The 56,635-nt window shown below is 71.8% G+C and carries 55 protein-coding genes (2 of these 55 cut by a window edge); 32 read left to right on the top strand and 23 right to left on the bottom strand.

The annotated features are described in order from the left end of the window. The 4 genes from LO763_RS06735 to LO763_RS06720 form a co-directional block, all read left to right on the top strand. Positions 1–1,116 carry the 3' portion of a GAF domain-containing sensor histidine kinase gene (locus LO763_RS06735; protein ID WP_230601193.1) on the top strand. The gene continues 144 nt to the left of window position 1, outside the view, so only the last 1,116 of its 1,260 coding nucleotides appear in the window; its start codon lies off the left edge, out of view; its stop codon occupies positions 1,114–1,116. After that, a complete protein-coding gene (locus LO763_RS06730) occupies positions 1,109–1,732 on the top strand; it encodes a response regulator (protein ID WP_230601192.1) in 624 nt (207 codons plus the stop codon). The genes LO763_RS06735 and LO763_RS06730 overlap by 8 nt, the downstream gene beginning before the upstream one ends. A 59-nt stretch (positions 1,733–1,791) precedes the next feature. Further along, positions 1,792–2,022 (top strand): hypothetical protein, encoded by a 231-nt coding sequence (locus LO763_RS06725; RefSeq protein ID WP_230601191.1) that lies wholly within the window; start codon positions 1,792–1,794, stop codon positions 2,020–2,022. Positions 2,023–2,096: 74 nt separating this feature from the next. Next, positions 2,097–3,101, top strand: coding sequence for a hypothetical protein (locus tag LO763_RS06720; RefSeq protein WP_230601190.1), 1,005 nt, complete (start codon positions 2,097–2,099; stop codon positions 3,099–3,101). Positions 3,102–3,185: 84 nt separating this feature from the next. Here the strand turns inward: LO763_RS06720 and LO763_RS06715 are convergent, their stop codons facing one another. Together LO763_RS06715 and LO763_RS06710 are read right to left on the bottom strand one after the other, a co-directional pair. Next, complete coding sequence (locus LO763_RS06715) at positions 3,186–3,878, bottom strand: alpha/beta fold hydrolase (protein ID WP_230601189.1); 693 nt, start codon at positions 3,876–3,878, stop codon at positions 3,186–3,188. Positions 3,879–4,053: 175 nt separating this feature from the next. Continuing rightward, the gene (locus tag LO763_RS06710) at positions 4,054–4,881 is read right to left on the bottom strand and encodes an aldo/keto reductase (protein ID WP_230601188.1); all 828 of its coding nucleotides are present in this window, start codon (positions 4,879–4,881) and stop codon (positions 4,054–4,056) included. A 116-nt stretch (positions 4,882–4,997) separates the two neighbouring features. Here LO763_RS06710 and LO763_RS06705 point away from each other — a divergent pair, with 116 nt between their 5' ends. Both LO763_RS06705 and LO763_RS06700 read left to right on the top strand, forming a co-directional pair. Continuing rightward, positions 4,998–5,462 (top strand): hypothetical protein, encoded by a 465-nt coding sequence (locus LO763_RS06705; RefSeq protein ID WP_230601187.1) that lies wholly within the window; start codon positions 4,998–5,000, stop codon positions 5,460–5,462. Further along, positions 5,459–5,761 carry a winged helix-turn-helix domain-containing protein gene (locus tag LO763_RS06700; RefSeq protein WP_230601186.1) on the top strand — a complete coding sequence of 101 codons (303 nt, stop codon included), beginning with the start codon at positions 5,459–5,461 and terminating at the stop codon, positions 5,759–5,761. The genes LO763_RS06705 and LO763_RS06700 overlap by 4 nt, the downstream gene beginning before the upstream one ends. A 30-nt stretch (positions 5,762–5,791) precedes the next feature. Here the strand turns inward: LO763_RS06700 and LO763_RS06695 are convergent, their stop codons facing one another. Further along, positions 5,792–6,628, bottom strand: coding sequence for an aldo/keto reductase (locus tag LO763_RS06695; RefSeq protein WP_230601185.1), 837 nt, complete (start codon positions 6,626–6,628; stop codon positions 5,792–5,794). Between the two features lie 131 nt (positions 6,629–6,759). Beyond that, complete coding sequence (gmd, locus tag LO763_RS06690) at positions 6,760–7,764, bottom strand: GDP-mannose 4,6-dehydratase (RefSeq protein ID WP_230601184.1); 1,005 nt, start codon at positions 7,762–7,764, stop codon at positions 6,760–6,762. Between the two features lie 175 nt (positions 7,765–7,939). Between gmd and LO763_RS06685 the strand changes: the two genes are divergently transcribed. Both LO763_RS06685 and LO763_RS06680 read left to right on the top strand, forming a co-directional pair. Continuing rightward, positions 7,940–8,908: an NAD(P)/FAD-dependent oxidoreductase gene (locus LO763_RS06685; RefSeq protein ID WP_230601183.1), complete on the top strand. Its 969-nt coding sequence runs from the start codon at positions 7,940–7,942 to the stop codon at positions 8,906–8,908. Between the two features lie 101 nt (positions 8,909–9,009). Beyond that, complete coding sequence (locus LO763_RS06680) at positions 9,010–9,975, top strand: NAD(P)H-quinone oxidoreductase (RefSeq protein ID WP_230601182.1); 966 nt, start codon at positions 9,010–9,012, stop codon at positions 9,973–9,975. Between the two features lie 367 nt (positions 9,976–10,342). Here the strand turns inward: LO763_RS06680 and LO763_RS06675 are convergent, their stop codons facing one another. Beyond that, a complete protein-coding gene (locus tag LO763_RS06675) occupies positions 10,343–10,777 on the bottom strand; it encodes a MerR family DNA-binding protein (RefSeq protein WP_230601181.1) in 435 nt (144 codons plus the stop codon). A 160-nt stretch (positions 10,778–10,937) separates the two neighbouring features. Between LO763_RS06675 and thrS the strand changes: the two genes are divergently transcribed. Next, positions 10,938–12,965, top strand: a complete 2,028-nt coding sequence (thrS, locus tag LO763_RS06670) for a threonine--tRNA ligase (RefSeq protein WP_255671902.1) — start codon at positions 10,938–10,940, stop codon at positions 12,963–12,965. Positions 12,966–13,205: 240 nt separating this feature from the next. Here thrS and LO763_RS06665 read toward each other — a convergent pair whose 3' ends face one another. Next, a complete protein-coding gene (locus tag LO763_RS06665) occupies positions 13,206–14,699 on the bottom strand; it encodes a potassium/proton antiporter (protein ID WP_230601179.1) in 1,494 nt (497 codons plus the stop codon). Positions 14,700–14,781: 82 nt separating this feature from the next. On the opposite strand from LO763_RS06665, the gene LO763_RS06660 reads away from it, so the two are divergent. From LO763_RS06660 to pdxS, 6 genes are all read left to right on the top strand, one after another. Next, entirely contained in the window at positions 14,782–15,321 is a 540-nt protein-coding gene (locus LO763_RS06660) for an HIT family protein (RefSeq protein ID WP_230601178.1), read from the top strand. A 117-nt stretch (positions 15,322–15,438) separates the two neighbouring features. Then, positions 15,439–16,068, top strand: coding sequence for a phosphatidylinositol phosphate synthase (gene pgsA, locus LO763_RS06655; RefSeq protein WP_230601177.1), 630 nt, complete (start codon positions 15,439–15,441; stop codon positions 16,066–16,068). Next, positions 16,061–16,960 carry a phosphatidylinositol mannoside acyltransferase gene (locus tag LO763_RS06650; RefSeq protein WP_230601176.1) on the top strand — a complete coding sequence of 300 codons (900 nt, stop codon included), beginning with the start codon at positions 16,061–16,063 and terminating at the stop codon, positions 16,958–16,960. Before pgsA ends, LO763_RS06650 begins: the two co-directional genes overlap by 8 nt. A 10-nt stretch (positions 16,961–16,970) precedes the next feature. After that, positions 16,971–18,089, top strand: coding sequence for a glycosyltransferase family 4 protein (locus tag LO763_RS06645; RefSeq protein WP_369431936.1), 1,119 nt, complete (start codon positions 16,971–16,973; stop codon positions 18,087–18,089). 82 nt (positions 18,090–18,171) lie between these two features. Continuing rightward, the gene (locus LO763_RS06640; RefSeq protein WP_230601174.1) at positions 18,172–18,666 is read left to right on the top strand and encodes a hypothetical protein; all 495 of its coding nucleotides are present in this window, start codon (positions 18,172–18,174) and stop codon (positions 18,664–18,666) included. A 152-nt stretch (positions 18,667–18,818) separates the two neighbouring features. Then, positions 18,819–19,739, top strand: coding sequence for a pyridoxal 5'-phosphate synthase lyase subunit PdxS (gene pdxS / locus LO763_RS06635; protein ID WP_439650269.1), 921 nt, complete (start codon positions 18,819–18,821; stop codon positions 19,737–19,739). Positions 19,740–19,794: 55 nt separating this feature from the next. Here pdxS and LO763_RS06630 read toward each other — a convergent pair whose 3' ends face one another. Further along, the gene (locus tag LO763_RS06630; RefSeq protein ID WP_230601173.1) at positions 19,795–20,199 is read right to left on the bottom strand and encodes an SSI family serine proteinase inhibitor; all 405 of its coding nucleotides are present in this window, start codon (positions 20,197–20,199) and stop codon (positions 19,795–19,797) included. 71 nt (positions 20,200–20,270) lie between these two features. Between LO763_RS06630 and LO763_RS06625 the strand changes: the two genes are divergently transcribed. Continuing rightward, the gene (locus LO763_RS06625; RefSeq protein ID WP_230601172.1) at positions 20,271–20,579 is read left to right on the top strand and encodes a hypothetical protein; all 309 of its coding nucleotides are present in this window, start codon (positions 20,271–20,273) and stop codon (positions 20,577–20,579) included. Here the strand turns inward: LO763_RS06625 and LO763_RS06620 are convergent. Together LO763_RS06620 and LO763_RS06615 are read right to left on the bottom strand one after the other, a co-directional pair. Next, a complete protein-coding gene (locus tag LO763_RS06620) occupies positions 20,576–21,187 on the bottom strand; it encodes a hypothetical protein (RefSeq protein WP_230601171.1) in 612 nt (203 codons plus the stop codon). The two genes, LO763_RS06625 and LO763_RS06620, sit on opposite strands and share 4 nt — an antisense overlap. A gap of 53 nt (positions 21,188–21,240) precedes the next feature. Then, positions 21,241–21,651: a hypothetical protein gene (locus LO763_RS06615; protein WP_230601170.1), complete on the bottom strand. Its 411-nt coding sequence runs from the start codon at positions 21,649–21,651 to the stop codon at positions 21,241–21,243. 182 nt (positions 21,652–21,833) lie between these two features. On the opposite strand from LO763_RS06615, the gene pdxT reads away from it, so the two are divergent. Then, entirely contained in the window at positions 21,834–22,469 is a 636-nt protein-coding gene (gene pdxT, locus LO763_RS06610) for a pyridoxal 5'-phosphate synthase glutaminase subunit PdxT (protein WP_230601169.1), read from the top strand. 20 nt (positions 22,470–22,489) lie between these two features. Then, positions 22,490–23,251: a YebC/PmpR family DNA-binding transcriptional regulator gene (locus LO763_RS06605; RefSeq protein ID WP_230601168.1), complete on the top strand. Its 762-nt coding sequence runs from the start codon at positions 22,490–22,492 to the stop codon at positions 23,249–23,251. Positions 23,252–23,308: 57 nt separating this feature from the next. Here the strand turns inward: LO763_RS06605 and LO763_RS06600 are convergent, their stop codons facing one another. Continuing rightward, complete coding sequence (locus tag LO763_RS06600) at positions 23,309–24,556, bottom strand: multidrug effflux MFS transporter (RefSeq protein WP_230601167.1); 1,248 nt, start codon at positions 24,554–24,556, stop codon at positions 23,309–23,311. Between the two features lie 269 nt (positions 24,557–24,825). Here LO763_RS06600 and ruvC point away from each other — a divergent pair, with 269 nt between their 5' ends. The 6 genes from ruvC to secF all read left to right on the top strand — a co-directional run bounded on the left by ruvC (position 24,826) and on the right by secF (position 30,865). Beyond that, entirely contained in the window at positions 24,826–25,377 is a 552-nt protein-coding gene (gene ruvC / locus LO763_RS06595; protein ID WP_369431928.1) for a crossover junction endodeoxyribonuclease RuvC, read from the top strand. Beyond that, the gene (gene ruvA / locus LO763_RS06590) at positions 25,374–25,973 is read left to right on the top strand and encodes a Holliday junction branch migration protein RuvA (protein ID WP_230601166.1); all 600 of its coding nucleotides are present in this window, start codon (positions 25,374–25,376) and stop codon (positions 25,971–25,973) included. The genes ruvC and ruvA overlap by 4 nt, the downstream gene beginning before the upstream one ends. Positions 25,974–25,981: 8 nt before the next feature. Continuing rightward, complete coding sequence (gene ruvB / locus LO763_RS06585) at positions 25,982–27,058, top strand: Holliday junction branch migration DNA helicase RuvB (protein ID WP_230601165.1); 1,077 nt, start codon at positions 25,982–25,984, stop codon at positions 27,056–27,058. Between the two features lie 101 nt (positions 27,059–27,159). Then, a complete protein-coding gene (gene yajC / locus LO763_RS06580) occupies positions 27,160–27,621 on the top strand; it encodes a preprotein translocase subunit YajC (protein ID WP_230601164.1) in 462 nt (153 codons plus the stop codon). A 178-nt stretch (positions 27,622–27,799) separates the two neighbouring features. Further along, positions 27,800–29,653, top strand: coding sequence for a protein translocase subunit SecD (secD, locus tag LO763_RS06575; protein WP_230601163.1), 1,854 nt, complete (start codon positions 27,800–27,802; stop codon positions 29,651–29,653). Positions 29,654–29,662: 9 nt separating this feature from the next. Beyond that, on the top strand, positions 29,663–30,865 hold the full coding sequence (gene secF, locus LO763_RS06570; RefSeq protein ID WP_230601162.1) for a protein translocase subunit SecF: 1,203 nt from the start codon (positions 29,663–29,665) through the stop codon (positions 30,863–30,865). A gap of 76 nt (positions 30,866–30,941) precedes the next feature. Here the strand turns inward: secF and LO763_RS06565 are convergent, their stop codons facing one another. Next, entirely contained in the window at positions 30,942–31,142 is a 201-nt protein-coding gene (locus LO763_RS06565; protein WP_230601161.1) for a hypothetical protein, read from the bottom strand. A 144-nt stretch (positions 31,143–31,286) separates the two neighbouring features. Here LO763_RS06565 and LO763_RS06560 point away from each other — a divergent pair, with 144 nt between their 5' ends. The 3 genes from LO763_RS06560 to LO763_RS06550 all read left to right on the top strand — a co-directional run bounded on the left by LO763_RS06560 (position 31,287) and on the right by LO763_RS06550 (position 35,220). Then, positions 31,287–32,498 carry an FAD-dependent oxidoreductase gene (locus tag LO763_RS06560; RefSeq protein ID WP_230601160.1) on the top strand — a complete coding sequence of 404 codons (1,212 nt, stop codon included), beginning with the start codon at positions 31,287–31,289 and terminating at the stop codon, positions 32,496–32,498. 76 nt (positions 32,499–32,574) lie between these two features. After that, positions 32,575–34,203 carry an alpha-amylase family protein gene (locus tag LO763_RS06555; protein ID WP_230601159.1) on the top strand — a complete coding sequence of 543 codons (1,629 nt, stop codon included), beginning with the start codon at positions 32,575–32,577 and terminating at the stop codon, positions 34,201–34,203. Between the two features lie 54 nt (positions 34,204–34,257). Then, the gene (locus LO763_RS06550; protein ID WP_230601158.1) at positions 34,258–35,220 is read left to right on the top strand and encodes a TIGR03885 family FMN-dependent LLM class oxidoreductase; all 963 of its coding nucleotides are present in this window, start codon (positions 34,258–34,260) and stop codon (positions 35,218–35,220) included. A gap of 10 nt (positions 35,221–35,230) precedes the next feature. Here LO763_RS06550 and LO763_RS06545 read toward each other — a convergent pair whose 3' ends face one another. From LO763_RS06545 to LO763_RS06530, 4 genes are all read right to left on the bottom strand, one after another. Continuing rightward, positions 35,231–35,710 (bottom strand): hypothetical protein, encoded by a 480-nt coding sequence (locus tag LO763_RS06545; protein ID WP_230601157.1) that lies wholly within the window; start codon positions 35,708–35,710, stop codon positions 35,231–35,233. An 81-nt stretch (positions 35,711–35,791) separates the two neighbouring features. Then, entirely contained in the window at positions 35,792–38,164 is a 2,373-nt protein-coding gene (locus tag LO763_RS06540) for a RelA/SpoT family protein (protein WP_439650268.1), read from the bottom strand. A gap of 102 nt (positions 38,165–38,266) precedes the next feature. Continuing rightward, positions 38,267–39,163: a peptidylprolyl isomerase gene (locus tag LO763_RS29640; RefSeq protein ID WP_369431926.1), complete on the bottom strand. Its 897-nt coding sequence runs from the start codon at positions 39,161–39,163 to the stop codon at positions 38,267–38,269. 32 nt (positions 39,164–39,195) lie between these two features. Continuing rightward, on the bottom strand, positions 39,196–39,537 hold the full coding sequence (locus LO763_RS06530; RefSeq protein ID WP_230601156.1) for a hypothetical protein: 342 nt from the start codon (positions 39,535–39,537) through the stop codon (positions 39,196–39,198). 163 nt (positions 39,538–39,700) lie between these two features. On the opposite strand from LO763_RS06530, the gene LO763_RS06525 reads away from it, so the two are divergent. Continuing rightward, a complete protein-coding gene (locus LO763_RS06525; RefSeq protein ID WP_369431935.1) occupies positions 39,701–40,372 on the top strand; it encodes an MBL fold metallo-hydrolase in 672 nt (223 codons plus the stop codon). A 54-nt stretch (positions 40,373–40,426) separates the two neighbouring features. Next, positions 40,427–41,752 carry a histidine--tRNA ligase gene (hisS, locus tag LO763_RS06520; RefSeq protein ID WP_230601154.1) on the top strand — a complete coding sequence of 442 codons (1,326 nt, stop codon included), beginning with the start codon at positions 40,427–40,429 and terminating at the stop codon, positions 41,750–41,752. Positions 41,753–41,798: 46 nt separating this feature from the next. On the opposite strand, the gene LO763_RS06515 is transcribed toward hisS, so the two are convergent. From LO763_RS06515 to LO763_RS06480, 8 genes are all read right to left on the bottom strand, one after another. Then, positions 41,799–42,125, bottom strand: coding sequence for a hypothetical protein (locus tag LO763_RS06515; protein WP_230601153.1), 327 nt, complete (start codon positions 42,123–42,125; stop codon positions 41,799–41,801). Between the two features lie 3 nt (positions 42,126–42,128). Then, complete coding sequence (locus LO763_RS06510) at positions 42,129–42,995, bottom strand: hypothetical protein (protein WP_230601152.1); 867 nt, start codon at positions 42,993–42,995, stop codon at positions 42,129–42,131. Between the two features lie 120 nt (positions 42,996–43,115). Beyond that, positions 43,116–44,312 (bottom strand): NAD(P)/FAD-dependent oxidoreductase, encoded by a 1,197-nt coding sequence (locus LO763_RS06505; RefSeq protein WP_230601151.1) that lies wholly within the window; start codon positions 44,310–44,312, stop codon positions 43,116–43,118. 81 nt (positions 44,313–44,393) lie between these two features. After that, positions 44,394–45,329: a sigma-70 family RNA polymerase sigma factor gene (locus LO763_RS06500; protein WP_230601150.1), complete on the bottom strand. Its 936-nt coding sequence runs from the start codon at positions 45,327–45,329 to the stop codon at positions 44,394–44,396. A gap of 10 nt (positions 45,330–45,339) precedes the next feature. Then, a complete protein-coding gene (locus tag LO763_RS06495; protein ID WP_230601149.1) occupies positions 45,340–46,527 on the bottom strand; it encodes an NAD(P)/FAD-dependent oxidoreductase in 1,188 nt (395 codons plus the stop codon). A gap of 89 nt (positions 46,528–46,616) precedes the next feature. Then, positions 46,617–47,561, bottom strand: a complete 945-nt coding sequence (sigJ, locus tag LO763_RS06490; RefSeq protein WP_230601148.1) for an RNA polymerase sigma factor SigJ — start codon at positions 47,559–47,561, stop codon at positions 46,617–46,619. Between the two features lie 60 nt (positions 47,562–47,621). Next, positions 47,622–48,431, bottom strand: coding sequence for a hypothetical protein (locus LO763_RS06485; protein WP_230601147.1), 810 nt, complete (start codon positions 48,429–48,431; stop codon positions 47,622–47,624). 176 nt (positions 48,432–48,607) lie between these two features. After that, entirely contained in the window at positions 48,608–49,582 is a 975-nt protein-coding gene (locus LO763_RS06480) for a hypothetical protein (protein WP_230601146.1), read from the bottom strand. A 218-nt stretch (positions 49,583–49,800) separates the two neighbouring features. On the opposite strand from LO763_RS06480, the gene gltB reads away from it, so the two are divergent. The 3 genes from gltB to pyk all read left to right on the top strand — a co-directional run. Next, positions 49,801–54,405 carry a glutamate synthase large subunit gene (gene gltB, locus LO763_RS06475; RefSeq protein WP_369431925.1) on the top strand — a complete coding sequence of 1,535 codons (4,605 nt, stop codon included), beginning with the start codon at positions 49,801–49,803 and terminating at the stop codon, positions 54,403–54,405. Next, the gene (locus LO763_RS06470) at positions 54,398–55,867 is read left to right on the top strand and encodes a glutamate synthase subunit beta (protein ID WP_230601144.1); all 1,470 of its coding nucleotides are present in this window, start codon (positions 54,398–54,400) and stop codon (positions 55,865–55,867) included. Before gltB ends, LO763_RS06470 begins: the two co-directional genes overlap by 8 nt. 181 nt (positions 55,868–56,048) lie before the next feature. Further along, positions 56,049–56,635: the 5' end (the start) of a pyruvate kinase gene (gene pyk, locus LO763_RS06465; protein WP_230601143.1), read on the top strand. Its footprint extends 823 nt past the window's final position; only the first 587 of its 1,410 coding nucleotides appear in the window; the start codon lies at positions 56,049–56,051; the stop codon falls past the right edge of the window.

Here is a 56,635-nt window from a genome sequence, read left to right as displayed (position 1 = left end):
GGCGCCGACTACGCCGCCATCGGCATCCCCGACGACGAGGGCGGCTTCGCCGAGTTCATCACCGACGGCATCGGCGAGGAGCGGCGCCTGAAGATCGGCCCGCTCCCGCGCCAGCACGGCATGCTCGCCGCGATCCTCGAGGAGACCGGGCCGATCCTCCTCGACGACCTGCGCCGCGACCCGCGCTACCGGTGGTGGCCCAAGGCCCATCCGGCCATGGCCGCCCTCCTGGGCGTGCCCATCCGCGACGGCGACCGCACCCTCGGCATCGTCGTCCTCACCAACGACCTCGGCAGGCCCGGCTTCTCCGAGTCCGACACCGACCTCATCGAACTGCTCGCCTCCCACGCGGCCATCGCGATCACCAACGCGCGCCTGTACGAGCGCAGCCGCGAGCTCACCGTCGTGGAGGAGCGCAACCGGCTCGCCCGCGAACTCCACGACGCGGTCATGCAGCGGCTGTTCTCCCTGCGCCTCTCGGCGCGAGCCGCCCGCAAGCTCGTGGACACCGACCCCGAGGCGGCCGCCGCGCGTCTCGGCGAGGTCGAGACCCTCGCGGCCGACGCGATCGGCGAACTGCGCGGCGTCATCGTCGAGCTGCGGCCCGCCGACCTCGACGCCCACGGCCTGGTCGAGACCCTCCGGCGCCACGCCACCCTCCTGGACCGCCTGCACGACACCGAGGTCGCCTTCGAGGTGCGCTCCCCGGTGGACCTCTCGCGCGACGGCGAGGTCGAGGTGCTCCGGCTCGTCCAGGAGGCCCTCGGCAACGCCTTCCGCCACGCCAGGGCGCGCCGCGTCGCCGTCACGGTCGCGACCGACCGCATCCGCATCGCCGACGACGGCGTCGGCTTCGACGCGGCCGAGGCCGCGACGCGCGGCCTCGGCCTGCTCTCGATGCGCGAACGCGCCAAGGCCCTCGGCGGCGACCTCGAACTGGCCACCGCCCCCGGCGAGGGCACGGTCGTGACCCTGCTGCTCGACAGTCCTTTTGAAGACGGCGCCCCCGAGAACGGCGCCCCCGAAGACGATGCTGCTGAAACCAGTGCCGCCGAAGGCGGCCCCCGCGACGGCGGCGCCGTCCGGGACGACACCGAGGAGGACGACCGTGGCTGACCCCATCCGCCTGCTGCTCGTCGACGACCACCCCGTGGTCCGCCGGGGCCTGCGCGGCTACCTCGAACTCGAGCCCGACTTCGCCGTGGTCGGCGAGGCCGGCGACGGCGAGGAGGCCCTGAAGGCGATCGCCGAGACCCGGCCCGACGTGGTCCTCCTCGACCTGAAGATGCCCGGCCTCGACGGCCAGGGCGTCCTCGACCGCCTCGGCGCCGGCGACGGCCCGAACGTCCTCGTCCTCACCTCGGCCGCCGACGCCGAGCGCGTCCCGGCCGCCATCGGCGCGGGCGCCGCGGGCTTCGTGTACAAGGACATCGACCCCGACGCGCTCGCGAGCGCGATCCGGACCGTCCACGCCGGACAGATGCTCCTCGCGCCGGTCGCCATGCGGGGCCTGATGAACGGCTCCACCGCACCGGCCGCCCCGTCGCTGACGCCGCGCGAGAACCAGGTCCTCGGCCTCATCGCGAAGGGCCAGACCAACCGCCAGATCGCCAGGGCCCTGGGAGTCTCGGAGAAGACCGTGAAGACCCACGTCACGAACCTCCTGCGCAGGATCGGCGCCGCCGACCGCACCCAGGCGGCGCTGTGGGCGGTCCGCCACGGCATCGGCTGAATCGCCGAGCGCGACCGTCTACTGAGTCCTCACCGAACGTGGCCGCATAAGATCACCATGTGCCACAACTGCATCAAAAATCCTTCAAACCCCTCGCCTCCCTCGCGCTCGCGGGGACCGCCTGCTCCTCCCCGCCGTTCCTCGACGAGACCGAGGCCTACGAGTTCGTCACCGGCGCCGCCGAGGCCACGCTCACCTTCACCCCCGCAGGGAACGTCGAGAACCTCGACGGCGGCGACTCCGTCTTCGCCGACACCCCCGAACCCACCGAACGCGCGCTGGTCTTCTAGCCCGCCGCACCCCCACGCCTCCGGGGCGGCGCCGCCCGGCGCCGCCCCGCACGCCCTCCCCTCGAGGACCGCCCATGCCCCGCACCGCCCCCTTCGCCGCGCTCCCGCTCCTCGCCGCCGTCGCCCTCGGCGCCGCCGGGAGCGCCGACGCGGACTCCTTCGCCCGCACCGCGCCGTACGAACTGCTCACCGACGTCGAGCCCGACCCCTGGTGCGACGACGGCGAAGACGCCTATGTGCTCGACACCGCCGCGGACCTGCGCGGCCCCCACTTCTCCCTCTCGCTCAGGTGCCTCTTCCAGGACGACGCGATCCCGCGGGACCTGGCGGCCTCCGACCCCGGCCTCGAGCACGTGGTGCCCGTCGAGGACGGCGCCGAGTTCCTCATCGCGCAGGTCGCGCGCCAGGCCGACTACACGTCCGAGCACGGGACCGACGCCGACCGGACCACCGCGTGGATCCAGGCCGGAGGCGAGCGCTTCGACCTCGCCGGGGTGCCGGCGGCGGGCCGGTACCTCGTCCTCAGCGTCCCCGTCGGCGAGGACGCGGTCTTGTGGGTGGAGGACACCGGACGCGCCCAGGGGCTCGACCTCCGCACCGGGGAGCAGGTCGACCCGGTCGGGGCGTACTACAGCGACCTGCTGCTCGGGACGATCGAGATTGACGGCTACGACACGGGGAAGGTCGAGGTCTACAACAGCCGCGGTTCGGGCCATGTCAGATGCCCTCAGGACAGCGTGTGGGCCCACCGGTTCGTCTGGCGCGAGGACCTGGGCTGGGCCGAGCCCGGCACGGTCTTCCTGGAGCTCAGATTCGGCTGGTGCGCCCGATCCGACGCGTTCACCTGGGAGCTCGACCGCGAGAGCGCGGTCACCGTCGACCGGGACGCGCCCCTCTCCTGGACCGCGACCGAGCTCGAAGGGGGCTGGGACCACCTCGCGCTCGTGTTCGCCGTACCCGAGGACGCCGACGCGATCACCGTCGACTTCACGCCGTACGGCGACATCGAGCATGTGGAGGCCGGCCCGGTCGCGTTCTCCGAGGAGCTGCCGAGCTTCACGTGGACCGCCGAGTTCTGAGGCGGGACCACTTGCGGCACCATGCACTGTCGGACCCCGCCGGAGTCGCGAGCGCACCTGCCGGCGCACCGGCGGCGCCGGGCCTCAGCGGTGCCGCTCCAGCAGCCCGGCGATGACCGCGGCGACCGCCTCCGGCCGCGTCATGAGCGAGAGGTGGTCGCCGTCGACGCGGTGGACGGGCCACCCCGACCGCTCCGCCTCGGCCGCCTCCTTGTCGTACGCCTCGCTGAGCCGCACGTAGGCGCACCACGGCGGCGGCCAGGCCTCGGGATCGGGGGCGGTCTCCGCGAAATACGACAGCGGCACGCGCGGCACCGACGCGGTGAACCGCTCGCGCTCGGCCTGGTCGGGGAGGAGCCCGGCGATCACGTCGGGCGGGAACCAGTCGGTCCACTTCGGCAGCCGTCCGCCCTCGGCGATCGACGCGAGGTGCTCGCGCAGCGCCGTCGGCGCGGTGTCCATCCAGGACCGGCCCGGATGGGGGAGCAGCGCGTCGACGAACACCGCTCCGACCGTCCTCGGCACCGCCTCGGCGATCGCCGGGAGCAGGGCCCCGGCCCCGCTGTGCGCGACCAGGACCGACGCCGCGGCATCCGCGGACTGCGCGGCGACCGCGGCCGCGACGGCCGCATGGTGCGGGCCGCCCTCCTCCAGCGCGGCCGTGAAGTCCGGCACCGCGACCCGGTGCCCGAGCGACCGCAGCACCGCCGCGGCCGGCTCCCACGCCCGAGGGCCGGTCAGGGGACTGTGCACGAGCACGAGCAGGGGTTCGTCCATGCGTCCATTCTGGTCCGGCCGATCACGGCCCCGCCCCGCGGGCTCGGTCCGGCCGGACCGAGCGGCGGACCGCCCCGCCGCCGAGGCCCCTCGGCCGCGCCGCACGCGCTCACCGCGGCCGACGCGACGAAAGCGCCCGCCGGCGCGTCGGCGTCGGCGGGCGCTTCCGCGGTCCTCAGTTGACGTCGGCAGGGTCGCCGCCCTGGCGGCGGCCGGTGTCGAGGGCGTCGACGGCGGCGAGCTCGTCGTCGGTCAGCGCGAAGTCGAGCACCTCCCAGTTCTCGCGGATGCGCGCGGGCGTCACCGACTTGGGGATGACCACGTTGCCGCGCTGGAGGTTCCAGCGGAGCACCACCTGCGCCGGGGTGCGCCCCTGCGCCTCGGCGACCGCCCGCACCGCGGCCTCCTCGAACAGCCCCTCGCCGCGCAGGCCCAGCGGCCCCCACGACTCGGTGACGACGCCGTGCTCGTCGTGGTAGGCCCGCAGCTCGGGCTGGCTGAAGTACGGGTGCAGCTCGACCTGGTTGACCTCGGGCACGGTCCCGGTCTCGGCCTGGACCCGCGTCAGGTGCTCGACGGTGAAGTTCGAGACGCCCGCGGAGCGGATGAGGCCCTCGGACCGGGCGTCGACCAGGGCCCGCCAGGACTCGACGTACCGGTCGACCTCGGGGCGCGGCCAGTGCAGCAGGTACAGGTCGAGGTAGTCGGTGCCCAGGCGCTCCAGGGACTCCTCGAGGTTGCGGCGGACCTCGTCGTAGCCGTGGTCCCAGACCTTGCTGGTCAGGAAGAGCTCCTCGCGCTTGAGGCCCGAGCCGTTGATGGCCCGGCCGACGCCGACCTCGTTCTGGTAGCCGACCGCGGTGTCGATCAGGCGGTACCCCGTGTCGAGGGCGGCGGTGACGGCGGCGGCCGCTTCGGCGTCGTCGATGCGGAAGGTCCCGTACCCGTAGCGGGGGATCTCGGCGCCGCCGGTCAGGGTGATGGTGGTGCTCAGTTCGCTCATGGGCGCGAGCCTACTCAGCCGGAAGGCGATTGCCCAGCACGACGCGGCGAACGGACTTTCCGAAACAGCAAGTCATGACTTGACGCCATGGAAAGTCGTCTGCTAGGCTTTCCGTCATGGAAAGTCAGTTGGATCCGCAAGCCGCCCGCGCCGCCCTCGACGCCGTCGACCAATCCCGTTCGGACATGGCCGACCGCCTCGTCGCCCCCTGGTGGTACCACCCGCTCCTCGGCGTCCTCGTCGGCGGACTCGTGACCGTCGCGACCGCCGACATCCCCTTCCAGGCGCTGCTCGGCGTGATCGCGGTCTACGCCGCGGGCCTCGCCGCCCTGATAGCCGCCTACCGCCGCAAGGCCCGCGTGTGGGTCGGTTTCTGGGACGGCGGCCCCAAGACCCGCCGCAGCGCCGGCCTCCTCTTCGCGCTGCTGCTCGTGATCCTGGTGGCCGGCGCGACCGTCAGCATGGGCGCGGAGATCACGTGGACCGCCCCGGTCACCGGCCTCGTCGTCGCCGTGACCATGACCTTGTGGGGCCGGCGCCTCGACGCGATCGCGCGAGCCGAGGCCCACGGGGCGTCATGAGCGCCGAGTCGAAGTTCGACGAGATCATCCACGCCCCCAACCGGTTGCGGATCTCCTCGATGCTCTCGGCCGTGAGCGAGGTCGAGTTCGCCGCCCTGCGCGACGCGCTCGGCGTCAGCGACTCGGTCCTCAGCAAGCAGTTGAAGACCCTCGAGGACGCGGGGTACGTCAAGGTCCGCAAGTCCCCGTTCGAAGGGCGGACCCGAACCTGGGCCGCCCTCACCCCCGCGGGGAGGAGCGCCTTCGCCGGGCACGTCGCCGAACTGCGGCGCCTCGCCGAAGGCGTCGGCCCGACGTGAAGCGGGGGCCCGCCCCGGGCTCCCGCTCCTTCAGCGCTCGTCGCTCCCCGGGTCGATGCCCTGGCGCCGACCGGTCTCCAGCGCGTCGATCGCCTCCATCTCCGCCTCGGACAGCGCGAAGTCGAACACGGCGAAGTTCTCGGCGATCCGGGACGCCCTGGAGGACTTCGGGATCACGATGCAGCCGTTCTGCATGTGCCAGCGGATGACCACCTGGCCGGGGCTCTTGCCGTGCGCCTCGGCCGCGGCGGTGACTGCGGGCTCCTCCAGGACCGAGCCCGTGCGCTGGCCCAGCGGCCCCCACGACTCGGTCGCGATGCCGCGCTCGGCCTGCCAGGCGCGCAGCTCGGGCTGGTTGAAGTACGGGTGGAGCTCGACCTGGTTCACCGAGGGCCACTCGCCGGTGGCCTCGCGGACGCGCTCCAGGTGCTCGGGCAGGAAGTTCGAGACCCCGGCCGAGCGGATGAGGCCCTCGTCCCTGGCCTTGAGCAGGGCCTGGAAGGTCTCGGCGTACAGGCCCTGCTTGGGGGAGGGCCAGTGGATGAGGTACAGGTCGAGGTAGTCGGTGCCCAGGCGCTCCAGGGACGCCTCGAGCGCGGCGCGCGCCGCGTCGGCGCCGTGGTGGTCGTTCCAGAGCTTCGTGGTGAGGAAGACCTCCTCGCGCGGGAGGCCCGAGCCGGCGATCGCGCGCCCGACGCCGACCTCGTTGCCGTACATCTCGGCGGTGTCGACCAGCCGGTAGCCGGTCGCCAGGGCGGTCTCGACCGCCTCCTGGGCCTCGTCGTCGCCGACCTTGTAGGTGCCGTAGCCGATGCGCGGCATGACCACGCCGTCATGGAGCCGGACCGGTGCGCTGAGATCAGTCATGCCCGCGATGGTAACCGCGGCGGCCGCCGCGAAGGCCCGGAACGCGCTGTTCGATTCGTAACCCCGCCGGGGGACCCCTGAACTCAAACCTATCCGGCGGGTCCGACGCGCGTCCGGGCCCGCGAAGCCGCTTACGGGCCGATGCGCAGCGCATTACGATCGGCGTCGACCATGATCCGCGCGAGCTCGTCCCAGTGGACGCGCGCCTTCCAGCCGATCTCCCGCTCGATCTTGGCGGGGTCGCCCACCAGCTCCGGGACCTCGGCCGGGCGCTCGTAGCGGTCGTCGTGCTCGACGTGGTCGCGCCAGTCGAGCCCGGCGTGCGCGAAGGCGGCCTCGGCGAAGTCGCGCACCGTGGCGGCCCGGCCGGTCGCGATCACGTAGTCGACCGGCTCGTCGTGCTGGAGCATCCGCCACATGGCCTCGGTGTACTCCGGCGCGTAGCCCCAGTCGCGCACCGCGTCCAGGTTCCCCAGGTACACCTTCTTCTCCAGCCCCGCCGCGATCCGGGCCGCGGCCCGCGTGATCTTGCGGGTCACGAAGGTCTCGCCGCGCCGGGGGCTCTCGTGGTTGAAGGCGATCCCGCTGGCGGCGAACATCCCGTACGACTCCCGGTAGTTCACCGTCGCCCAGTGCGCGAAGAGCTTCGCGACCCCGTACGGGCTGCGCGGGTGGAACGCCGTGGACTCGTGCTGCGGCGGCGCGGCCGTGCCGAACATCTCCGAGGTCGACGCCTGGTAGATCCGCGCCTCGATCCCGCTGGCGCGCACCGCCTCCAGGAGCCGGATCGCCCCGAGCGCGGTGACGTTCGCCGTGTAGTCGGGCAGGTCGAAGCTGACCCTGACGTGGCTCTGGGCGGCGAGGTTGTAGATCTCGTCGGGCCGGATGTCCCGGATGAGGTTGACCAGCAGCCCCGCGTCGGTGACGTCCCCCTTGTGCAGGAACAGCCGCCGCTCCGTCTCGTGCGGGTCCTGGTAGATCATGTCCAGCCGGGAGGTGTTCGCGATCAGCGACGAGGTGTGCCGGACGATCCCGTGGACCTGGTAGCCCTTCGCCAGCAGCAGCTCGGCCAGGTACGAGCCGTCCTGGCCGCTGATGCCGGTGATCAGGGCGGTCCTGCCCGTCGTGTCGCTCAAAACTCCGCCTTCCGGTCCGGGGTGCGCCCAGTCTAGTGGCAGCCCCGGGTCCGCCCGCCCGTGCGACGGCGGTCCGCTCGCGGCCTCCCCGCCGGGCGCCTCCGGTCGCTAGGATGTGAGCCATCGCCCGCAGCCGACGCGGCGCCGCCTACGAAAGCCGGTGATCGTCTTGCCAGTGACGACAGTGGACCTCGCGATCATCGGCGCGGGCCCGACCGGCCTGTTCGCCGCCTACTACGCGGGCTTCCGCGGCCTCGCCACCGCCGTCCTCGACACCCTCCCCGAGGCGGGCGGCCAGATCACCGCCATGTACCCCGAGAAGCAGATCTTCGACGTCGCCGGGTTCCCCTCGATCAAGGGACGCGACCTGGTCGACAACCTCCTGCGCCAGGCCGCCCCGTTCGAACCGGCGTACCTGCTCGGCCACCAGGCGCAGCGCCTCGAGCACCGCGACGGGAAACCGGTCCTCGAGCTCTCCGGCGGCCTGCGCCTGGAGACCCAGGCCGTGCTCATCACCGGCGGCCTCGGCTCCTTCGCGCCCCGGCCCCTGCCCGCCGCCGCGGACTTCCACGGCGCGGGCATCGTCTACTTCGTCCCCGAGCTGGCCGCCCACGCGGGCCAGGACGTCGTCATCGTCGGCGGCGGCGACTCCGCCTTCGACTGGGCCCTCGCCCTGCACGGCGTCGCCCGCAGCACCACGATCGTCCACCGCCGCGACAAGTTCCGCGCCCACCGGGGGACCGTCGACCGCGTCAAGGCGCTCGGCACCGACATCGTCGTCAACGCCCAGGTCACCGCCGTCCACGGCACCGAGCGCGTCACCGGCGTCGCCGTCGACGTCAAGGACGAGGGGCCGCGGGAGCTCCCGGCCGACGCCGTCGTCGCCGCGCTCGGCTTCACCGCCGACCTCGGGCCGCTGGGGGAGTGGGGCCTGGAGCTCGACCGCCGCACCATCGCCGTGGACCCCACGATGGCCACCAACCTGCCGCGCGTCTACGCCGCCGGGGACATCGCCGCCTACCCCGGCAAGGTCAAGCTCATCGCCACCGGCTTCGGCGAGGCCGCGACCGCCGTCAACAACGCCGCGGTCGCCATCGACCCCGGCGCCCACCTCTTCCCCGGGCACTCCAGCGAGAATCCATAAATCCTTGCGGCACAAGGAGAATGCTCATTCCATAAAGCGCATACGCGACTTACCGGCGGGTATGACGCCATGGCCTCCAGCGGCAGTCCTAATATTCGGGGATGCTTGCCATGACCGTCGCCGACGGCAGCCTCACCGCAGCCCAGGTGCCCGAACCCGCGACCGGCCCCGATGAAGTGCTCATCGAGGTCGCCGCCGCCGGCGTCAACCGCGCCGACCTCCTCCAAGTCGCCGGCCACTACCCCAGTCCGCCCGGGGCGCCCGCCTGGCCCGGCCTCGAAGTCTCCGGCACCATCGTCAACGTCGGCTCCGACGACAACGCGGCCCTCCTCAACGCCGAGGTCTGCGCCCTCCTGCCCGGCGGCGGTTACGCCCAGTACGTCGCCGTCGACGCCGGACTCGTCCTGCCCAAACCGGAGAACGTCGACCTCGTCGACGCCGCCGGACTCCCCGAAGCGGCCGCCACCGTCTACTCCAACATCGGCTACCTGCTGCGCGAGAACGCCGCCGGCAAGCGCCGCGTCCTCGTCCACGGCGGCGCCGGCGGCATCGGCACCTTCGCGGTCCAGTTCGCCCGCAAGCTCGCCGGCGCCGAGACCTGGACGACCGCCCGGAGCGACTGGGCCGAGAAGCTCCAGGCCCTCGGGACCGACCGCGTCGTCGACTACCGCAATGAGGACTTCGCCGCGCTCGCCATGGAGGCGGGCGGCGCCGACGCGATCCTCGACGTCATCGGCGCGGCCTACTTCGAACCCAACCTCAAGGCCCTCGCCCAGGACGGCCGCCTCGCGATCATCGGCCTCCAGCAAGGCAACGCCGCCCAGATCCACCTCGGCGGCCTGCTCGCCAAGCGCGCCACGATCACCGGCACCACCCTGCGGGCCCGCCCGCTGGAGCAGCGCCGCCAGATCCTCGCAGAGGTCTTCGAGCACGTCTGGCCCGCGCTCGACGCGGGGGAGATCGAACCGGTCGTCACCACCCGGATCCCGCTCCAGGAGGCGGCCGAGGCCCACAAGCGCATGGCCGCGGGCGGCAACTTCGGCAAGATCGTCCTCACCGCCAAATAGCCCAGGTCATCTCGTACGCAGTACGTCGTACTGCGTACGACCGAATGGCGCACGGTGAAACGGCGGAAAAATCCTCGTACGCAGTACGTCATGCCTTGTACGGCGTACTGTGCACGGTCGATGCGATCAGGCCGCTCGCCGGGCTCGGGCCGCCGGTCCCGGATGGTCGGACCCCTCGGGCATTGTTGAACCGGGGGCGCCTCCCGGTGCCCGATTTGCGAAGACCCTCCGAGACACGCCCGCCGCCGTCCCCGTAGGGACGGCGGCGGGGCGCCTGCGCCTCACTTCTCGCAGCAGCCGTGGCAGCAGTCCTGGCCGCCGCAACGGCACGCGTCGTCGTTGCAGCAGTTGCAGCACTCGTCGGTGTTCATCCGTACTCACCTCCCGCCGTTCCATCAGGGGGACACCAGTTCCGGGGCAGCGGCGGGTCGCAGGTCCCCGCCTCGACCGCCCGGAGCATCGACGTCAGCTGGTCCCGCAGCCCCTCGAGCCGCGCGATCTCGGCCCCCACCTCGCCGATGCGCCGCTCCAGGTGCTGCTCGGCCGGCTCGCACGGGCATTCGCCCGTGTCCCGCACCGCCAGCAGGTCCCCGATGTCGGCCAGCCGCAGCCCGGCCCGCTGGCAGTCGCGGATGAACCGCGCCCGGTCGAGCGCCTCGGGCCCGTACCGGCGGTACCCGGCCGGGCTGCGCTCGGGAGCGGGGAAGATCCCCTCGCGCTCCCAGTGGCGGAGGGCGTCGGAGGAGACGCCGACTTCCCCGGCGAGCCTCCCGACGGTCCAGAAACCGATCGTCGCTGTCATGGAACGACCGTAAACCTTGGTCCCGGGTCCAAGGTCAAGCCCGAATCCGAAGGATTCCCCAACGCGGCTCACGCCGCACTCAACGCGTTCGACCCCCCCTCCGCACGGCGACTAGCATGGACCCGAACGTCAACCACCGGCTTCCGGCCGGATCACGCGAATGAGGAGAGCCGTGGCTTCCGCAGCACCGAATCAGAGTCCAGGCGTCGTCGAACCCCTCTGGGTGACGGCTGGCACTACCGGTGCCGACGCGGTGGCCGCCGCCGGCCTCCCCGTGAGCGGACCGAACGCGATCGTCGTGGTCCGCGACGCCGAAGGACAGCTCCGCGACCTGTCCTGGTCCCCCGAGGCCGACGCCAAGGTCGAGCCCGTCCCGCTGAACAGCCCGGACGGCCTCAACGTCATGCGCCACTCCGCCGCGCACGTCATGGCCCAGGCCGTCCAGGAGCTCCACGAGGCCAAGCTCGGCATCGGCCCGCCGATCACCGACGGCTTCTACTACGACTTCGACGTCGCCGAGCCGTTCAACCCCGACGACCTCAAGGCCGTCGAGAAGCGCATGCTCCAGATCATCAAGCAGGGGCAGACCTTCCACCGCCGCAGGTTCGCGTCCCTCGACGAGGCCCGCGCCGAGCTCGCGAACGAGCCCTACAAGCTCGAGCTCATCGAGACCAAGGGCGAGGGCACCGACGCCGACGAGGTCATGGAGGTCGGCGGCGGCGAGCTCACCGCCTACGACAACCGCGACCGCACCGGCGAGAAGGTCTGGTCCGACCTGTGCCGGGGTCCGCACCTGCCCTCGACCAAGCTCATCGGCGCCGTCAAGCTCATGCGCTCGGCCGCCGCGTACTGGATGGGCTCGGAGAAGAACCCGCAGCTCCAGCGCATCTACGGCACCGCGTGGCCCACCGTCCAGGAGCAGAAGGACCACCTCGCGCGCCTCGCCGAGGCCGAGAAGCGCGACCACCGCAGGCTCGGCCAGCAGCTCGACCTGTTCTCCTTCCCCGACGAGCTGGGCCCGGGCCTGCCGGTGTTCCACCCCAAGGGCGGCATCATCCGCCACGAGATGGAGTCCTACCTGCGCGAACGCCAGCGCAAGGCCGGATACGAGCTGGTGAACACCCCGCACATCACCAAGGAGAACCTGTTCCTCACCTCGGGGCACCTGCCCCACTACAACGAGGGCATGTTCCCCCCCATGGAGCTCGAGGGCGCCGACTACTACCTCAAGGCCATGAACTGCCCGATGCACAACCTGATCTTCCGCTCGCGGGGGCGCTCCTACCGGGAGCTGCCGCTGCGCCTGTCGGAGTTCGGGACCGTGTACCGCTACGAGAAGTCCGGCGTGGTCCAGGGCCTCACCCGCGTCCGCGGCCTGACCCAGGACGACGCGCACATCTACTGCACCCAGGAGCAGGCGCCCGACGAGATCCGGAGCCTGCTGGAGTTCGTGCTCGAGCTGCTGAGCGACTACGGCCTGAGCGACTTCTACCTGGAGCTGTCGACCAAGGGCGACTCCGACAAGTTCATCGGCGACGACGCCCAGTGGGAGGAGGCGACCGCGACCCTGCGGCAGGTCGCCGAGGCCTCGGGGCTCGACCTCGTCCCCGACCCGGGCGGCGCGGCCTTCTACGGGCCGAAGATCTCCGTCCAGGCCAAGGACGCGATCGGCCGGACCTGGCAGATGTCGACCATCCAGCTCGACTTCAACCAGCCCGCGCGCTTCAACCTGGAGTACTCGGCGGCCGACGGCACCCGCAAGCAGCCGGTCATGATCCACCGGGCGCTGTTCGGCTCGATCGAGCGGTTCTTCGGGGTCCTGACCGAGCACTACGCGGGCGCGTTCCCGGCCTGGCTCGCGCCGGTCCAGGCCGTCGGCATCCCGGTGCGCGACGAGAACGCCGACTACCTGGAGGCGTTCTGCGGGAGGCTGCGCGAGGCGGGCATCCGCGCCGAGGTCGACCACTCGGACGACCGGATGCAGAAGAAGGTCCGCAACGCCCAGCTCCAGAAGATCCCGTTCATGGTCATCGCGGGCGACGACGACCAGAACGCGGGCACCGTGTCCTTCCGCTACCGGGACGGCAGCCAGCGCAACGGCGTCCCCGCGGACGAGGCGGTCGCCCACGTCGTCGAGATCGTCACCTCGAGAGTCAACGAAGGCCCCTCGGCCGCGGCCGAGGAGTAGCCATCGGCCTCGGGGGGTGGTCCGGCTTCGCCGGACCGCCCCCCGACGCGTTCGGGACCCGTTCGGGTTCGGGGAGGCCGCAGGCCTTCCGCCGTTCGGGGTCGCCCGCACCGTCCGCGACCGTGAAGGAAGCCGGTCCGCCGCGGGTGGCACGAGCCGATCGAGCCCGAGGCGACCACTCCATCCCAGGGACGCGGTGTCGTCCCCGCGGACGAAGCGCCGCAGCACCGGCGGGTCGATTCAGTCCTTGCCGGTCTCGCCGAGCCAGCGGGCGAGCCTTCCGGCCCTCGCGAGCGCCGTCAGGCGCTGCTCCGTCGCCTCCCGCGCCCTCGGGTTCGTCACCACGATGAGCTGGTCGCCCGAGCGCAGCCGGTCCGCCTTCGCCGGGACGAAGATCTTCTCCTCCCGCACCACCCCCGCGATCGCGCTCTCCTCCGGCAGCCGCAGCTCGAAGATCCGCAGACCCGCCAGCCCCGACCGCTTCGGCACCGTGACCGTCAGGACCTCCCCGTCCACCGCGTCCAGCGGCGCGGTCTCGATGTCCACCTCCTGCACGACCCCCTCCTGCGACAGCCCCAGCCGCCTCGCCACCCACGGCAGCGTCGGCCCCTGCACCAGGGTGAACACCACGACGAGGATGAACACCAGGTCCCACCACGTCTTCGCCCCCGGCAACTGCTCCGCCTGCGGGATCGTCGCCAGGACGATGGGCACCGCCCCGCGCAGCCCCGCCCACGACAGCAGCGTCTTCTCCCTGCGCGAGAAACGGAACGGCATGAGGCTCAACCACACCGACACCGGCCGTGCCACGAGCGTGAGCACCCCGCCGACGACCAGCGCCGGCACCAGCGCGTGCAGGAGGTTCCCCGGCGACGCCAGCAGCCCCAGCATGATGAACATGCCCAGCTGCGCCACCCAGCCCAGGCCCGTCGCGAACGACTGCGTCGCGGCCCGGTGCGGCAGGCGGGAGTTGCCCAGGACCAGCGCCGCCAGGTAGGCGGCGATGAACCCCGAGGCGTGCAGCATCCCCGCGGCCGCGAACGCGGCCATGCCGAGGCTGAACACCGCCAGCGGGTAGAGGCCCGACACCGGCAGCGCCAGGTGCCGCAGCACCCACGCCCCGCCGAACCCGACCGCCAGGCCGATGAGCGAACCCGCGCTCAGCTGCCACGCCAGGTCGCCGACGAGCTCGAGCGTGGTGGGGATCCCCTCGACCGCCGAGAACGCGAGCACCAGGATCACCGCGGGCGCGTCGTTGAAGCCCGACTCGGCCTCCAGGGTCCCGCTGAGCCGCTTCGGCAGGCCGATGCCGCGCAGCTCCGAGAACACCGCCGCCGCATCGGTCGAGGCCACGACCGCGCCGATGATCAGCGACGCCTGCCAGTCGAATCCGAGCAGGAGGTGCGCCCCCAGCGCCGTCACCGTCACCGAGACGCCGACACCGACCGTGGCGAGCATCGAGGCGGGCGCCACCTGCGCGGAGATCGCCCGCCACCGGGTCGACAGGCCCCCTTCGATGAGGATCAGCGCCAGTGCGAACGTGCCCAGCACCTGCGCGAGCTCGAAGTCCTCGAAGGGGATGCCGACGCCGCCCTCGCCCAGGAGCATCCCGATGCCGAGGAACACCAGGAGCGCGGGGAGCCCCAGCCGGTGGGTCGCCCGGATGGCGGCGATGGAGACCAGCACGGTGACGCAGCCGATGAGCACCGTGAGGTACAGCTGGGGCAACGTCACGTCCGGAGTTTATCCGCTGACACGTGCCCCAGGGATTTCGTCGAGTTTCCGGTCGCCGTCCGGCGTGACCTAGGATCGTTCCGTGGAAGAGCGCGAAGGCGTCGGCGTCCCCGACGGGTACGAGCGGCTGTGGACCCCGCACCGCATGTCCTACATCCAGGGCGAGGGGAAGCCGACCGGCGACGACGCCGACGTCGAGGGCTGCCCGTTCTGCGAGATCCCCAAGCTGGAGGACGCGGACGGGAACGTCGTCGCCCGCGGCGTCCACATGTACGTGGTGATGAACAAGTACCCGTACAACTCCGGGCACCTCATGGTCGTGCCGCTGCGCCACGTCCCCGACTACACCGACCTCGACGTCGAGGAGGTCGCCGAGATGGGCGCCCTGACGCAGCGGGCCATGACGGTCCTGCGCTCCTCGATGGGCGCGCACGGGTTCAACATCGGCATGAACCAGGGCCAGGTCGCGGGGGCGGGCATCGCCGGCCACCTCCACCAGCACATCGTCCCCCGCTGGGGCGGCGACGCGAACTTCATGCCGATCATCGGCCGCACCAAGACCCTCCCCCAGTACCTCTCGGACACCCGCGACCAACTGGCGGCCGCCTGGGAGCGGGTGTGACCGGCCGGGCACTATTAGAGTCAAGACCGTGCCCGCCCCGGCCCCGCGCCCGAGGGGCGGGCGCCGCACCCGTACGCCCGAACACCCATCCGGGCCAGCCTGAGAAAACAGGAGACCATGGCGAAGTTCCTCCGGACCTCCGGCCGCGCCGGTTTGCGCCGCTACACCGACGCCGCCGCGAAGGTCCTCATCCGCGTCGGCGTGTCCGCCAACGCCGTCACCGTCGCAGGGACCGCGATCGTCGTGGCCGCCTCGGTGCTGCTGCTGTCGCAGGGGCACCTGCTCGCCGGGCTGATCGTCGTCGGCCTGTCCGTGTTCACCGACCTGCTCGACGGCGCCATCGCCCGCGTCAAGGGCACCACCAGCCGCTTCGGCGCGCTGCTCGACTCGACCTGCGACCGCCTCGCCGACGGCGCGATGCTCGCGGGCCTCGGCTACTGGCTGCTGACCGAGGAGCGGTTCCTCGGCTGCGCCCTGGCCCTGCTCGCCCTCATCGCCGGCCAGGTGGTCTCGTACGTCAAGGCCCGCGCCGAAGGCCTGGGCGTCCAGGTCACCGCGGGCATCGCCGAGCGCCCCGAGCGCCTCATCCTCGCCGGGGTCGCGGTCCTGGCCGAGGTCCTCGGCGTCCCCTGGGCGATGGAGGCCGGCATGGGCCTGCTCGCCCTCCTCGCCTCGATCACCGTGGTCCAGCGCCTGGTCCAGGCGCGCGAACTGCTGGACGCCCGCGAGGAGCGCGTCGATGCGTGAGCGCCTCACCGAGCTGGCCTACCTGGCCGCCTGGCGCGGCGTGCGGCTCCTCCCCGAGCCGGCCGCGTACGCCCTGAGCCGGACCTTCGCCGACCGGGCCGCCCGCAAGAACGGCCGGGCCGTCCGCCAGCTGCGCAGGAACCTCGCCCGCGTCGTCGGCACCGATCCCGACGAGGCGCTGGTGCGCGACGCCATGCGCTCCTACGCCCGCTACTGGATCGAGGCGTTCCGGCTCCCGTCCATGAGCACCGCGAAGCTCGAGCGCCGCTTCGAGATGAACGGCTACGAGCCCGTCCACGAACGCGCCGAGCGCGGCCTCGGCTCGATCGTGGCCCTCCCGCACAGCGGCAACTGGGACTTCGCCGGCGCCTGGGTCGGCGCCGTCGCCGGCGACCCCCTCACCACCGTCGCCGAGCGGCTCAAGCCCGAAGGGGTCTACCGGCGCTTCCTCGAGTACCGCGAGTCCCTCGGGATGCGGATCATCCCCGCCTCCGGCGGCGACCGCAACCCTCAGGCGGCCCTCGGCGAAGCGCTCGGCGCCGGGCACGTGGTCGCCCTCGTCGCCGACCGGGACCTGGGCCGCAGCGGCACCGAGGTCAAGTTCTTCGGCGAGACCACGACCTTCCCGACCGGCCCGGCCCTCCTGGCCATCCGCAACCGCGTCGACCTGTTCACCGCGAACATCCACTACGAGGCCGACCGCGCCGTCTGCCACATCACCGGGCCCGTCGACACCGGCACCGGCCCCCTGCGCGAACGCGTCGCGGCCACCGCCCAGCGCATGGCCGACGCCTTCGAGGAGGGCATCCGCGCCCACCCCGCCGACTGGCACATGCTCCAGCGCTTCTGGTCCGCCGACTTCGAGCCCGCACCGGCCCCGGACCGGGCCTGACATGGGGGACCTGCGGATCGGGATCGTCAGCCCGTACTCCTTCGACGTCCCCGGCGGCGTCCAGTTCCACATCCGCGACCTCGCCGAGACCCTCATCGACGCCGGCCACGACGTCTCGGTCCTGGCCCCCGCCACCCGCACCGAGGGACTGCCCGACTTCGTCGTCCCCGGCGGCAAGGCCGTCGCCGTGCCCTACAACGGCTCGATCGCCCGCCTCGCCTTCGGCCCCCGCTCGGCCGCGCGCGTCCGCAAATGGTGCAACGAGGGCGACTTCGACGTCATCCACGTCCACGAGCCCCTCACCCCGAGCCTGGCCTGCCTGGCGGTCCTCAACGCCCGCTGCCCGGTCGTCGCCACCTTCCACACCGCCATGACCCGCTCCCGGATGCTCGCCGCCGGCAAGCATATGGCCCAGCTCGTCCTCGAGAACCTCTCGGCCCGCATCGCCGTCAGCCCCTACGCCCGCAAGGTCCAGGTCGAGCACCTCGGCGGCGGCGCCGTGGAGATCCCCAACGGCGTGCCCGTCGCCTTCTACCGCAAGGCCGCCCCCCTCGCGGGCAAGCCCGACGGCCCCACCATCGGCTTCATGGGCCGCTACACCGAGCCCCGCAAGGGCTTCCCGATCCTCCGCGAGGCCTTCGCGCGCCTCGCCGCCGACCGCCCCGACCTCCACCTGCTCGTCGTCGGTCGCGGCGACCCCGAGGCCGCCGTCGCCGGACTCGACCCCGACACCGCCTCCCGCGTCCGCTTCCTCGGCGCCGTCCCCGACGAGGAGAAGGCCTCCATGCTCGCCGGGGTCGACCTCTACGTCGCCCCCAACACCGGCGGCGAGTCCTTCGGCATGATCCTCACCGAGGCCATGGCCGCCGGGACCTGCGTCCTCGCCTCCGACATCGAGGCCTTCCGCTCCGTCCTCGACGACGGCGCCGCGGGCGGGCTCTTCGCCGTCGGCGACGCCGCCGACCTCGCCGACAAAGCCGGGCGCCTCCTCGACGACCCCGCGCTGCGCACCGCCTACGTCGACCGCGCCAACGAATGGGTCAAGCGCTACGACTGGCCCGAGGTCGCCGCCCGACTCCTGGAGGTCTACCGGGCCGCCATCGAGGCCGGCACCGAACGCCGCCGCTGAGCGGGCCCCCGACCGTGACGGGCCCTCGCGCCGGCCTCGGCCGGACACCCGCCCGTTGCCGTATGCCCGTACGATGATCCCGATGTGGTGGTTGGCCGTGCTCGTGACGATCGTGGCCGTCGTCGGCGCGTACGCGACGTGGACGGTCACCCGCGTCGAGCGCCTGCACCGCCGCGCCCGCGCCGCCGAGGCCGCGCTCCTGGCCAAGCTCGACGACCGCGCCGAGACCGTCCTCAAGTTCGTCGGCAACCCCGGCTTCGAGGAGGTCGTCGCCCTCGCCCTCTCCGTCGTCGCCGTCCCCGCCGGCACCCAGCGCCAGCGCGAGCTGCGCGAGTACGCCGAGAACGACCTCACCCGCGCCCTGCGCGAACTCGCCGAGAACCCCCTGTGGTCCGACGACCTCGACGCCGCCAACCGGCGCGTCGCGCTGGCCCGCCAGATCCACACCGACTTCGTCCGCGACGCCGTCGCCTCCCGCTCCCTCCCGGCGGCGGTCCTCCTGCGGCTCCACCACCGCCTCCCGCGCCCCGCCTACTGGGACATCGACGACCCCAGCAGCGAGTTCGGGCCGGTGTGACCGGCCTGTATCGAGAAGGCTGTGAGGCCGGTCGCGGCGTAGAATCGGCCAGGTCAGATCACCTCTCAAGGCGAAGCGTGCGAGCCGCGGGCGGCCCCCACAGGGACCGCCCCGGTGCGCAGGTCAGCCCAGACCGCGACGTACTACCTCAGATGGAGCCGGTGACCGTGTCAGAGACCCACAAGACCGAGGCCGAGGTCGGGACCGCCCGCGTCAAGCGCGGCATGGCCGACATGCTGAAAGGCGGCGTCATCATGGACGTCGTCACCCCCGAGCAGGCCAAGATCGCCGAGGACGCCGGGGCCGTGGCGGTCATGGCGCTCGAGCGCGTCCCCGCCGACATCCGCGCCGAGGGCGGCGTCTCGCGCATGTCCGACCCCGACATGATCGACGGGATCATCGAGGCCGTCTCGATCCCGGTCATGGCCAAGGCCCGCATCGGCCACTTCACCGAGGCCCGGGTCCTGGAGTCCCTCGGCGTCGACTACGTGGACGAGTCCGAGGTCCTGACCCCCGCCGACGAGGCCAACCACATCGACAAGTGGCAGTACAACGTGCCGTTCGTGTGCGGCGCGACCAACCTCGGCGAGGCCCTGCGCCGCATCGGCGAGGGCGCGGCGATGATCCGCTCCAAGGGCGAGGCCGGCACCGGGAACGTCGTCGAGGCCACCCGCCACATGCGCCAGATCCGCCAGGACATCGGCCGCCTCACCACCCTCGACTCGACCGAGCTGTACGCCGCCGCGAAGGAGCTGCGCGCCCCCTACGAGCTGGTCGCCGAGGTCGCCCGGCTCGGGAAGCTCCCGGTGGTGCTGTTCACCGCCGGCGGCATCGCCACCCCGGCCGACGCGGCCATGATGATGCAGCTCGGCGCCGAGGGCGTCTTCGTCGGCTCGGGCATCTTCAAGTCCGGCGACCCGGCCAAGCGCGCCGCCGCCATCGTCAAGGCCACCGCCTTCCACGACGACCCGAAGATCATCGCCGAGGTCTCCCGAGGCCTGGGCGAGGCCATGGTCGGCATCAACGTCGACACGCTCGCCGACGAGCAGAAGCTCGCCAAGCGCGGCTGGTAGGCCGAGAACGACGGCAGGGCCCGGGCGGACACCGCCCGGGCCCTGCCGCACCGCCTCAGCCGAGGTCGAAGACCGCGCCGCCGGTGGCGTGCAGACCGGTGCAGTAGTTCGCGAACTCCTGCTTGTAGAGCACGAACTCGCCCTCCCAGATCCCGGCGGCCTGGAACACGACCGGCGCGTACTCCTTGGTGCACACGCCGTCGACCTCGGGCAGGGCCCTGAAGTCGCCGTCCGCCGCCGCCAGCTGCGCGCAGGCCGCGAGGCCCTGCGCGTGGCCGGTCCCCTCGGGGCACGGGAGCACCATGGCGTCGCCCCGGTCGCCCCCGCGCTCGACCGACAGGAACACCAGTCCGGTGTTCTCGGGTTCGGCCGGAGCCTGTTCGGCTTGGGCGGGACCGGAACCGAGCGCGACGAGCGCGGCGGCGGCCGCGATCGCGGCGCCTGCGGAGAACAGTTTCATGGGCCGATCCTAAGGAGCGGCAGGCCGCCAATCGGCCTTCGACACACCACAACCGATCTAGTCTAGGACTCATGAACGTAAGCGACCTCGACCAGTACTCCACCCCCGAGCTCCAGCACCGCGCCTTCGACCTCGCGCGCGAGCGCCGCGACTGGCGGTTCTTCGTCGACCTCTTCCGGCACACCCCGACCGCGCTCGAATCGGAGGACCTCGACCCCGACGTGGCGGAGATCGGCGTGGCCATCGACGACCTGCTGGGGATGTGGCGCGAGGCCACCAAGGGGGACTGGGGCGCCGCCGAACCGCTCGCTCGGGCGGCCTTCATCGACTACATCGGCAAGCACGGGGGCGCCGGCGAAAGCGGGGGGACCGGGGACTAGGCGTCCTCGGGCTCCTCGGCGGTCCCCTCGTCCTTCGCGGTCTTCGCGGTCTTCGCCTGGGTCTCGCTCATCCACCAGCGCACGTCGCTGGAGAACAGCCACCACAGGGCCAGCACCGAGGCGAAGACCCACGGCGCCACGTACAGCAGGAACACCGTGGACATGAACATGCCCATGATGAACAGGACCCCGGTGGCGCCGACGGCCCACCAGCGCACCGACTTCAGGCGGGACTTGAAGCGGATCGCGCACATGGCGGCCACGATCGCCGCGAGGACCGCGATCCCCGCGACGACGAAGTTCGAGACCAGGAAGCTCTGGCCCTGGTACAGCTCGTACGCCTCCTGGGCCAGCCCGGCGGGGTCGTCGACCGGGTTCGGCGCCTGCTCGTAGATCTCGGTGAGGTCCCCGACGGTGGCCGAGCGCAGGGAGATCGTGTAGAAGGCGAGGATGTTCCCGGCGACGACGGCGGAGACGACCTGCACCCACATCGCGATCTGGAGCCGCAGGAGCTTGCGGGGCTTCGCGTGGGGGTCCGCGTCCTCCTCCGACTCGGGAGCGCCCTTGGCGGGCTCTCGGTCGCGTCCGAAGTTCGGTTGCGGGAGCATCAGCGTCAGCCTCTCAGTTGTCTTTCGGACCGAGGGAGCGGTGGTTCGCGGCCCTAGTGGTTGAACCAGCGGCGCGCGAAGCGCTCGGTCAGCGTTCCGATGATCGTAATCGGCACGATCGCGAGGCCGATGCACAGCGCCCAGTACAGCCCGCTGGTGAACAGCAGCCAGCCCAGGCCCGCCAGCGCGGCGACCTGGACGGCCAGGACCAGCAGCCACAGGACGCGCCACTGGAAGCGCAGGAGCAGCGTCGCCAGGATCAGGAACAGCGCCAGCGCGCCGAGGCCGACCGCGCCCCGGTAGACGTCGTGCTCGGCCGCCGGCGGCACGAACTCGCGCGCGGTGTGGTGCAGGAGCACGATGAGACCGCCCGTGAGCAGGGCGAGCACTGCTTCGAGCCACATGGTGTTGCGTCCGGCCCGGACGGAGCGGGGCATCGGGTTGCGCTTCGAGTTCTTGGCCATGTGTTCGTTCTCCCGGGCATGAAGGGGTGCGTCACGTTCGATCGCCGACTTTAACGGATCGTCACCGGCCCGCCGATTTCAGGCCGGTTTCGGTCACAGCGCCGATCGCGCAGGTAGCCGGACGCGGAAACCGGATTTACGCTTGACGCGCCCGTTCCCCTGAGATTCTTTGGAGTTCTCTGATGCCCGTGCCCCAGATCGGCGTGCTCGCCCTGCAAGGCGACGTGGTCGACCACATGCGCGCGCTCGAGGCCGCCGGCGCCCGGGCGGTGCCGGTGCGGCGCGCCTCGGAGCTGGACGACGTGGAGGGCCTGGTGATCCCCGGCGGGGAGTCGACCGCGATGAGCCGCCTGCTCGACGTGTTCGACCTGTTCGACCCGATCCAGAAGCGCCTCGACGAGGGCATGCCCGCGTTCGGCTCGTGCGCGGGCATGATCATGCTCGCCGACGAGGTCCTCGACGGGCGGCCCGACCAGCGCTCCTTCGGGGCCCTGCCCATGACGGTGCGCCGCAACGCCTTCGGACGCCAGATCGACTCGTTCGAGACCGAGATCGCACTCGACGGCGTCGCGGGCGGGCCGTTCCGGGCGGTGTTCATCCGGGCCCCGTGGGTCGAGCGGGTCGGCGACGACGTCGCGGTGCTGGGGCGCGTCGACAGCGGTGGCGGGGCTGCCGATGCGCCGGGCGGTAGGATCGTCGCCGTACGTGCGGGCGCCTGCCTTGCCACCTCCTTCCACCCGGAGGTGACCCCCGACGCGCGGGTGCACCAGTACTTCGTGGATATGGTCCGCAGCGCGGACGCCGGACCGGTCGAGTAAGAGGAACGAGGGACGCCGTAATGAGTGGCCACTCCAAGTGGGCGACGACCAAGCACAAGAAGGCCGCGATCGACGCCAAGCGGGGCAAGATCTTCGCGAAGCTGATCAAGAACATCGAGGTCGCGGCGCGCACTGGTGGTCCCGACCCCGCGGGCAACCCGACGCTCTTCGACGCGATCCAGAAGGCCAAGAAGAGCTCGGTCCCCAACGACAACATCGACCGCGCGGTCAAGCGCGGCGGCGGCCTCGACGGCGGCGGCGTCGACTACGAGACGCTCATGTACGAGGGGTACGCGCCCGGCGGCGTCGCGGTGCTCATCGAGTGCCTGACCGACAACCGCAACCGCGCCGCGGCCGAGGTCCGCGTGGCGCTGACGCGCAACGGCGGCTCGCTCGGCGAGGCCGGGAGCGTCGGCTACATGTTCTCCCGCAAGGGCACGATCATCGTCTCGCCGACCGAGGGCCTGACCGAGGACGACATCCTCATGGCGGTCCTCGACGCGGGCGCCGAGGAGGTCAACGACCTCGGCGAGGGCGGCTTCGAGGTCCTGTGCGAGCCGACCGACCTGGTCGCGGTCCGCACCGCGCTCCAGGACGCCGGGATCGACTACGACTCGGCCGAGGCGGGCTTCCAGGCCTCCACGACCATGGAGCTCGATGTGGAGGGCGCCCGGAAGGTGCTGAGGATCGTGGACGCGCTCGAGGACTCCGACGAGGTCCAGAACGTGTATACGAACGCCGACATCTCGGACGAGGTCCTCGCGAAGCTCGACGAGGAGTAGGACGAACGCGAAGGGGCCCGGAGCGCTTTGCGCTCCGGGCCCCTTTCGCATAGGCGGTCACGCGGCGAGCACCGGCTCCTTGCGGTACACCCGGATCGTCCAGGCGACCGCCGCGGCCGTCACCAGACCGTAGGCCGCGACGCCGAGGGTCATGTTCGCCAGCGTCACGCCGCCGATCGTCGCCAGCGCGGGCATGATGCCGCCCGCGGCCATCTGGGTCGAGCCCATGAACGCCGAAGCGGTCCCCGCGACCTGCGGCGACTGCGACGACATCGCCGCGGCGCCCGCGTTCGGGAAAACGATGCCGCAGCCCAGCATCATCAGCACGATCCCGCCCGTCACGGTCCACAGGCCCGCGAAGCCCGCGAGCTGCACCCCGCCGATCCACCCGACGCCGGCCAGCGAGATCACCATGCCGACGATCATGCGCTGCTCCGGGCGGCTCCGGTTGATGGCGATCATGTTCGCCTGGTTCCCCGCCAGCAGCGCCAGCGTGCCCACGGCGAACACCAGCGAGTAGACGCCCGCGCTCGCCCCCAGCTCCTGCTGCGAGATGAAGCTGAACGTCGAGACGTACGTGAACAGCATCGAGAAGTTCATGATCACGACGATCGTCGGCGCGATGAACCGCGCGTCGCGCACCAGGACGCCGAGCGAGGCGGCGAACTCGCGCCCGCCCATCGCGCGGCGCTCGGTCTCGGGCAGGCTCTCGGGCAGGAACCTCCACACCAGGAACGTGGTCAGCACCGACAGGGCCGCCATGAACACGAAAACGGTCTGCCACGGACCGAACCTGATGAGCTGCGCGCCGACGATCGGGCCGAGCATGGGCGCCAGCATCGTCACGAACATCATCTTCGAGGTGAAGCGGGTCATGTCGTCGCCCTCGAAGTGGTCGCGGATGACCGCGCGGGCCACCACGACCCCGGCGGCGCCGCTGAGGCCCTGCACGAAGCGCATGGCGATGAGCAGGTCGGCGCTCGTCGCGATCGTGCACACCAGCGAGGTGGCGGTGAAGACGATCATGCCGACGATGAGCGGCTTGCGGCGGCCGATGCGGTCGGAGAGCGGGCCGATGACCGCCTGCCCGAGCCCCATGCCGATCATCATCGACGTGAGGGTGAGCTGGATGCGGCTCTCGGGGGTGCCGAGGGCGTCGGCCATGGCGGGGAACGCGGGAAGATAGAGGTCGATGGCGATCGGCGCGGTCGCGGAGAGCGCGCCGAGGACGAACACCATCGTGGCGATGAAGCGACGGGAGTGGCCGTCGGCGGCGACGGGCGGTATGAAGGCAGCAGCAGACACAGTTGTTCCAACCAGTGGATCGCGGAGCGGAGGAAGGCAGGCCGTGCCCGTCGTTCGCCTCGTTGCGCCGATGGGGGGCGAGTGCGGTGCGACCGGCCGACTACAACGAAATCATGTGGCTAGCCGACCGGCAAGTGGTTTATGGGCTAGGCCACCAGTCCGATTTCCGACGCTTGCCGATCCGGTCGGGCGCACCCGCCGACGTGCTTGCGGGGCGTTCGTCGGTGGGGCCGGATAAGCTGGCGCGAATCGAGCGACAGGAGGAGCGCGTGCGCGTCATGGGGATCGACCCGGGCCTGACCCGATGCGGGGTCGGGGTCGTCGACGGCCGTCCCGGAGCCCCGGGGACCATGGTCGCCGTCGAGGTGGTCCGCACCGATCCCGAAGCGCCCCTTGCCGACCGGCTCCTGGCCCTCGACGACGGCCTGCGGGCGCTCCTCGAGGCGCACGAGCCGGAGGCCGTCGCGGTCGAGCGGGTCTTCTCGCAGCACAACGTGGCCAGTGTCATCGGCACCGCCCAGGCCTCGGGAGTGGCCCTGCTCGCCGGGGCCCGCCGCGGCCTGCCGACCGAGACCTACACCCCCTCCGAGGTGAAGAACGCGGTGTGCGGCAACGGGACCGCCGACAAACGGCAGGTGACCGCCATGGTCACCCGCATCCTCCGCCTCCAGGAGGCGCCCAGGCCCGCCGACGCGGCCGACGCGCTCGCCATCGCGATCTGCCACCTGTGGCGCGGCGGCGTCAAGGCCCGCATCGCCGAGGCGCAGGCCCGCACCGCAGGCGCGTCCGCGCCCCGGATCCGCAAGGGGAGCAACCGATGATCGCCCAGCTCACCGGCACCGTCGCCGCAGTCGGCGAGGCCTACGCCGTGGTGGACGTCAACGGCGTCGGCTACGCCGTCCACGCCGGGGCCCACACCCTCGCCAACCTCAAGGTCGGCTCCCAGGCCGTCCTGGCGATCTCGACGATCGTCCGCGAGGACTCGATCACCTTGCACGGGTTCAACACCGCCGACGAGCGCGACCTGTTCGAGCTGCTCCAGAACGCCCAGAAGATCGGTCCGCGGATCGCCCGCGACGCCATCGAGGCGCTGCGGCCCGACGTCATCCGCCGCGCCATCGCCACCGGTGACACCAGCACGCTCTCGCGCATCCCCGGCGTCGGGAAGAAGAGCGCCGAGCGCATCGTCCTCGACCTCGCGGACAAGATCGGCCCCGTCGACCTCGGCGCCGCCCCCAAGCAGGCCGGGGGCCGCCCCGGCGGGTGGCGGGTCCAGGTCGGCCAGGGGCTCCAGGCGCTCGGCTGGAGCGCGAAGGAGGCCGAGACCGCCATCGCGAAGCTCGACGCCGAGGGCGCCGACGGCACCGACGTGCCCACGCTCCTCAAGCAGGCCATCCGACTCCTCGGAAAGCGATAGACAGGGCGATGGAAGAAGAAGACTTCAGCACCGAGACCGGCGTGAGCCCCGCGGAGTGGGACGCGGCCCTCACCGCCGCCGAGGCCACCGAGCTCGACCGCCTCGTCGAGGAGGGCATCCGCCCCGGCAAGCTCGACGACGTCATCGGCCAGACCCGCGTCCGCGAGCAGATCAGCCTCCTGCTGGAGGGCGCGCGGCGGCGCGGGGCCTCGCCCGACCACCTGCTCCTGTCGGGCCCGCCCGGCCTCGGCAAGACCACCCTGGCCATGATCGTCGCCGCCGAGCTCGGCGTGGGCCTGCGCCAGACCTCCGGGCCGGCCATCGAGCGCTCGGGGGACCTCGCCGCGATCCTCACGAGCCTCGGCCCGAACGAGGTCCTGTTCATCGACGAGATCCACCGCATCGCCCGGCCCGCCGAGGAGCTCCTCTACACCGCGATGGAGGACTTCCGCGTCGACGTCATCGTCGGCAAGGGCCCCGGCGCCACCGCGATCCCGCTCGAGCTCGAGCCGTTCACGCTCGTCGGCGCCACCACCCGCGCCGGGCTCCTCACCGGGCCGCTGCGGGACCGCTTCGGGTTCCTGGGCCAGCTCGAGTTCTACGACGCCGCCGAGCTGGAGGCGATCGTCACCCGCTCGGCGGGCATCCTCGACGTGGCCATCGCCCCGGCGGGGGCCGCCGAGATCGCCGGGCGCTCGCGCGGGACGCCCCGGATCGCCAACCGGCTCCTGCGCCGCGTCCGCGACTTCGCGCAGGTGCGGGCCGACGGGGTGATCACCGCGGCCGTCGCCGCCGAGGCGCTCGCCCTCTACGACGTCGACGACCTGGGCCTGGACCGGCTCGACCGGGCCGTCCTGCGGGCGCTCACCGGCACCTTCAACGGCGGGCCGGTCGGCCTGTCGACCCTCGCGGTCGCGGTGGGGGAGCAGTCCGACACCGTCGAGGAGGTCTGCGAGCCGTTCCTGGTGCGCGCCGGGCTCCTGGCGCGCACCCCCCGCGGGCGCGTCGCCACCGCGGCGGCCTGGCGCCACCTCGGCCTGAACCCCCCGGCCGCCGAAGGGCTGTTCGGTTCCGGCGACGCGTAGGGTTGGCCTACCAGGCGAGGACGGAACGTCACCGTACGCGGGATAGACTCCGCCCACGTCACCCATCGAGACAGTGACCAACCACTACGAAAGGCACCATCGTGCTTGCAACCGCAGACGTCCTGGCACAGGAAAGCGCCGGCGGATCGAACATCATGTTCCTCGTCATGATCGTCGGCTTCATCGCCCTCATGTACTTCGTGATGATCCGCCCGCAGAAGAAGCGGCAGCGTGAGCAGCAGGACATGCAGAACACGGTCGCGCCGGGTGCCCGCGTCATGACCATCGGCGGCCTCTACGGCACCGTCGTCGACTCCGACGAGGAGTCCGTCACCCTCGAGGCCAGCGACGACACCTTCCTCGTCTTCGCCCGCCAGGCCATCGCCAAGGTCGTCACCCCGGCCGAGTCCGAGACCGCCGAGGAGTCCGTCTCCGAGGAGGAGGCCACCCTCAGCGACGAGGACCTCGACAAGCTCCGCGACGCGGCCCCCGAGGCCGGTACCGAGGAGAACGGCGACGGCAAGGACAAGCACGCGGGGAAGCCCGACCGCAAGGAGTACTAGGCCCTTCTCCGCCTTTGAGGCACCCGTCCTAGAATGAGCCCCGCCGAGGGTATGTGTGCGAGCCCACTCCCTCCGGTCGGAGCGCTCACACGCGAGCGCGACGGCCGGCGCCCGCTACCGTCTGGCGTGGGCCTCATCGCGCCCACCCCTATCCGAGTTCTGAGGAAGAGACCGACCATTGGCTTCAGTAACGGGCGCTGACCGCCCACGGAAGAAGATCCAGCGCAAGCGACTGCCGGTCGCCCCCTACTTCGTGGCCCTCCTGTTGGTGGTCGGGATCCTGTGGGCGGCCGCGCTGGCGGGTGCGGGATGGAAGTTCCCGACGCCGAAGCTCGGTCTCGACCTGCAGGGCGGGCTGTCGATGACGCTCACGGCCTACCAGCAGGGCACGGACGACCCCCCCACGGCCGAGACCATGGAGCAGGCCCGCCAGATCATCGAGGGCCGCGTCAACTCGACCGGTGTCGCCGAGCCCGAGGTGTACGTCGAGGGCACCGAGAACATCGTGGTCAACGTGGCCGGCGACGAGGTCGACGAGCAGGCGCTGCGTGACGTCGGCGCCCCCGCCGAACTGCGGTTCCGGCTCGTCACCAACGCGGTCGAGGACTACTCCGCGCTCGAGGAGGCCCTCGCCGAGGAGAGCCCGTCCGAGGAGCCCACCGACGAGGCCGCCGAGACGCCGACCGAGGAGGCCGCCTCCGAGGACGCCGGCGAGACGCCCAGCGCCGAGGACGGCGAGACCCCCACCGGCGAGGCGACCTCCGAGGACACCTCCGGTTCGGGCCAGGCCGAGACCACCGACGACGCCGACGTCACGATCGACGACGTCTGGGCGAAGGTCGGCGATGAGGCGGCCGCCGCCGCGCAGGCGCTCACCGCCGCCCCCGCCGACGAGGCCACCATGGCCCTGCTCGAGCCGTTCGGCGAGCTCACCCCCGAAGAGGTCTCCCTCCTCCCGGCGAACGTCCAGTTCTTCGTCCCGCAGATCACCTGCGAGCAGCTCGACAACCGCCCGCCCGGCGCCGTCCAGCAGCCCGACGTCGAGGTGACCGCGTGCTCGGCCCCCGAGCCCGCCACCGCCGACGACCCGTCGCTGACGTTCTCGTACAAGTACCTGCTCCAGCCGGCCACCGTGCTCGGCTCGGACGTGACCACCGCGGACGTCGGCACCGACCAGGCCAACCTCAACCAGTTCGTGGTCAACGTCCAGTTCTCCTCCGAAGGCGCCGACAAGTGGAGCGCCCTCACCAACGAGGGCCTGGGCTCCCAGGTCGCGATCGTCCTCGACAACGAGGTCGTCAGCGCCCCCACGATCCAGGAGGTCTCCTCCAACTCGACGCAGATCTCCGGCGAGTTCACCGCCGCCGAGGCCAACCAGCTGGCCGACCAGCTCAACTTCGGCTCGCTGCCGACCACGTTCGTGGTCGAGACGGTCAACGAGGTCACCGCGACGCTCGGCGTCGACCAGCTCGAGGCGGGCATCTTCGCGATGGCCATCGGCATCGCCCTGGTGATCGTCTACTGCTTCGTCTACTACCGCATCATCGGCTTCGTGGTCCTCGGCAGCCTCATCGTCGCGGCCGCGATCCTGTACCCGACGGTGGCGCTCCTGGGCTCCCAGATGGGCCTCACCATGACCCTCGCGGGCATCGCGGGCTTCGTGGTCGCCGTCGGCATCACCGCCGACTCGTTCGTGGTCTACTTCGAACGCATCAAGGAGGAGATGGCGGGGGGCCGGTCGGCCCGGTCGGCCGTGCCGCGGGCCTGGGTCCGGGCGCGCCGGACGGTCCTGTCGGCCAGCGCCGTCTCGATCATCTCCGCCGTGGTCCTGTACATCCTGGCCATCGGCCCGGTCCGGGGCTTCGCCTTCACGCTCGGCCTGTCCACCATCGTCGACCTCCTGGTGGTGTTCGTGTTCACCCACCCGATCGCCGAATGGATGGCCCGGGGCAGGGTCCTCAACAACGTCCACCTCTCGGGGCTTCACTCCAAAGCGACCCCGGCCACCGGCGATGCGGCCGCGAAGGCTTAAGGAGATCCGATGAGCACCAAGCAGACCGAACAGGGCCAGAAGCGCCCCAACGTCTTCAGCCAGCTGTACCGCGGCGAGACGGACTTCCAGTTCGTCAGGCACCGCAAGAAGTTCTACATCGCCTCCGCGGTGGTCATCGCCGCGCTCGCGGTCGTCATGTTCACCAAGGGCTTCGTCCTGGGCATCGACTTCGCCGGCGGCGTCCAGTACAACGTGCCCGTCGCCGACACCTCGGCGACGCTCGAGGACGTCGAGGGCGCGGTCGAGGGCGCCGGGGCCGAAGTGGCCTCCGGCCAGGTCGCGGGCACCGGCGACGGCCGGTCCTACGTCGTCCGCGTCGGGGAGCTCGAGTCCGACCAGGTCGAGGCCGTCCGCACCGCCATCGCGGACGAGACCGGCGTCGGCACCGACGCGATCTCGGTCTCCGAGGTGTCGGCGACCTGGGGCGCCGCCGTCTCGGAGCAGGCCCTCATCGCGCTGGTGGTCTTCCTGATCCTGGTTGCGATCTTCATCTGGATCCGGTTCGAGCGGCGCATGGCCCTGGCCGCCATCGCGGCGCTTCTGCACGACATGGTGCTGACCGCGGGCTTCTACGCGCTGGTCGGCTTCGAGATCACGCCCTCGACCATCGTCGGCATGCTGACCATCCTGGGCTACTCGCTCTACGACACGGTCGTGGTCTTCGACAAGGTCCAGGAGAACACCGCGCAGCTGCTCAAGTCGCGCAACCAGACCTTCGCCGAGGGCGTCAACGACGCCATCAACCAGACGCTGATGCGCTCGATCAACACCTCGATCATCGGCGTCCTGCCGGTCGCGGCGCTGCTGTTCGTGGGCGTGGGCCTGCTCGGCGTCGGCACCCTGAAGGACCTCGCGCTCGTCCTGTTCATCGGCATGGCCGTGGGCGCGTACTCCTCGATCTTCCTGGCCGCGCCGTGGCTGGTCGACATGGCCGAGCGCAGTGCGATCTACCAGCGGCACAACCAGAAGGTCGCCGCGAAGCGCGCGGGCGAGGAGGACGAGGGCCGGCCGGCCCGCAAGTCCGCGAAGGCCGCGGCGGCTGACGACGACCGTATCGAGTTCGCCAAGACCGACGAGCTCCCGCTGGAGCTCATCGAGGAGCCCGCGCCGGCCAGGGCCGGGGCGTCGGCCTCGCGGTCCGGCGGTTCGAACCCGCGGCCGGGCGGTTCGAAGAAGCGCAAGCGCCGCTGACGCGGCGCACGGAAACGGCGGGCGGACCCGATGGGTCCGCCCGCCGCCGTTCACCCCGGCTCGTTCCCGGAGCCGACTACTCCGTGCGCCGCTCGCCCTTCATCCTGCCGGCGGCGTCCTGAGCCTTCTCCTTCGCCGAGTCGGCGAAGTCCTGGACCTTGTCCCCGGCCGGGGACTCCTTGGCCTTGTTGTAGAGCTCCTCGCCCTTCTCCCGGGCGTTCTCGCCCTGCTCGGAGAACCGGTCCTTCGCTTCGTTGAACTTGTCCTGCATACCCACGGTGATTTCCTCCCTGTGTGAGTCGCTATCACTATATGAGTGATGAATCGATCACGCAGCGTTTTGGCGTACATCCCGGGTCGACGCCCGAACGCTACCCCGGGATGACGCGGCGGGCCCCGACCGCTCCGTACCGTCGCCCCCATGATGAGCACACCGCAACCCAGCAGCCCCCGCCGCGCCCGCACCGCGATCGTCGCCGGCGGCGGCGTGGCGGGCCCCGTGGCCGCGATGGCCCTGCGCAAGGCCGGTATCGAGGCCGTCGTGTACGAGCCCTACGCGCCCGGCACCGGCAGCCGCGGCGGCGCCATCACGCTCGCCTCCAACGGCCAGAACGCCCTGGCGACCGTCGGCGCCGACAAGGCCGTCCGGGACGCCGGGTGGGTCACCCCGCGCATGATCATCCAGAGCGGCACCGGCAAGGTCCTCGCCTCGATGGACGACCTGCCGGGACTGCCGCCCCGCGTCACGCTGCCGCGCGGCGCCCTCGTGGACGCCCTCCAGCGCACGGCCGCCGACCAGGGGATCGAGTTCCGCTTCGGGAAGCGTTTCGCGGACGCGGTCGACACCGGCCACAGCGTCATCGCCCAGTTCGACGACCACACGACCGCCGAGGCCGACGTCCTGATCGGCTGCGACGGCATCCGCTCGACGGTGCGCTCCCGGATCGACCCGGCCGCCCCCGTCCCCCGCTACACGGGCCTGATCGGCCTCGGCGGCTACGTGGACGGCACCGGCGTGCCCGACACCGGCGGCGCCTGGCACTTCGTCTTCGGCCGCCGCGCCTTCTTCGGCTACGTCGTCCACGGCGACCACGCCAGCTGGTTCGCGAACATGCCGGTCAAGCGGCTCGACCGGGACGCACTGCGCGCCACCGGGTTCGACGAGTGGATGCGGCGGATGCGGGAGGCCTTCGCCGACGACGCGGGCCCGGCGCTCCAGATCCTCGACCACGTGACGCCCGAGGGGTTCACCACGCCCTCGCCGCTGGAGGACGTCCCGCACGTCCCGGTCTGGTCGAAGGGCCGCATCGCGCTCATCGGCGACGCCGCCCACGCCACCTCGCCCTCCTCCGGCCAGGGCGCGAGCCTCGCGGCCGAGTCCGCGGTCGAACTGGCCCGGTGCCTGCGGGACCTCCCGGTCGAGGAGGCCTTCGCCGCCTACACGCGGCGGCGGCGCGGCCGGGTCGAGCGCATCATCGCCGCGGCGGCCCGCACCAACCAGTCCAAGGCCGCGGGCCCGATCGCCGCGCGCATCAGGGACGCGGTCATGCCGTTCGTCATGGAGCGCTTCGCGACCCCCGAGAAGTCCGCCTGGCAGTACGAGTACCGCATCGACTGGGACGCGGCGGCCTGAGACGAGGTTTCACGGCGCGGCGCTCCGGGCATCCGTCCGCGGCCTCCGAGGGGCCGCGACCGACGAGGGGAGCGCCGTGCAACCACTGTGGTACCGCAACGCCGTCATCTACGCCGTCGACCCGGCGATGTTCCACGACTCCAACGCCGACGGATGGGGGGACCTGCGCGGCGTCACGCAGCGGCTCGACCACCTCCGCGGCCTCGGCGTCACCTGCCTGTGGCTCCTGCCGTTCTACCACTCGCCGTTCCGCGACGGCGGCTACGACGTCACCGACCACCTCGGAGTGGACCCCCGCCTGGGAACCCTCCCCGACGCCGTGGAGCTGCTGGAGGCGGCCGAGGCGTACGGCATCCGCGTCGTCCTGGACCTCGTCGTCCAGCACACCTCCGACCAGCACCGCTGGTTCCAGGAGGCCCGCGCCGACCGCGACTCGCCCTACCGCGACTACTACATCTGGTCCGACGAGCCCCGCGACGACGGGCTGGAGCCGATCTTCCCCACGGTCGAGGACGGCATCTGGACCTGGGACGAGACCGCCGGCCAGTACTACCGGCACGTCTTCTACGCGCACGAGCCCGACCTCAACTTCGCGAACCCCGCCGTGCGCGAGGAGATCCGGGACATCATGCGGTTCTGGCTGCGACTGGGCGTCTCCGGCTTCCGGACCGACGCGATCCCCTACATGGTGCACGGCGCCGAGGCCGCCGAGCCCGGCGGCGGGGCCGACCTGCTGCGCGAGATGCGCGAGTTCGTCATGCTGCGCCAGCCCGAGGCCGTGCTCCTGGGGGAGGTCGACGTCCCCCTCGACGAGTACGACGACTACTTCCTCGACGGCGACGGCCTGACCATGCTGCTGAACTTCTGGATGAACAACCAGGTGTTCCTGTCCCTCGCCACCGGCGAGGCCGAGCCGATCCACAAGGCCCTGCGCGACATGCCCCAGCCGCCCCGCCTCGGCCAGTACGCGAACTGGCTGCGCAACCACGACGAACTCGACCTCGAGCGGCTCGGCGAGGCCGACCGGGAGACGGTCATGGACACCTTCGCGCCCGACGAGACCATGCGCGCCTACGGCCGCGGCATCCGCCGCCGGCTCGCGCCGATGCTCGGCGGCGACGAGCGGCGGATCGCCGCCGCCCACGCCCTGCTCCTGTCCCTACCGGGCGCGCCCGTCCTCCAGTACGGCGACGAGATCGGCATGGGCGACGACCTGTCCCGCAACGAGCGCCTGTCCGTGCGCGTCCCCATGCAGTGGTCCTCCGACGAGAACGCCGGGTTCTCCTCGGCCCCGCCCGACCGCCTCGTCGCCGGCGTCGTGAAGGACGGCCCCTTCGCCTACGACCGCGTCAACGTCTACGACCAGCAGCGGCGCTCAGGCAGCCTCCTCGCCAGGATCGGCGACATGGTCCGCAGCAGGCACGGCCTCACCGCGATCGGCTTCGGCCGCCACAGCGTCATCGACACCGGGCGGCCCTCGGTGGTCGCGCTCCGCCACGAGGACGACCGCGACGGCATCGCCGTCACCCTCGTCAACCTCGGCGGCGAGGAGGTCGAGGTCGCGATCCCCGACGAGGACCTGCACGACCTCGTCGACGTCCTCGCCGACGCCGAGTACCCGCCCGAGGAGGACGACCGGCCCTCACTGCGGCTCAACGGCCACGGATACCGGTGGCTGCGGCCCCGCAACCACATCTTCAAGTAACCCGACCGGGCCGCAGGAGGGCCGCCCCCTCCGGCCCGGCGTTTGGAGCACACGATGGAGATCGGATTCCACGCCTCGCACGAGCAGTTCCCGCCCTCGCGGCTCGCGGCGCTCGCCGCCGCCGCGGAGACCGCCGGATTCGACGCGGTCCTCTCCTCCGACCACTTCGCGCCCTGGAGCGCCGACCAGGGCGAGTCGGGCTTCGCCTGGACCTGGCTGGGCGCCGCGATGAGCGCCACGAGCGTCCCGTTCGGCGTCGTCACCGCCCCCGGGAACCGCTACCACCCGGCCGTCACCGCGCAGGCGATCGCCACGGTCGAAGAGCTCTTCCCCGGGCGCCTGACGCCCGCGCTCGGCAGCGGCCAGGCCCTCAACGAGCACGTCACCGGCGCCCACTGGCCCCGCAAGGCCGAGCGCAACGCGCGCCTGCGCGAATGCGCGGACATCGTGCGCCGCCTCCTGGACGGCGAGACCGTCGACCACGACGGGCGCGTCACCGTGCGGACCGCGCACCTCTACACCAGGCCCGAGGCGCCGCCGCCGCTGTTCGCGGCCGCCCTCACGCCGCGCACGGCCCGCGAGGTCGCCGCCTGGGCCGACGGGCTCATCACCGTCAACGCCCCGCACGAGCGGCTCCGGGACATCGTCGGCGCCTTCCGCGACGGCGGCGGCGAAGGGCCGCTCCACCTCCAGGCGCACGTCTCCTGGGCCGCCGACGAGGAGCGCGCCAGGGCCGCGGCGCTCGAGCAGTGGCGGTTCGTCGCGCTGCCGCCCGAACTGAGCCAGGAACTGGAGCTGCCCGAGCAGTTCGACGCCGCCTGCGCGCACGTGCCCGCCGACGCGCTGAACGACGCGGTCCTCGTCTCGGCCGACACCGGCAGGCACGCCGAGGCGCTGGCCTCCTACGCCGAACTGGGCTTCGAACGCGTCTACCTCCACCAGGTGGGCCGCGACCAGGAGCGGTTCATCGAGGCCTTCGGCGAACACGTCCTCCCGCAGTTCGCGCCCACGGCCTGAATCCGGCCGCTCAGCGGCCCACGGCGGCCTTGAGCTGCTCGATGAAGACCCGCTCTCCTTCGGAGATGTCGACCTTCCTGCTGAAGAACCCGGCCTCCTTGGACCGGACGGCCCGCGCGATCTCGGTGGCGAGGCGCAGGAGCCAGTCGGCGTACGCCTCGGCGTCCGCCGCGTCGCCCCGCTCCCGGAGCAGGGCCACGGCCCCCTCCGCCTCCTTGAGGGCGACGGTCATGGCCTCGTCGGTGAAGGGGAGCTCCCGGTCCCTCTCCACCGTGTCCCCGCGGCCCTTCAGCTCGAGCGCGACGGCCTTCACCAGCGGATTCGTGTGGCGCTGGGCCTCGCGGAACACCTTCGCGCCCGCGGTGACCTCCTTGAGGAACGCGATCGCGTTCTTCGACCCGTCGGCGACGATCGCCCCCTTCATCACCACGCCAGGGGCCTCGATGATCCGGGCGCGCTCGTCGTCGTTGAATGCAGAGAGATCCGTCAAGGCCTGGCCTTCCATCGCACTGGTAGGGAACGGGGACACCATACTGCGAGCCCCGCTCACCGCCTCAAGCCGGGCGATCGGCTAGCTCGTCCGCTCGGCGCCCGTCAGGCGGTAGGCGTCGTAGACACCGTCGATCTTGCGGATGACCTTGACCAGGTGCTCCAGGTGCTCCGGCGTCGCCATCTCGAACGTGAAGCGCGACAGCGCGACCCGGTCCCTCGTCGTGGTGACCGTGGCCGACAGGATCGACACCCGCTCGCCCGACAGCACCTGCGTGACGTCCGCGAGCAGCCGGTGGCGGTCCAACGCCTCGACCTGCACGGTCGCCACGAACGTCGCCTGGTCCTCCTCGTGCGACCAGTGCACCTCCAGGACCCGGTCCGGCTGGAGCTCGATGCGCTCCTCGGCGTTCTCGCAGTCCCGGCGGTGCACCGAGATCACGTGGTACCGCGTCGCGAAGCCGATGATCGAGTCGCCCGGGATCGGGTTGCAGCAGTGCGCCAGGCGCACCGGCATCTCGCCCTCCTCCATCCCCGCGACGGACACCGCGGCGTGGATGTCGCCGTGCGCCTCGGGGACGATCCGCGCCGGCTGCGTCGGGGCCGTGGCCTCGGCCATGTCCTCGGTGGCGCCCTCGGCCCCGCCCTGGACCTCCAGCAGCCGCTGCACGACCGACGAGGGGGAGATGTGGTGCTCGCCCAGGGCCGCGTACAGCGCCTCGACGTCCTTGAGGTTCAGGTCCTTCGCCAGCGACGTCAGGTTGTCGTGCGTGAGCATCCGCTGCATCGGCAGGCGCCGCTTGCGCATCGCCCGCGTCAGCTCGTCCTTGCCCAGCTCGATGGCCTCTTCGCGGCGCTCGCGCTTGAAGTGCTGCTTGATCTTCGTGCGGGCGCGCGGGCTCTTGACGAACCCGAGCCAGTCCTCGCTCGGCGTCGCGTTCTCGGAGTTCGAGGTGAACACCTCGACCACGTCGCCGTTCGACAGCGTCGACTCCAGCGGCACGATCTTGCCGTTGACCTGCGCGCCGATGCAGCGGTTGCCGACCTCGGTGTGCACGGCGTACGCGAAGTCCACCGGCGTCGAGCCCGCCGGGAGGGCGATCACGTCGCCCTTGGGCGTGAACACGTACGCCTCGGAGGAGGCCAGGTCGAACCGGAGCGCGTCCAGGAACTCCGACGGGTCGGCGGCCTCCCGCTGCCAGTCCAGGAGCTGGCGCAGCCACGCCATGTCGTCGATGTGCGCCGGGGGACCGGCCACGGTCGAGTTCTTGGTCTCCTTGTACTTCCAGTGCGCGGCGATGCCGTACTCGGCGGTGCGGTGCATCGCCCACGTGCGGATCTGCATCTCGACGGGCTTGCCGTTCGGGCCGATCACCGTGGTGTGCAGCGACTGGTACATGTTGAACTTCGGCATCGCGATGTAGTCCTTGAAGCGCCCCGGCACCGGCTGCCAGTTCGCGTGGATCACACCGAGGGCCGCGTAGCAGTCCCGCTCGTTCTCGACCAGGATGCGCAGGCCCACCAGATCGTAGATGTCGTTGAAGTCGCGGCCGCGCACGATCATCTTCTGGTAGATCGAGTACAGGTGCTTCGGGCGGCCCGACACCTCCGCGCGGGTGCGCGACTCCTTCAGGTGGTCCTTGACCTGCGCTATGACCTGCTGGAGCAGCATCTCCCGCTGCGGGGAGTGCTCCGAGACCAGGCGCGCGATCTCCGCGTACCGCTTCTTGTACAGCGTCGCGAAGGACAGGTCCTCCAGCTCCCACTTGATGGTGTTCATGCCCAGGCGGTGGGCCAGGGGAGCGAGGATCTCGAGGGTCTCGCGGGCCTTCTGCTCCTGCTTCTCGGGCGGCAGGAACGTCAGGGTCCGCATGTTGTGCAGCCGGTCGGCGAGCTTGATGACCAGGACGCGCGGGTCCTTCGCCATCGCCACGACCATCTTGCGGATGGTCTCGGCCTTCGCCGCGTCCCCGAGCTTGACCTTGTCGAGCTTGGTGACGCCGTCGACCAGGAGCGCGACCTCGCCGCCGAACTCGGCGGCGAGCTCGTCCAGCTCGTAGTCGGTGTCCTCGACCGTGTCGTGCAGGAGCGCGGCCACGAGCGTGTTCGTGTCCATGCCCAGCTCGGCCAGGATCGAGGCGACCGCCAGCGGGTGCGTGATGTACGGGTCGCCGGACTTGCGGAACTGCCCCGTGTGCAGCTCCTCCGCCCGCGTGTACGCCTGCTGGAGCAGCCGCACGTCGGCGCGCGGGTGGGCCGCCCGGTGGGCGGCCACCAGGGGTTCGAGGACCTCGGGGAGCTGGGAGGACTGCCACGGCGCGTTGAAGCGCGCCAGCCGCGCCCTCATGCGCCGGCCGGTCGGGGGCCCGGTGGGGCCGCCCGAGGTCGGCGCGGCGTCGGCGGACTTGCCCGCCGCGGCTCGCTCGGTCACCACGCACGCCTCCTCGGTCTCCACACGGCGTTCAGCGCCGCTGCAAAGCTCAACAGAGCTTCGACCCCAATCCTAGCCGGGCGGCGCTGTCGGATTCGCCACCGATCGCTGCGACGGCGCCCACGCCTACATCGCGCCCGCGGCCGCCACCTGCTCGACGATGTCCAGGCCGGACGTGACCTGCCCCAGGATCGTGTAGTCCGCCGGGAGCGTCGTGTCCTCGTAGACGATGAAGAGCTGGCTGCCGGTGGTGCCGGCGCCCGCGTTCGCCATCGCGAGGGTTCCCGCAGGGTAGTTGCCCTCGGCCTCGACCGGCAGGTTCTCCTCCGCGAACGAGTAGCCGGGCGAGCCCGCGCCGGCCATCTCGGGGGTGCCGGCCTCGATCGCGGCGCGAGCGTCGGGGTCACCGCATTGGAGGACCCAGATGCCGTCGGTGGTGAGCCGGTGGCACTGCTGGTCGTCGAAGTAGCCCTGCATCGCCAGGAACGTGAAGGAGCCGGCGGTGCACGGTGCCCCCGCGGTGTCGATGTCGGCGGTGATCGTGCCCAGGTTGGTCACGACCGTCATCTCCTGCGTCCCGGCCGCGGGCTGCCGGGGCTGCGGCGTCTCGCTGACGCCGTCGGCGGAGGTGTACGTGCACGACTCGGCGGACGAGGCGTCCGGGGTGCTCATCTGGACGCACTCGAGGTAGACGTCCTGGGCCGGGCGGCCGTCCGTCAGGCCCTCGGCGGGGGTGCCGACCTCGCCTTCGCCGCTGGGCTCGACGCCGTCGCAGCGGGCCGAGGCCTCCTCGGCGGCGTCGACCAGGGCCGCCATGTCGCCGTCGGGGCCGCCGGCCTCCTCGTCGTCGCCGCCGAGCCAGACGACCGCGCCCCAGGAGAGGAGCACGAGGGCGACCAGGGCGGCGACGCCGCCGACGGCCCAGCCGACGGTGCGCTTGTGCTTCTCTTCCTGGGCCTTGGCGCTCATGCGCTGTTGCAGCTGCTGCCGGGCGGCCAGGCGCTGGGCTTGTTTCGACGCCACCGTCGGATCTCCTTCGCGCGGTTAAGGGGTGCTTACTCGGTCTCGGTAGTGGTCTCGTCGGTCGCCTCGGGGGAGGTCTCACCGGACTCCGCGGTGGGGGTCTCGGTCGAGTCGGCCGGGGCCGACTCGGTGACTTCGGCGGCGGGGCTCTCGGTCACCTCGGAGGTGGGCGTCTCCTCGGCGGCGGGCTCCTCGTCCTCGAAGAAACCGGACTGCCACAGGTAGGCCAGGGTCAGCACGGCACTGATCGCGAGCAGCCCCCCGAGCGCCTGGAGCCGGCGCCGGCGGCGCAGCCTGCCCGCGAGTCGCGCGTTCTTCTTCGCGTTCGCGATGCGCTGCTTGCGCTGCTCCATGTGCTTGGACTTGGCGGGCACCTGGCCTCCTACTTATGACCGGTCTCGGCGTCGCATGCGAGTCGTAACACGGTTGCGACTCGATACGGGGGGTACGAGTTCCGCAGTCTAACCGGGTGAAGTCAGACGCATCACCGCAGGATGCCCCGTGTATCCTGAGCCCGCGACGGAGAAGGGGGAGCGGGTGCTCATCGAGACGCTGGTGGCTGACGCGTTCGGCACGAACTGCTACGTGCTGTCCGCCGGCCCCGGCTCCGAGTGCGTGGTCGTCGACCCCGGCATCGGCATCGCCCCCCGCCTCGACGACCTGCTCGCCGACCGCGGCCTCAAGCCCGTCGCCGTCGTGCTGACGCACGGGCACCTCGACCACACCTTCTCGGTCACGCCCGTGTGCGGCGCGAACGACGTGCCCGCGTACATCCACACCGACGACGCCCACCTGCTCGCCGACCCCGCCCAGGGCTTCAGCGCGAACATGATGTCGCTCGTGGGCACCGGTCTGGAGTGGACCGAGCCCGACGACGTGCAGCCCCTCGCCGACGGCGGCGTCATGGAGCTCGCCGGGCTGCGCTTCACCGTCGACCACGCCCCCGGCCACACCGCCGGCTCGGCCATGTTCCATACCGCGGACGGCGAGGCGGCCTACACGCTCACCGGCGACGTGCTCTTCCGCGGCGCGATCGGCCGCACCGACCTGCCCGGCGGCAGCGAAGCGGCCATGTTCGACAGCCTGCGGCGCAAGGTCCTCCCGCTGGACGACGCCACGGTCGTACTGCCCGGCCACGGGCCCGGCACCACCATCGCGGCCGAGCGCGCCCGCAACCCGTACCTGAAGCGGGCGGCCGCGGGCCATTAGCCGCGCGGCCGTCCGCTCTTCCTTCCGATATTCGATCGAATCCAGGAGACACCCATGTCACGACCTCAGCCGCTCTCGGGCTTCCCCGAACTGCTGCCCCGGCAGCGGATCGTCGAGCAGCAGGTCGTCGACCATCTGAGCCGCGTGTTCGAGCTGCACGGCTTCGGGAACCTCCAGACCCGCGCCGTCGAGCCGATGGACCAGCTGCTGCGCAAGGGCGAGACCTCCAAGGAGGTCTACGTGCTGCGCCGCCTCCAGGCCGACGCGAACGACACGGGCGACGCCGAGCTGGGCCTGCACTTCGACCTGACCGTGCCCTTCGCCCGGTACGTCCTCGAGAACGCCGGGAAGCTCAACTTCCCGTTCCGCCGCTACCAGATCCAGCCGGTCTGGCGCGGCGAGCGCCCGCAGGGCGGCCGCTACCGCGAGTTCTGGCAGGCCGACGTCGACATCGTCGACCAGGGCGAGCTGCCCGCGCACTACGAGGTCGAGGTCGCCCTCGTCATCGCCGACGCGCTCCGGGGGCTGCCGATCCCGAAGGTGCGGATGCACGTCAACAACCGCAAGCTCTCCCAGGGCTTCTACCGGGGCATCGGCATCGCCGACACCGACGAGGCGCTGCGGATCATCGACAAGCTCGACAAGATCGGCCCCGACGCGGTCGCGAAGCTCCTCATCGACGGCGTCGACGCGACCCCCGAGCAGGCCGAGGCGTGCCTCAGGCTCGCGTCGATCAGCGCCGCCGACACCTCGTTCGCGGACGAGGTCCGCGCGCTCGGCGTCGAGGACCCGCTGCTCGAGGAGGGCCTGACCGAGCTCGCCGCGGTGGTCGACGCCGTGGCGAAGGAGGCGCCGGGCTTCATCGTCGCGGACATGAAGATCGCCCGCGGCCTCGACTACTACACCGGCACCGTCTACGAGGTCTTCATCGAGGGCCGGGAGCACCTCGGCTCGATCTGCTCCGGCGGCCGCTACGACAGGCTCGCCTCCGACGGCAAGAACACCTACCCGGGCGTGGGCCTGTCCATCGGCGTCTCGCGCCTCCTGGTGCCCCTGCTCCAGGCCGGGAGCCTCGACGCGACCCGCGAGGTGCCCACCTGCGTGCTCGTGGCGCTCGCCGACGAGGACGGGCGCCCCGAGGCGAACGCGCTGGCCCAGCGGCTGCGCCGCCGCGGGATCCCGACGCAGGTCTCGCCCTCGGCCGCGAAGTTCGGCAAGCAGATCAAGTTCGCCGACAAGCGCGGCATCCCCTTCGTCCTCTTCACGAACGAGGAGGGCACCCAGATCAAGGATATCCGCTCCGGCGACCAGGTGACCGTCGACGCCGACACCTGGGAGCCCCCGGTCCAGGACCTGTACCCGCGCATCACCGCCGAATGACGCGGGAGCGGGCGCCCGAAGGGCGCCCGCTCCCGCGTATCGGAGCCTACCGGCGTAGCACGGTGTTGTTGTAACCCACGATGTCGGATTCCAGGACGTCGGCCATTGACGGGAGTCCGGCGGCGCGCCTGACCCATTCCAAGAGTTGGGCGACATCGTCGCAGGTGTATATCTTGCTTCGTTCCTCGTCGGTGATTTTTCGACCGCGAGTGAGGATCACCTGGACCAATGCTTCGGCGGTTCCTTGGGCCCTGCCTCGGACTCTGCCCAGGTCGAAACCTCTTGCTTCGCGTTCGAGCAGGAGTTTGCTCTGGTAGAGGTCAGGTTTGCTCTCCATCAACGCCATGAGCATCTGTTCGTCGGTGTCGGTCACGGCTCATCCGAAGATGTCGGCCGCGGAACGAGCGGTGATCGAGAGCTTCCCCCAAGCCCGAAGCTGAGCCAGGTCTCCGCAGTCTTCAATGCGGCGACGCTCGTTCTCGGTGATCCGCAGTCCGCGCGTCTCGATGATGGCCAGCAGCATCTCAATGGCCTCCTCGACCCTGCCCTCGGCTTTGCCCCGGGCCTCGCGGTCGGCGAGGAGCTTGCTCTGGTACGGGTACGTCTCGTGCTGCATCAGGGCCTCCAGGATTGCGCGGGGTTGCTGGCTGAGCTGCCCCAACATGTACTCAGTGTATCGTTTGGCCACTTCCTCCGGGCGCGACGCGAGCTCCTCCTCCACGGCGGTGAGGAGTTGCTCGATCTCCTCCGCGTGCTCGTGGATCAGGGTGCCGAGCACCATGCGTTCGGCGAGTTCGCCCGTCCCCGACGGCTCGGTGAGCTTCGGATAGTTAGCCGAACCGAGCACCAGTGCTCGGAAGTCGCTCCCGGGCTGCCCGGTCTCGATCGGCTCGGTCGCCCATGCGGCCACTGAGGGCCTCGGACAGATCACGATCAGCAGTACCGGCGCTTGGATCCGGTGGCGGATGTTCGCTTGATAGGCGGGCCAGGAGAACAGCTTGTCCTTGTCCTTCCCCCGCTGGACTTCGACGATGATGCCGAGCCGGTTCTGGTCGCCTTCGCGGCAGACGACCACGTTGTCGGCGTTCAGGTCGCGTACTTCGACATCGGTCGCCGATTCGGAGTAGGGGAGTACTTCGCTGTAGGCCGGGAGCGCGAGATCGAGCATCTCCGCGAGCTCGACGGCGAACCGCGGCCGCGCCCGGCAGAGCTTCAGCGGCGTGTCGTGCACATTGGTGGTCACCCGCGCAACGCTACGAATCGCCTGCGACAACCCAAGGCCCCGTAAGGGATCGGTCGACCCTCGTAAGCGATGGACTTCACACCCGCCGTATTCGCGGCGGGTGCGAAGCCCGCGGTTCGCTCAGGCGTGGGCCTCGACGGTCGAGTCCGCCTCCGTCCGTGCGGCCCGGATGCTCCTGCGCCGCACCGGCATGCCGAACAGCGGGTTGGCGACGCCCCAGGCCGCGCCCTTGCAGACCAGCTCCTTGTAGACCGCGGCCGTGCGGCCCCGCAGCGAGGCGGCCCTGGCCGTGTCGTCGGCGGTCACGTACTGGATGAGGCCCTCCTTGCGGCCCAGGCTGATGCACTGGTTGAAATAGCGCAGCGGCGCGTGCGGGAGCCTTCCGTCGGTCAGGCGGGCCGCGATCGCGTCGGCGGCCTGCCAGGCCATGGGCGTGCCCGAGGCGCACGACATCCGCAGCGGCTCACCGGTGCTGCCCATGGCGTAGGCCGCGTCGCCGACCGCGTACACGTCCGGGTGCGAGACCGAGGCCATGGACCCGTCGACCACGATTTGGCCGCTCGCGGTGACCTCCACACCGCTCGCCCGCGCGATCGGGTGGACCGTGAAACCCGTGGTCCACACGGTGACCTGGGCCGGGATCGCCTCGCCGCCGGCCGTGGCGACCGCGTCGGCCCCCACTTCGGCGACGTCGGCGTGCTCGTGGACGGCGATCCCGAGTCCTTTGAAGACCTTCCGCAGGTGCGACCGGCCCTTCGGCGAGACCCAGTCGCCGAGGCCGCCGCGGGCGACCAGGGCGATCTTCAGGTCGGGCCGCGCCTCGGCGAACTCGGTGGCCGCCTCGATGCCGGTGAGGCCGCCGCCGACGACGGCGACCGCGCTCCCCGCGTCCAGGCGCGCCAGCCGCTCGCGCAGGCGCAGCGCCCCGGGGCGGCTCGCGACCTCGTAGGCGTGCTCGGCGACGCCCGGGACACCGTGGTCGTCCGAGCGGCTGCCGAGGGCGTAGACGAGCGTGTCGTACTCGAGCTCGGCGTTCCCGTCGGTGTCGACGACCGCGACGCTCCTGCGGTCGGCGTCCACGGCGGTGACCTTCGCGAGCCGCACCTCGACGCCGGTGCCCGCGAACATCTCGGCGAGCGGGCGGGGCTTGAGGTCCTGGCCGGCGGCCACCTGGTGCAGGCGGACCCGCTCGACGAAGTCGGGTTCGGCGTTGACGAGCGTGATGCGGACGTCGTCGGCGTGGAGCCGCCTGGCGAGGCGCCCGGCGGCGACGGCCCCGGTGTAGCCGGCGCCGAGGACGATGATGCGGTGCTTCATTTCCGTGCTCCCGTCTGGATGGGTTCACGTCTTGAACCGGACGGGGACGCGAAACCTGACAGGGCTCCTGCGTGATGCCGCTCACCACGACGCGATGAGCGGCGCGCCGTGCTCCTGGGCGGCCCAGGCGGCCGTGAGGCGGTGGAGCCGGTCCGCCGAGGCCATCCCGCGCACCAGCGCGATCCTGCCGCCGTCCATCTCGAGCACGACCAGTCCCACCACGCGGCCCTCGAAGACCGCGACGACCGCGGGCGAGCCGTTGACGACGGCGGCGTGGATCGACGGGGAGCCGCCGACCAGCCGCCGCTTGGCGTCGGTCGGCCGGAACGCGCCCCGCAGCGTGGCCGCGATCCGCTCGGGCGTGGGCAGCACCATGAGCGTGGCGGCCAGCCCGGCGCCGTCGGAGACCCCGGTCGCGTCCTCGGTGAGCAGCGCGACCAGCCGCTCGGTGCGCCCGGACGCGGCGGCGTCGAGGAAGGCCTCGACGATCCGGCGCGCCTCGGCGCCGTCGACCGCGCCGAAGCGGCGCCCGGCGGCCAGGCGCACCCGCGCCCGGTGCAGGTGCTGCTGGCTCGCCGCCTCGGTGAGGTCGAGGATCGCGGCGATCTCGGTGTGGCTGTGGGCGAACGCCTCCCGCAGCACGTAGACGGCCCGCTCGGTCGGCGAGAGCCGCTCCATGAGCGTGAGCATCGCCAGCGACACCGATTCGCGCTGCTCGGCGGTGTCGGCCGGGCCGAGCATCGGGTCGCCCGCCAGGAGCGGCTCGGGCATCCAGTCGCCCGCGGCGCGCTCGCGCCTCGCCCGCGCCGACCGGAGCCGGTCGAGGCACAGGTTCGCGACGACCTTCGTCAACCACGCCTCGGGCACCTCGATCAGGTCCCGGTCGGCGGCCTGCCAGCGCAGGAACGCGTCCTGCACCGCGTCCTCCGCGTCGGCGGCCGAGCCGAGCAGGCGGTACGCCAGCGAGGCCAGCCGGTGCCGACTGGCCTCGAACCGGTCCACGGCGGTGCGGTCCATGAGCGCCACTCTAGGCGGCGAGGGCCTCACCGGCGCGCTCGGCGGCGCCCGCCAGGCGGTGGCGGCGCTTCGGCATCCCGAACGTCGGGTGCGCCTCGCTCCAGGCCGAGCCCTTGAGGACGGCGTTCTTCAGCCGGGCGGCGGTCTGGCCCCCCAGGTACCACGACTTCGCGTTCGCCTCGCGGTCGACGAACTGGAAGATCGCGTCCCTGCGGCCGAGGCTGATGTGGTTGCCGTAGTACAGCAGCGCCGTGGCGGCGACGCGCCGGCCGGTGAGGCGCCCGACGATCGCGTTCACGGCCTGCATCGACGTGAACCCGGCCGAGGCGCACGACATCGGCAGCGGCCGCCCGTTCGCCCCGATCGCGTGGACGCTGTCGCCCGCCGCGTAGACGTCGGGGTGCGAGACCGAGCGCATGGTCGCGTCGACGGCGATCTGCCCGGTGCCGGTCACCTCCAGGCCGCTCGCCGCGGCGACGGGGTGGACGGCGAACCCGCCGGCCCACACGACCGCTTCGGCCTCGATCACGCCGCCGGCGGCGACCGCGCGGCCGGGCTCGACGCGCTCGACCGCGGTGCCGGTGCGGACCTCGACGCCGAGCCGTTCGAAGGCGCGGCGCAGGTGGCGGCGGGCGCCGTCCGACAGCCACGCGCCGGGCTCCCCGCGGGCCGCCATCGCGACCGCCAGGTGCGGCCGGGACTCGGCGAGCTCGGTCGCCGTCTCGATGCCGGTGAGGCCTTCGCCGACGACCAGCACCCGGCTCCCGGGGGCGAGCCCGTCGAGGTGCGCGCGCAGGCGCAGGGCGGCGGGCCGGGACGTGACGTGGAAGGCGTGCTCGGCGACGCCCGGGACGCCGCCGTCGGCCGCGGCGCTGCCGAGGGCGTAGACGAGCGTGTCGTACCCGAGCTCCCCGGCGCCGCCGTCCCCGGCGACGGCGACGGTCCGGGCGCCCGGGTCGAGCGCGGTGACGCGCGCGATGCGCAGGTCGACGCCGGTGCCCGCGAACATCTCGGCGAGCGGGCGGCGCCGGAGGTCCTGCCCGGCGGCGACCTGGTGGTTGCGCATCCGCTCGACGAAGTCGGGTTCGGCGTTGACGACGGTGATCGACGCGTCGGCGGGCGCGAGGCGGCGGGCCAGGCACCCGGCGGTGTAGGCGCCGGCGTATCCGGCGCCGAGGACGAGGACGCGGTGCTTCATGACGTGCTCCTGTCTGGTTCGGTGCCCTCTGAACGAGACGGGGCGCCGATTGCTGACAGGACCCGCCTGTGAAGCGGACCACACGTGCGCTAGAAGGCCTTGAGCAGCGGACCGCCGTGGTCCGAGGCCGCGAACCGCCTGGTGGCTCGCTCCAACTTGTCCGGGTTGACCTGGTTGCGGAACGCGGCGATGCCCTCGTCGGTGACGTCGATGCAGATGACGCCGACCACCCTGCCGTCGACCACCGCGACGGCGGCGGGGCCGCCGTTGGCGGTGGTCGCGTACACGTCGGGCGAGCCGCCGACCATGTTCCGCTTGGCCTGGCCGGGCCTGAACAGGCCCCACATGAACTTGGCGACCGCGACGGCGCCCTCGAAGGCCCGGGCGCGGGCGGGGACCTTCCCGCCGCCGTCGCCGACCGCGACGGCGTCCGCGGTGAGCATCCGCACGAGCGGCTCGGTCTCGCCCCCGGCGGCGGCCGCGAGGAACTCCTCGACGACGCGGCGGGCGGCGGCCTCGTCGATCGCGGTGCGGGACCTGCCGTCCGCGAGGTGCTTCTTGGCGCGGTGGAAGGTCTGCTGGCAGGAGGACTCGGTGATCTCGAGGATCTCGGCGATCTCGCGGTGCGGGTAGCCGAAGGCCTCGCGCAGCACGTACACCGCGCGCTCCACCGGGGACAGCCGCTCCATGAGCTGGAGCACCGCCATGGAGACCGACTCGCGCTGCTCGGCGGTGTCGGCCGGGCCCAGCATCGGGTCGCCCGCGAGCAGCGGCTCGGGGAGCCACTGGCCCACGTAGGTCTCGCGGCGGGCCCGGGCCGAGGCGAGCTGGTTGAGGCAGTGGTTGGCGAGCACCTTCGTCAGCCACGCCTGGGGGACCTCGATCAGGTCGCGGTCGGCGGCCTGCCAGCGCAGGAACGCCTCCTGGACCGCGTCCTCGGCCTCGGCCGCCGAGCCGAGCAGCCGGTACGCGACGGCCTCCAGGCGGTGCCTGGAGGCCTCGAACAGGTCGACGTCGCCCGCGCTGATGGCCATGGGCCCGATACTAACGCCGGACGAGCGCCGGGGCCCGCCCCAGCGGGCCCCGGCCGGCGGCTACTCGACTTCCTGGACGCAGTAGATCGCGGTGATGGTGTCGATCTCGGGGTCCCAGTCGCGCCCGGCGGCGATCGCGGTGTCCGTGTAGTAGTACTGCGTGTGGCCCGAGCCGCTGCAGGCGTCGGCGGCGGCCACGCCGTGGTACGCGTCGCTCGGGTCGGCGTCCTCGGGGTTGGCCACGATGCGCAGGACGTACCAGTAGGCGTCGGCCGAGGTGCAGTCGACCACGTAGAACCCGGTGGTGACGTTCTCGATGCACTCGCCCTCGACCGGGACGCGGTAGACCGAGCCCTCCTCGGTGGTCGCCTCCTCCGTGGTCGGGGCCTCGGAGGTCTCCACGGCCTCCTCGCTGGTGACCTCTTCGGTGGGGGCCGCCTCGGTGGTGGTCTCGGTGCCGGGGTCGTCGTCGCCGCCGAGGTTCATGGCCAGGACGATGCCGCCGCCGGCCACGGCGAGGACCACGATCACGAGGGTGATGATCAGCGGCAGGCTGGAGTTGCCGCGCGGGGGCGGCGGGGCCGCCTGGCCGGGCTGGAAGGCGCCGCCGGGCGGGCCGGGCGGCGGGGGCGGCGCCGGCTGGTACCCGCCCGGCTGCCCGGGCGGGTAGGCGGGCCCGGGGGAGTAGGGCTGGCCGGGCGCCCCGCTGGCCGGGTTGAGCGGTGGGTTGCTGTAGCCGGCGCCGGGCCCGTACGGGTCGGGGCGGGAGTACGGGTCGGCGTCGGTGGTGTAGTGCTGCGGGGCCGAGGGCTGCCCGTATCCCGGCTGGGAGGGGTCGTACGGGTTGTTGCTGGGGGGCGGGTAGGTCATGGGGTTCTCCGTCGCGTGGCCGGGCACTGGGGGCGTGAACGATCCGATCCCCTCCATCATATTGCCCGCTTGCGAACACCCGCCCCTCCAGGAACGCGCAACCCCGCAACGCCTTGGCAACGAAAAGGGCCGCCCCCGCGCGCGGGGGCGGCCCTCGGGCCCGATCGTCGATCAGGTCACAGGTTGTCGCTCATGCACATGGCGCCGTAGATCAGGCCGTCGCCGCCGTAGATCGGCGTCGAGTAGTAGCCCGAGTTGACGCAGCCGCCCACCGCGGTGCTGGAGTCGAACGCGGACTCCTCGATCGGCGGCTCGTAGGTCTCCACCTCGTCCACCTTGTACAGGGCCCCGGCGTCGGTGCAGTCGAGGGTGTACCAGTACTCCGGGTCGCTGTCGGTGCAGGTGCCGGCGTCGGGGATCACCGGAAGGCGCCCGTTGGCGTCCTCCTTCTCGATCGCCGAGATGCACAGCAGGTAGTCGACCTTGCCGCCTTCCCAGTCGTACACGTAGTAGTAGCTGGTCCAGGCCTGGCCGAAGTACGAGCCGAGGGCCTCGGGGCCGCAGGCGGCGCTGACGCCGTCGGTGCTCTCCAGGTCGCCGAGCGAGTCGGCGCGCAGGTCGGGGTCCTCGTCGACCTTGTCGATGCTCCAGAACGCCTCGGTGCCCTCGCAGTCGGTCACGAGGTCGGCGGTCGGGTCGTCCGTGGTGCTGGTGAGCGACTCGAGGTCCTGGACCAGGCAGTCGCCCGCGGCCACGTTCGCCGAGGTGTCGGAGTCGCTGAGGTCGCTCGCGGCGTCGCTGATGCTGTCGCCGCCGGCGACCTTGACGAGGAAGTAGATGCCCAGGCCGACGACGACCAGGATCACGGGCACGATCTTCCACAGGAGGCCCTTGCCGGTGTCCTTGGCGAACTGCCCGAAGCCGTTGCCGCCGCCGCCGGGGGGCATGGGCGGCGGGGCGCCGTAGCCGCCGCCGGGGGGCGGCGGCGGGTACCCGCCGGGCTGCTGCGGGTATCCGCCCTGCTGCGGCGGGTAGCCCGGCTGCTGCGGCTGGCCGGGGGGCGGCTGGGGCGAGTACCCGCCCGGCTGCTGCGGCGGGTAACCCGGCTGCTGCGGCTGCTGTCCGTAGCCCGGGGGCGGGGGATAGGTCATTGGTGCATTGCTCCTTGGAAAAGTACTCTTGGGAGGGGTGTCGCGAACACGGGACGGGCGCCGTGCGATATGCGATCACTCTAACCACCCCTCGCCACTGCCGACCACGGCCCGGCCTCCTGTTACAGGCCCGTTGCGGAGTGGTTGCCGCAGGGCCGAAGGCGCGGACGAAAAAACCTCGCGACCTGCTCGGATCGTAGGACGATGGTGTCCGCTAGATGAGCGATGCATTACACTCGTCTGACACTTTGCATTCTCTCGGGCCGACGTCGTCCCGTATCAAACACCGTTGTGCTCCAGCGTCCCCGTCCGCTGCGAGCGCTCGACGACGAAGGAGGCCACGGTTGCGTTCTGCCCTGCACTCGGCGCCCGGTCTTTACCGCCCCGCATGGGAGCACGACGCCTGCGGCGTCGCCTTCGTAGCGGACATGCGAGGCCGGGCCGCCCACGGCGTCATCGAGCACGGCCTGTCCGCGCTCGTCCGCATGGAGCACCGCGGTGCCACCGCCCCCGATCCCGACTCCGGCGACGGGGCGGGCATCATGCTGCAGATCCCCGACGCCTTCTACCGCGAAGTGGTCGACTTCGCGCTGCCCGCCGCCGGCCGCTACGCCGCCGGCCTGGTGTTCACCCCCGAGGACGACGACGCGGCCCTGCACGCCCGCGCCATCGTCGAGAAGTACGCCGTCGCCGAGGGCTGCCGCGTGCTCGGCTGGCGGGACGTGCCCACCGACGCCTCCGGGCTCGGCGCCGCCGCGCTGGCCTCCAAGCCCCGCGTCTCCCAGGTCTTCGTCGCCGCCGAGGACGGCCTCGCCTCGGGGCTGGACCTCGACCGGCTCACCTACGCCGTCCGCAAGCAGGCCGAGCGCGAGATGCGCGAGCGCCGCCTCGACGGCTCCGCGATCGTCGGCCTCTCGGCCCGCACCATCGTCTACAAGGGCATGCTCACCCCCGCGCAGGTGCCGCAGTTCTACCCCGAGCTCGCCGACGAGCGCCTCACCAGCGCGATCGCCCTGGTCCACTCGCGGTTCTCGACCAACACGTTCCCGTCGTGGCCGCTGGCCCACCCGTTCCGGATGGTCGCCCACAACGGCGAGATCAACACCATCCGCGGCAACCGCAACTGGATGACCGCCCGCCAGGCCGAGCTCGCCACCGAGCACCTGCCCGGGCGCCTGCGCCGGCTCTTCCCGGTCAACACGCCCGGCGGCTCCGACTCGCTCAACTTCGACGAGGTCGTCGAGCTCCTGCACCTGGGCGGGCGCAGCCTGCCCCACGCGATGCTCATGATGATGCCCGAGGCCTGGGAGCACAACGCGACCATGGACCCCAAGCGGCGCGACTTCTACCGCTACCACGCCTCCATCATGGAGCCCTGGGACGGACCGGCCGCGGTCTGCTTCACCGACGGCGTCCAGATCGGCGCGGTCCTCGACCGCAACGGCCTGCGCCCCGCCCGCTGGTGCCGCACCACCGACGACCTCGTCGTCCTCGCCTCCGAGACCGGCGTGGTCGACATCGAGCCGAGCCGCGTCGCCGAGAAGGGCCGCCTGGAGCCGGGCCGCATGTTCCTGGTCGACACCTCGGCCGGGCGCATCCTCGACGACGAGGAGGTCAAGGACGCCCTCGCCAAGGAGCACCCCTACGGGGACTGGCTTCACGCCGGGCTCATCCGCCTCGAGGAGCTGCCCGACCGCAAGGTGCGCGCCTACGACCGCGAGACGGTGCGCCGCCGCCAGCTGACCTTCGGCTACACCGACGAAGAGCTGCGGATGATCATCGCCCCGATGGCCGCCACCGGCGCCGAGCCGCTGGTGTCCATGGGCTCGGACACGCCCATCGCCGGCCTCTCCAAGCGCCCCAAGCTCCTCTTCGACTACTTCACGCAGCTGTTCGCGCAGGTCACCAACCCGCCGTTGGACGCCATCCGCGAGAAGCTCGTCACCGCCATCGGCACCACCGTGGGCCCCGAGGGCAACCTGCTCGAGCCCGGCCCGCACTCGTGCCGCCAGATCGAGCTCGCGCGGCCCGTCCTCACCAACGAGGAGCTCTCGAAGATCCTCCACATCGACGAGGACGGCGACATGCCCGGCTTCAAGGCCGTGCGCGTCTCCGGGGTCTACAAGGCCCGCCACGGCTCGCGGGGCATGAAGGACCGCCTGGTCGAGATCTGCCGCCACGTCTCCGAGGCCATCGAGGACGGCGTGCGCATCCTCGTGCTCTCCGACCGCGACTCCACCGCCGACCTGGCCCCGATCCCCTCGCTGCTGCTGACCGCCGCCGTGCACCAGCACCTCGTCCGCGAGCAGACCCGCACCAAGGTCGCGCTGCTGGTCGAGAGCGGCGACTGCCGCGAGGTCCACCACGCGGCGGTCCTCCTCGGCTACGGGGCGGCCGCGATCAACCCGTACCTGGCCTTCGACTCCATCGAGGAGCTGTCCGCCCAGGGCGTCGTCGACCTCGAGCCCGCCCAGGCCGTCGAGAACTACATCAACGGCCTCTGCACCGGCGTGCTCAAGGTGATGTCCAAGATCGGCATCTCCACCATCGCCTCCTACACGGGCGCGCAGATCTTCGAGGCCGTCGGCCTCGACGCCGACTTCGTCGACCGCTACTTCACCGGCACCGACTCCTCCATCGGCGGCATCGGCCTCCAGACCCTCGCCAAAGAGGTCTCGACGCGCCACCGCGCCGCCTACGAGCGCAAGATCGAGACCTCCGAGCCGCTGCCCCCGGGCGGCGACTACCAGTGGCGCCGCGAGGGCGAGGTCCACCTGTTCAACCCCGAGACGGTGTTCCTGCTCCAGCACGCCACCCGCTCGGGCCAGTACGAGGTGTTCAAGCGCTACACCGAGAAGGTGAACGCGATCGCCGCCGACTCCGGGCTCCTGCGCGGGATGCTCGGCTTCGACGACTCGCGCCCTGCGGTCCCGGTCGGGGAGGTCGAGCCGGTCGAGGCCATCGTCAAGCGGTTCCACACCGGCGCGATGAGCTACGGCGCCCTGTCGCAGGAGTCCCACGAGACCCTCGCGATCGCCATGAACCGCCTCGGCGGCCGCTCCAACTCCGGCGAGGGCGGCGAGGACGTCGACCGCCTCTACGACCCCGAGCGCCGCTCGGCGATCAAGCAGGTCGCCTCGGGCCGCTTCGGCGTCACCTCCGAGTACCTCGCGACCGCCGACGCCATCCAGATCAAGATGGCCCAGGGCGCCAAGCCCGGCGAGGGCGGCCAGCTCCCGGGCAACAAGGTCCACCCGTGGATCGCCAAGACCCGCAACGCGACCCCGGGCGTCGGCCTCATCAGCCCGCCCCCGCACCACGACATCTACTCCATCGAGGACCTCGCGCAGCTCATCCACGACCTCAAGCACGCCGGCGGCGGCGACGCCGAGGTCCACGTGAAGCTCGTGTCCGAGGTCGGCGTCGGCACCGTCGCCGCCGGGGTCTCCAAGGCCAAGGCCGACTCGATCCTCATCTCCGGCTACGACGGCGGCACCGGCGCCTCCCCGGCCAACTCGATCAAGCACGCGGGCACTCCGTGGGAGATCGGCCTGGCAGAGGCCCAGCAGACCCTCGTCCGCAACGGCCTGCGCGACCGCGTCCGCCTCGAAGTGGACGGCGCCATGAAGACCGGCCGCGACGTTGTCGTCGCCGCGCTCCTGGGCGCCGAGGGCTTCGGCTTCGCCACGGCCCCGCTCGTGGTCGCCGGCTGCGTCATGATGCGCGTGTGCCACCTCGACACCTGCCCGGTCGGCGTCGCCACCCAGGACCCGGTCCTGCGCCAGCGCTACACCGGCGACCCGGCGTTCGTCGAGAACTTCTTCCGCTACATCGCCGAGGAGGTCCGCGAGCTCCTCGCCGAGCTCGGCTACCGGTCCCTCGACGAGGCCATCGGCGACGTCGAGCGCCTGCGCCAGATCCCCGGCCCCGGCCGCAAGGCCGCCCGCGTGGACCTGTCGGGCGTCATCGCCGCCCCCGTCGACGGCCCCCGCGTCCAGGCCACCGTCCAGGACCACGGCGTCCAGGACACCCTCGGCGCGCGGCTGGTCGACATCGCCAAGCCCGCCATCGAGGCGGGCGAGAGCGTCACCGCCGAGCTCGACATCCGCAACACCGACCGCTCGGTCGGCGCGCTCCTGGGGGCCGCGGTCAGCCGCGCCCACCGCGAGGGCCTGCCCGACGACACCGTCAGGCTCACCTTCCGCGGCACCGCCGGGCAGTCCTTCGGCGCGTTCCTCACCCGGGGCGCGACGTTCAAGCTCCTCGGCGACGCCAACGACTACGTCGGCAAGGGCCTCTCGGGCGGGCGCCTGGTGCTCGCGCCCGACGCGGGGGCCCCGTTCAAGGCCGAGGACAACGTCATCGCCGGGAACACGCTCCTGTACGGGGCGACCTCCGGCGAGGTCTACATCCGCGGCAAGGTCGGCGAGCGCTTCGCGGTCCGCAACTCCGGCGCGGTCGCCGTCGTCGAGGGCGTGGGCGACCACGGCTGTGAGTACATGACCGGCGGCACCGTCCTGGTCATCGGCCCCACCGGGCGCAACTTCGCGGCCGGCATGTCCGGCGGCGCCGCCTACGTGTGGCGCCTGGACGAGTCGCGCACCAACACCGCCCTGGCCGACCTCGACCCGCTGTCGGCCTCCGACATCGACCTGGTCCACTCCCTGCTGCTGCGCCACGGCCGGGCCACCGGCTCGGCGGTCGCCGCCGAGCTGCTCGGCAACTGGCCCAAGGCCGCCAGCGGCTTCACGAAGGTCATCCCGCGCGAGTACAAGGCCGTCCTCGCCCTCCAACAAGCCCAGACGGAGGCCGCCAATGCCTGACCCGAGCGGATTTCTCGAGCACTCGCGCGAGGTGCCGAAGAAGCGCCCCGTGCCGGTGCGCATCCTCGACAACCGCGAGGTCTACACCCGCACCTCCCAGGAGCTGGTGACGGCGCAGGCCGCGCGCTGCATGGACTGCGGCATCCCCTTCTGCCACAACGGCTGCCCCCTCGGGAACCGGATCCCGGAGTGGAACGACCTGGCCCGCACGGGCCGGTGGGACGCGGCGATCGAGCAGCTGCACGCGACGAACAACTTCCCGGAGTTCACCGGGCGGCTGTGCCCGGCGCCCTGCGAGGCGGCGTGCGTGCTCGGCATCGGCGACGACCCGGTGACCATCAAGAACATCGAGGTCGAGATCATCGACCGCGCCTTCGACGACGCGAACGTGCCCCCGCGCCCGGCCGCCGCCCCCAGCGGCAAGTCCGTCGCGGTGGTCGGCTCGGGCCCGGCCGGCCTGGCCGCGGCCCAGCAGCTGGCCCGCGCGGGCCATGCCGTCACGGTCTACGAGCGCGACGACGCCCCCGGCGGGCTCCTGCGCTACGGCATCCCGGACTTCAAACTGGAGAAGCACCACATCGACCGGCGCGTCGCCCAGATGAAGGCCGAGGGCGTCGAGTTCGCGTGCGGCGTCAACGTCGGCGTCGACATCACCGCCGAGGACCTGCGCGAGCGCCACGACGCGGTGGTCCTCGCCGTGGGCGCCCTCGAGGGCCGCGAGACCGACCAGCCCGGCCGCGGGCTCGCCGGGATCCACCAGGCCATGGAGCACCTCGTGGGCGCCAACCAGGTCGCGGCGGGCAAGGCCCCGTTCGCGCCGATCGACGCCAAGGGCAAGCACGTGGTCATCATCGGCGGCGGCGACACCGGCGCGGACTGCCTGGGCGTGGCCCACCGGCAGGGCGCGGCCTCGGTCCGCCAGCTCGACCTGTACCCGACCCCGCCCGAGGCCCGCGACGTCGGGCGCGACCCGTGGCCGACCTGGCCGGTCATCGTGCGCAACTACCCGGCGCACGAGGAGGGCGGGGAGCGGAACTACGCCTCGGCCGCCGCCGAGTTCATCGGCGACGAGCACGGGCACGTCCGCCAGATGCGCTTCAGCGAGGTCGTGGTCGACAAGTCGACCGGGCGGCGCGTGGTGAGGCCGGTCGAGGGCACCGAGCAGGTCGTCCCGGCCGACCTGGTGCTCCTGGCGATCGGCTTCGCGGGCACCGAGGAGCAGCCGCTGCTGCGCCAGTTCGGCATCGAGCGGAGCCGGCGCGGCGTGATCGACTGCGGCGAGGACTGGCAGACGGACGCGCCGGGCGTGTTCGTCGCCGGCGACGCCCACCGGGGCGCCTCGCTCATCGTGTGGGCGATCGCCGAGGGCCGCGCCGCGGCCGCGGCCGCGCACCGGTACCTCGGGGGCCGGACCGAGCTCCCGGCGCCGGTCGGCGCGAGCGCGCAACCGCTCACCGCATAACGTGCAATAAGCGGAATTGAGCGCAGTGAATAAGTCGAGCCCATTGCGGCTCGCAAGCGTCGCCGACGCCGCTGCGCTCAATTCCGCATGCCTTTCCTTCGCATTCGGACAGGCGTGAATCGCAGCTCTCAACTGCGGTGACCCCCTGAGTGCGAGTGAGCGTCCGATATAACATCGCAGGGTGACTCGTAGAGCAAAAATCGTCTGCACCATCGGGCCCGCGACCGCCACGCCCGAGCGCATGGCCGGCCTGATCGACGCCGGCATGAACGTCGCCCGCATGAACTTCAGCCACGGCGCCCAGTCCGACCACGAAGCCGTCTACCAGATGGTCCGCGAGGCCGCCGAGGCCGCGGGCAAGCCCGTCGCCATCCTGGCCGACATGCAGGGCCCCAAGATCCGCCTGGGCACCTTCGCCAACGGCCACGAGCAGTGGGACGCGGGCGACCGGATCAAGATCACCTCCGACGACGTCGAGGGCACCCACGACCGCGTCTCCTGCACCTACAAGAAGCTGCCCGCCGAGGTCACCAAGGGCGACCGCCTCCTGGTCGACGACGGCAAGCTGGCGCTCGAGGTGCTCGGCGCCGACGACACCGACGTCGAGTGCCTGGTCGTCGAGGGCGGCCCGGTCTCGAACAACAAGGGCCTGTCCCTGCCGAACGTGGCGATCTCCGTCCCGGCGCTGTCCGAGAAGGACATCTCGGACATGAAGTTCGCCTTGAACCTCGGCGTGGACCTCATCGCGATGTCGTTCGTGCGCACCCC

The organism is Glycomyces amatae (genome assembly GCF_020991375.1).
Taxonomy (GTDB): domain Bacteria; phylum Actinomycetota; class Actinomycetes; order Mycobacteriales; family Micromonosporaceae; genus Glycomyces; species Glycomyces amatae.
This window is presented reverse-complemented; position numbering and strand designations above follow the sequence as displayed.

Bases quoted from the DNA above. Each gene is read 5' to 3' on its own strand.
- LO763_RS06715 (WP_230601189.1), bottom strand. From the start codon at position 3,878: ATGGACGAACCCCTGCTCGTGCTCGTGCACAGTCCCCTGACCGGCCCT.
- pdxS (WP_439650269.1), top strand. From the start codon at position 18,819: ATGGAGCCGGTGACCGTGTCAGAGACCCACAAGACCGAGGCCGAGGTC.
- LO763_RS06500 (WP_230601150.1), bottom strand. From the start codon at position 45,329: ATGGACCGCACCGCCGTGGACCGGTTCGAGGCCAGTCGGCACCGGCTG.
- LO763_RS06470 (WP_230601144.1), top strand. From the start codon at position 54,398: ATGCCTGACCCGAGCGGATTTCTCGAGCACTCGCGCGAGGTGCCGAAG.
- LO763_RS06485 (WP_230601147.1), bottom strand. From the start codon at position 48,431: ATGACCTACCCGCCCCCCAGCAACAACCCGTACGACCCCTCCCAGCCG.
- LO763_RS06695 (WP_230601185.1), bottom strand. From the start codon at position 6,628: ATGACTGATCTCAGCGCACCGGTCCGGCTCCATGACGGCGTGGTCATG.
- pdxT (WP_230601169.1), top strand. From the start codon at position 21,834: ATGCCCGTGCCCCAGATCGGCGTGCTCGCCCTGCAAGGCGACGTGGTC.
- LO763_RS06615 (WP_230601170.1), bottom strand. From the start codon at position 21,651: ATGGCCAAGAACTCGAAGCGCAACCCGATGCCCCGCTCCGTCCGGGCC.
- gltB (WP_369431925.1), top strand. From the start codon at position 49,801: ATGAGCGATGCATTACACTCGTCTGACACTTTGCATTCTCTCGGGCCG.
- LO763_RS06650 (WP_230601176.1), top strand. From the start codon at position 16,061: ATGCGTGAGCGCCTCACCGAGCTGGCCTACCTGGCCGCCTGGCGCGGC.
- LO763_RS06620 (WP_230601171.1), bottom strand. From the start codon at position 21,187: ATGCTCCCGCAACCGAACTTCGGACGCGACCGAGAGCCCGCCAAGGGC.
- LO763_RS06480 (WP_230601146.1), bottom strand. From the start codon at position 49,582: ATGACCTATCCCCCGCCCCCGGGCTACGGACAGCAGCCGCAGCAGCCG.
- LO763_RS06700 (WP_230601186.1), top strand. From the start codon at position 5,459: ATGAGCGCCGAGTCGAAGTTCGACGAGATCATCCACGCCCCCAACCGG.
- LO763_RS06710 (WP_230601188.1), bottom strand. From the start codon at position 4,881: ATGAGCGAACTGAGCACCACCATCACCCTGACCGGCGGCGCCGAGATC.
- LO763_RS06705 (WP_230601187.1), top strand. From the start codon at position 4,998: ATGGAAAGTCAGTTGGATCCGCAAGCCGCCCGCGCCGCCCTCGACGCC.
- secF (WP_230601162.1), top strand. From the start codon at position 29,663: ATGAGCACCAAGCAGACCGAACAGGGCCAGAAGCGCCCCAACGTCTTC.
- LO763_RS06625 (WP_230601172.1), top strand. From the start codon at position 20,271: ATGAACGTAAGCGACCTCGACCAGTACTCCACCCCCGAGCTCCAGCAC.
- LO763_RS06550 (WP_230601158.1), top strand. From the start codon at position 34,258: ATGGAGATCGGATTCCACGCCTCGCACGAGCAGTTCCCGCCCTCGCGG.
- LO763_RS06640 (WP_230601174.1), top strand. From the start codon at position 18,172: ATGTGGTGGTTGGCCGTGCTCGTGACGATCGTGGCCGTCGTCGGCGCG.
- ruvB (WP_230601165.1), top strand. From the start codon at position 25,982: ATGGAAGAAGAAGACTTCAGCACCGAGACCGGCGTGAGCCCCGCGGAG.
- LO763_RS06680 (WP_230601182.1), top strand. From the start codon at position 9,010: ATGCTTGCCATGACCGTCGCCGACGGCAGCCTCACCGCAGCCCAGGTG.
- pgsA (WP_230601177.1), top strand. From the start codon at position 15,439: ATGGCGAAGTTCCTCCGGACCTCCGGCCGCGCCGGTTTGCGCCGCTAC.
- sigJ (WP_230601148.1), bottom strand. From the start codon at position 47,561: ATGGCCATCAGCGCGGGCGACGTCGACCTGTTCGAGGCCTCCAGGCAC.
- LO763_RS06560 (WP_230601160.1), top strand. From the start codon at position 31,287: ATGATGAGCACACCGCAACCCAGCAGCCCCCGCCGCGCCCGCACCGCG.
- ruvA (WP_230601166.1), top strand. From the start codon at position 25,374: ATGATCGCCCAGCTCACCGGCACCGTCGCCGCAGTCGGCGAGGCCTAC.
- hisS (WP_230601154.1), top strand. From the start codon at position 40,427: ATGTCACGACCTCAGCCGCTCTCGGGCTTCCCCGAACTGCTGCCCCGG.
- LO763_RS06630 (WP_230601173.1), bottom strand. From the start codon at position 20,199: ATGAAACTGTTCTCCGCAGGCGCCGCGATCGCGGCCGCCGCCGCGCTC.
- LO763_RS06495 (WP_230601149.1), bottom strand. From the start codon at position 46,527: ATGAAGCACCGCGTCCTCGTCCTCGGCGCCGGATACGCCGGCGCCTAC.
- LO763_RS06720 (WP_230601190.1), top strand. From the start codon at position 2,097: ATGCCCCGCACCGCCCCCTTCGCCGCGCTCCCGCTCCTCGCCGCCGTC.
- LO763_RS06505 (WP_230601151.1), bottom strand. From the start codon at position 44,312: ATGAAGCACCGCATCATCGTCCTCGGCGCCGGCTACACCGGGGCCGTC.
- thrS (WP_255671902.1), top strand. From the start codon at position 10,938: ATGAGGAGAGCCGTGGCTTCCGCAGCACCGAATCAGAGTCCAGGCGTC.
- LO763_RS06605 (WP_230601168.1), top strand. From the start codon at position 22,490: ATGAGTGGCCACTCCAAGTGGGCGACGACCAAGCACAAGAAGGCCGCG.
- LO763_RS06675 (WP_230601181.1), bottom strand. From the start codon at position 10,777: ATGACAGCGACGATCGGTTTCTGGACCGTCGGGAGGCTCGCCGGGGAA.